General features: G+C 60.3%; 9 protein-coding genes (1 of these 9 running past the window's edge). 2 read left to right on the top strand and 7 right to left on the bottom strand.

Annotated features, from left to right (window positions below; translation table 11 throughout):
• From ACODS3_RS06770 to ACODS3_RS06760, 3 genes are all read right to left on the bottom strand, one after another.
• Positions 1 to 6,875, bottom strand: the start of a protein-coding gene (locus ACODS3_RS06770) for a non-ribosomal peptide synthase/polyketide synthase (RefSeq protein WP_489033842.1). The gene continues 23,998 nt to the left of window position 1, outside the view; only the first 6,875 of its 30,873 coding nucleotides appear in the window; its start codon is at positions 6,873 to 6,875; its stop codon lies beyond the left edge, outside the window.
• Between the two features lie 224 nt (positions 6,876 to 7,099).
• A complete protein-coding gene (locus ACODS3_RS06765) occupies positions 7,100 to 20,194 on the bottom strand; it encodes an amino acid adenylation domain-containing protein (protein WP_489033841.1) in 13,095 nt (4,364 codons plus the stop codon).
• On the bottom strand, positions 20,191 to 49,119 hold the full coding sequence (locus tag ACODS3_RS06760) for a non-ribosomal peptide synthase/polyketide synthase (protein WP_489033840.1): 28,929 nt from the start codon (positions 49,117 to 49,119) through the stop codon (positions 20,191 to 20,193). The genes ACODS3_RS06765 and ACODS3_RS06760 overlap by 4 nt, the downstream gene beginning before the upstream one ends.
• 313 nt (positions 49,120 to 49,432) lie before the next feature.
• On the opposite strand from ACODS3_RS06760, the gene ACODS3_RS06755 reads away from it, so the two are divergent.
• A complete protein-coding gene (locus ACODS3_RS06755; protein WP_489033839.1) occupies positions 49,433 to 49,642 on the top strand; it encodes a hypothetical protein in 210 nt (69 codons plus the stop codon).
• A 193-nt stretch (positions 49,643 to 49,835) separates the two neighbouring features.
• Here the strand turns inward: ACODS3_RS06755 and ACODS3_RS06750 are convergent, their stop codons facing one another.
• The 4 genes from ACODS3_RS06750 to ACODS3_RS06735 are packed head-to-tail and all read right to left on the bottom strand — an operon-like array spanning position 49,836 to position 56,084.
• Positions 49,836 to 50,441, bottom strand: a complete 606-nt coding sequence (locus ACODS3_RS06750; protein WP_201000662.1) for a LysE family translocator — start codon at positions 50,439 to 50,441, stop codon at positions 49,836 to 49,838.
• 53 nt (positions 50,442 to 50,494) lie between these two features.
• Entirely contained in the window at positions 50,495 to 53,545 is a 3,051-nt protein-coding gene (locus tag ACODS3_RS06745) for an efflux RND transporter permease subunit (protein ID WP_489033838.1), read from the bottom strand.
• On the bottom strand, positions 53,542 to 54,654 hold the full coding sequence (locus tag ACODS3_RS06740) for an efflux RND transporter periplasmic adaptor subunit (protein ID WP_489033837.1): 1,113 nt from the start codon (positions 54,652 to 54,654) through the stop codon (positions 53,542 to 53,544). The genes ACODS3_RS06745 and ACODS3_RS06740 overlap by 4 nt, the downstream gene beginning before the upstream one ends.
• Positions 54,651 to 56,084 carry an efflux transporter outer membrane subunit gene (locus ACODS3_RS06735; RefSeq protein ID WP_489033836.1) on the bottom strand — a complete coding sequence of 478 codons (1,434 nt, stop codon included), beginning with the start codon at positions 56,082 to 56,084 and terminating at the stop codon, positions 54,651 to 54,653. Before ACODS3_RS06735 ends, ACODS3_RS06740 begins: the two co-directional genes overlap by 4 nt.
• Positions 56,085 to 56,304: 220 nt before the next feature.
• Here ACODS3_RS06735 and ACODS3_RS06730 point away from each other — a divergent pair, with 220 nt between their 5' ends.
• Positions 56,305 to 57,621, top strand: coding sequence for a diaminobutyrate--2-oxoglutarate transaminase family protein (locus ACODS3_RS06730; RefSeq protein ID WP_489033835.1), 1,317 nt, complete (start codon positions 56,305 to 56,307; stop codon positions 57,619 to 57,621).
• Positions 57,622 to 57,671 lie beyond the last annotated feature (50 nt).

Here is a 57,671-nt window from a genome sequence, read left to right as displayed (position 1 = left end):
ACCTTCTGCAAAGCCGTGGCAAAGGATTCGATACGTGCCTGATCCCTGACCGTAAAGGTCGCCTGAAGAACGTAAGGATCGCCCTGAGCGGCGGATACATGGTGATAAAGAATGCCCGCCTGCAACGGCGCCAGCGGATAGATATCCTGCACATTGGCTGCACCGCCCGGCACGCTGGCCACGATACGGTCCAGGGCCGGCTGGTCGAGGTTCACCAGCGGCAGAAGTTCAGGCGTAATGCGGGTGCAGCCCGGCCCGATCAGATTGGCCGGAACCACGACTTCGCGGTTATGGCCAACGGCAGCAGCCAGCGCGGCAACGGTTGGCTGACTGAACAGGATTCGCACATCGGCCGACAATCCCTTGCGACGCATGCGCTCGATCAGGGTGACAGCCAGCAACGAGTGACCGCCCAGCTCGAAGAAGTGGTCATGACGCCCTACACGCTCGACCTTGAGCACATCGGCCCAGATCTGCGCCAGGATGATTTCGGTTTCGCCTTGCGGAGCTTCATAGCCTCGGCTGATCAGGGCTTGCTGGTCTGGGGCAGGCAATGCCTTGCGATCCAGTTTGCCGTTTGGCGTCAGTGGCAGTTTCTCAAGATGAACGTAGGCTGCCGGGACCATGTATTCCGGTAACTGGCTTTGCAGATGAGTGCGCAAGGTTTCCAGATCGACTTCGGCAATGGTCGAGGTGAAATACGCCACCAGACGCTTGTCCCCCGGCACGTCTTCACGGGCCATGACCACCGCTTCTTTCACACTCTCATGGCGAGCCAGCCTGGCTTCGATCTCGCCCAGCTCAATCCGGAAACCACGAATCTTGACCTGATCGTCGTTACGGCCCAGATACTCGATATTGCCCTCCGCCAACCAGCGACCCAGGTCGCCAGTGCGATACATCCGCGCTCCGGCGTTGAATGGATCGTCAAGGAAGCGTTCGGCGGTCAGGTCATCGCGATTCAGATAACCGCGAGCCACGCCCGCACCGCCGATATAGATCTCGCCCGGAACACCCAGCGGTACCGGCTGGCGATGCTCATCCAGCAGATAGAACTGGGTGTTGACGACCGGCTTGCCGATATGGGCGGCAAAACCGTCTTCACGATCCATGGCCACCCAGCTTGAATAGGTGGTGGTTTCCGACGGGCCATAGAGGTTGCACAGGCGCTTGACGCCGGTTTCAGCGAATAACCTTTCAACCAGAGCCCCCTTGAGCGCTTCACCCGCTACGTTAACGGTATGCACGCCCTGCCCCAAGCCACCCGATTCCAGCAGCGCTTTCAGCGCCGAAGGCACAGTGTTGATCAACGTGATGTCATGTTCGCCTTCCTGCAGAGCCAGCACGTTCTTGACCACTTCAATGCTGCCGCCCGAAATCAGCGGTGCAAAGCACTCGTAAACCGCAAGGTCGAAGTTCAGCGAGGTCGAGAACAGGGTCCTGGCCAGGACTTCAGGCTCAAACGCCTGCTGTGCCCAGGTCAGGAAGTTGACCGTATTGCGATGCTCAATCATCACACCTTTGGGCAGACCGGTTGAGCCCGAGGTGTAGATCACATAAGCCAGATGAGCCGGCGTCAGGCCCTCGATAACCGGATTGGAAGCCGACTGGTTCTGCCAGGTGATCTCATCCAGATTGACCACAGCCACATCAGCAGCCGACAGCAACTCCAGAGTCGCAGTCTGTGCCAGTACCGCAGCAGGCGCGCTGTCCTGCAGCATGTAGGCGATACGTTCCAGCGGATAAGCCGGATCCAGCGGCACATAACCACCACCGGCTTTCATGATAGCCAGCAGCCCGACCACCATATCGATACCGCGTTCGACGCAGATCGCCACCCGCGAATCGGGCACAACGCCCTGGCTGCGCAAGTGATGGGCCAGTCGGTTGGCGCGCTGGTTCAGTTCGGCATAGATCAGATGTTCATGGCCATAAACCACGGCAACCGCATCCGGCGTACGTTCAACCTGAGCCTCGAACAGGCCATGCACGGTCTGATCAAGCGGGTACTCGGCGCTCGTATCGTTGAAACCCTGCAATAACTGTTCGCGTTCGGTTTCCGGCAAGACCGACAGGCTGCGCAGTGGTGCCTGTGGTGTCAGTTCCAGTGCTTCGACCAGTTGCAGCAAGGCCGCCTGCATATAGCCGCAGACACGCCGGGCATCCACACCTTCCTGAGCCAGCGCAGTCAGCAGCAGGTTATCGCCCAGATCGTCGACGTTCAGGGTCAGCGGATAGTTGGTTCGCTCTTCGCCGGACAGGCCTTCGATACCTTTCCAGGCCTGCAAGGCTTCCGGCGTGATGGTGCCCGCAGCGCTGTGGCGATAGTTGAGCAGTGCGCTGAATAACGGCATGGATGCTGGCACGCCGCTGCAACGCTGGGCCAGAGCCAGGGAGGCATGTTCGTGGCCGAGCAAGTCGGTCAGCCGTTCGTGGGCCGCCCTGACACCGGCGCGTACGCCCTGCTCACCTACTGCCAGGCGCAACGGCAGGGTGTTGATGAAAAGGCCGATGGCGCGATCCGTGCCTTCGCCGCCTTGCATGCGGCCCATCAGCACAGTGCCGAACACCACATCCTGCTTGCCGGCGATTGCTCCCAGCACCACGCCCCACGCCAGATGCACCAGGCTGGCCAGGCTCACGCCCAGATGACGAGCCTGGGCCCGCAGGCGTTGATCCAGACCTTCGGCCAGTGCCTGTTTTGCTTCTTCGACACCACCGCCGTCGCCCTGCACATTCTGCAAGCCGAAAGGCAGCGTCGGTTCATCGACCTCACCCAGCATGCCGCGAAAGAATGACTCGTGAGCTTCACGACTGACGCCCAGACGGGCCTGAGCTACATAGTTGCGATAGGCGATGGCTTCGCCCAGTTCCTGCTGACGCCCCAGCAGCCAGGCCTGCATCTCATGCTGGACCACTTCCAGCGCGGTATGGTCCAGCGCCAGGTGATGGAACAGCAGCAAGGCGACGCACCGCTGATTGGCCGTATCTTCGGCAAACAGGATGCGCAACAGTGGCGGCTGAGCCAGATCGAGACGGAAATGCCGTGGATCGAAGCGCGCCTGCAATTGCTCGGCGATATCGCCTTGCGTCGGGTCGAGGCTGACCTCCTCGACACTCAACTGTGCCTGACGGCAGACCACTTGCACCGGGCTGTCGAGGCCTTCCCAGAACACAGCAGTGCGCAGAATGTCATGACGATCGACAACGGCTTGCAGCGCCTGAACGAAATCACTCAGGCGACCGCGATCCGCCATGCCAAACAGCGTCTGCAACACATAGGGATCACCCTGTTCGGCCGCCAGATGGTGATAAAGAATGCCTTCCTGCAACGGAGCAAGAGCGTAGATGTCCTGAATATTGGCAAGACCACCCGGCACGCTGGCCACGATACGGTCGATGGACGTCTGATCCAGATCCGCCAGCGGCAGCATGGCGGGAGTGATGCGTTGGCTATCGATGCCAATGACGTTGGCCGGAACACTGATTTCATGACTCTCGCCGACCGCAGCAGCCAGTGCCGCCAGGGTCGGCTGACTGAACAGCACCCGCACATCGGCGCGCAGGCCCACCTGACGCATGCGCTCGATCAGGCTGACGGCAAGCAACGAGTGCCCGCCCAGTTCGAAGAAATGATCGAAGCGCCCCACTCGCTCTACCTTCAGTAACTGCGCCCAGAGCGTGGCAAGGGTTTCCTCGACCGGCCCCTGAGGCGCCTCATACTCGCGGCTGGCGAAGGCTTCAGCACCCGGTTCAGGCAAGGCGCGACGATCCAGTTTGCCGTTGGCCGTCAGCGGGAAGGCGTCAAGCATCACGAATGCAGCAGGCACCATGTACTCGGCCAGCGAGCCAAGCAATTCATCACGCAAGGCCTGGGCACTGAGTTCAACGCCCGCTTGCGCAATGACATAGGCCACCAGACGTTTCTGACCGGGTGTGTCCTGTTCGGCGCGGACCAGCACTGTGGCGTCGGCAACACCGGCACAGGTGCTCAGACGCGCTGATATTTCACCCAACTCGATCCGGAAACCACGAATCTTCACTTGATCGTCGTTACGCCCGCGGTACTCGATGCTGCCGTCAGGCCGCCAGCAACCCAGGTCGCCAGTACGGTAAAGCCTGGCGTCGGTGTCTGTGCCAAACGGATCGGGAATGAATTTTTCAAGGGTCAGGTCGGGACGGTTCAGATACCCCCTGGCAACTCCATCACCGCCGATGTACAGCTCTCCCGTCACACCCAGCGGCGCGGGCCGCAGATAAGCATCCAGTACATAAACCCGGCTATTGCCGATAGGTCGACCAATAGGAATGCTCGGCCCGTCGACCCGCTCGATCTCCCAGGTGGTGGAAAAGGTGGTCGCTTCGGTGGGTCCATAGCCATTGAGCAGGTGACGGGGCGCGCCATTTGCCAGGACCCGGGCAATCACCACGGGGTCGAGCACATCGCCGCCGACGATCAGATAACGCAACCGGGCAAATGCATCGCTCAGGCCCGATGCATATTGGTGAAACAGGCCAGCCGTCATCCACAGCACACTCACCGACTGCTCCAGCAGCAACCCGGCGAAATGCGCCCTCGACAACAGAACGTCCTGATCCACCAGGACCACGCAACCGCCATTGAGCAGCGCGGCCCAGACTTCCAGCGTACTGGCGTCGAACGCCGGGTTGGAGGCAAACGCTACGCGGTCTGCGGCATTGAAGTCGGCGTAACCGTTATCGATGACCAGGCGACTGATTGCCCGGTGTGTCACCAGCACACCCTTTGGCGTTCCGGTGGAGCCAGAGGTGTACATGACGTAAGCCGGCGCACCACCGACCAGCGCCTGTTGCGGTACGGGTTCAGCCTCAGCGTCCAGATTCAGGGTATCGAGATCCAGACGCGGAATACCGGCCAGTGGCGCACGACTGCTCACACTCAGCAATACACGGGCCTGGCTGTCCTCAAGGATGAATTGCAGACGTTCGGCAGGTGCATTGACGTCCAGAGGCACATAGACAGCGCCGCACTTGAGAATCGCCAGTTGGCTGATCAGCAGCTCGAATGAGCGCTCCAGTTCTATGGCGACCCGATCACCCGGCTGTATGCCCGCTGTGCGCAAACATTCCGCCAGCACGTTGGCACGCTCATTCAACTGGCCATAACCGAGCTGTTGCTCGCCATGCACCGCCGCCGGTGCCTCGGGATGAAGGCTGGCATGGGCCTCGAACAGCGCCGTGATGCTGCTGTCGCGAGGGTAAGCGCGCGTTGTGTCGTTGAATGCGGTGAGCAACTGATTGCGCTCGGCAGCCGGCAGCAGGTCCAGCGTGCTCAAGGCACGCCGAGGGTCCTGCTCCAGCGCCTGAGCCAGTTGCTCGAATGTGCTCGACAGATAGTCGCCGATCCGCTGTGCGCCGATTTGTGCCAGGGCCAGAACGCTGATGACGAAACGGTCGCCCAGATCGTCCACCGAAACGGTGATCGGGTAGTTGCTTCGCTCTTCGCCACCCAGTATCTGCAAACCATGCCAGGCTTCACGGGCCTGGGTCGTCACAGCCTGTGCCGCGCTGCCATGGCGATAGTTGAGCAGCGAACCGAACAGCGGTGTCGGTGCCGCCACGCCACTGCAACGCTGGGCCAGGGCCAGCGATGCATGTTCATGCCCCAGCAGACCGGTCAGGCGCTGGTGAGTGGCCTTGATACTGGCATCCACACTCTGGGTACCCAGTTCGACCCGCAACGGCAAGGTATTGATAAACAGGCCCAGGGCGCGGTCGGCACCCTCGCCGCCTTGCATGCGACCCATCAGTACGGTGCCGAACACCACGTCTTCACGGCCGGATATACGGCCCAGCACTTGCGCCCAGGCCAGATGCACCAGGCTCGCAGCACTTACGCCCAGGCGCCGGGCATGACCTCGCAGAGTAGCGCCCAGTGCTTCATCCACCGGCAGCCGGGCTTCTTCGATCACCACATCGGGGTTCAGGGCATCGGTGAAACCGAATGGCAGGGTCGGCTCTTCAACATCCGCGAGCATGTCGCGAAAGAACGCTTCGTGGGCCTCGCGCCCTGCACCCTGACGTGCCTGAGCCACATAGTTTCGATAGGAAACCGCTTCGGGCAACGAGTCCTCGACGCCCAGCAGGAATGCCTGGGTTTCATGCTGCACCAGCTCCAGCGCAGCATGGTCGAGGGCCATATGGTGAAACAGCAGCATCGCCACCCAGCGCGAGTTGAGTGGGTCGGCCGCCCAGACAAGACGCATCAGCGGAGCCTGTCGAACATCCATCCGGTAATGGCGGGTGTCGAAGCGCTCTTGCAGTTGCCGGGCGATATCGCCATCGGCAGGGTCCAGGACGACTTCATCAAAGCCTAACCGGGCTTCTTGCCAGACCACCTGCATGGGCTCGTCGAGACCTTCCCAGACAATGGCAGTGCGCAGGATATCGTGCCGGTCCATGACGCCTTGCAGGGCCTGGGCAAAGTGCTCAAGCCGCTGAAGACTTTCTGCACCGAACAACGTGTGCAAGACATAGGGGTCGCCCTGAGTGGCCGAGATATGGTGGTAAAGAATGCCCTCCTGCAACGGCGCCAGCGGATAGATATCCTGTACGTTTGCCGCACCGCCCGGCACGGTTTCAACGATCCGGTCAATCGCTTCCTGGCTCAGTCCGGCCAGGGGCAGCATGTCCGGGGTAATGCGAAAGGCCGGGCTCAGCCAGTCGCCACCGTTTCTCTTCACCAGATCGATCAGCGCATGCTTGTGCAGACGCATGCTGTCCATCAGCGCGTCATCGAAACCCTCGTCATCCCCCAGAATGACAAGGTCACCTTCCTCGTGCTGGAGGCGGATCGGGTGACCGGAAATGATAGCCATCAATTCGTTGAAGAGCATCGAATAACCTGCGCTGTATGAGTTCTGGAAAAGTCGGCGGCAAACACAAGGCGACTTCACGAAAGAGGCGAAAGACCGCCTTTCTAGGATGGGAAAAAACTAGAGCATCGGTTCTGGACTGTCTGTCACGGTATGTAGGGACAGGCGGGATGCAGGACGTCAGGGGCTTTGGGAAAGCGGCGTCCCCTTGAACGGGGACACCGAAAGGTCAACAAAGAGACAGATCAGATGCGGCGTTTGCGCTGCTGGGTCGGTACCCGGGATGCCGAAACTTCAAGGGTGCGCAGGGGCACCACCGAAGCCGCCACCGCAGCCAGCGTCGACTGCCCGAACAGCACACGAACGTCGGCTTCCAGCCCTTCATGACGCATGCGTTCGATGAGGCTGACCGCCAACAGCGAATGCCCGCCCAGCTCGAAGAAATGGTCATGACGCCCCACTCGCTCCACCTTCAGCAACTCGGCCCAGAGCATGGCCAGCCAGGTTTCGGTTTCACCCTGGGGCGCTTCGTAACGATGAGTCACGTAAGCGTTGCTGTCAGGCAACGGCAACAGCTTGCGATCCAGCTTGCCGTTGGGTGTCAGCGGCATGGCATCCAGGCGTACGTAAGCTGCGGGGACCATGTACTCAGGCAATTGCGCCTGCAAATGGGCTCGCAACAAGCCACTGTCGACCAGAACCTTCGCGCTCTGCGGCATGTAATACGCTACCAGCCGCACATCCCCCGGCTCGTCTTCACGGGCCACGACCACCACGTCCCGCACAGCTTCGTGTCGGGCCAGGCGCGCTTCGATTTCCCCAAGCTCGATACGGAAACCGCGAATCTTCACCTGATCGTCGTTACGGCCCAGGTACTCGATATTGCCGTCCGCCAGCCAGCGCCCCAGATCCCCGGTGCGATACATGCGAGCGCCAGGGACACTGCTGAACGGATCATCGAGGAAACGCTGGGCGGTCAGGTCGTCACGATTGAGATAACCCCGCGCCACGCCAGCCCCGCCAATGAAGAGTTCGCCCGCAACACCCAGCGGCACCGGGTTCAGGTACTCGTCCAGCACATGGAATTGAGTATTGGCGATGGGTTTGCCGATGTGCGCGCTGAAACCGTCTTCGCGATCCATCGCGACCCAGCTTGAGTAAGTAGTGGTTTCCGAAGGGCCATAGAGGTTGCACAGACGCTTGACCTGAGTCTGCTCGAACAGCTTTTCCACCAGGCTGCGCTTGAGCGCTTCGCCCGCCACATTGACCGTATGCACGCCCTGCCCCAGCCCGCTGGATTCCAATAGCGCCTTTAGCGCCGAAGGCACTGTATTGATCAGCGTGACATCGTGCTCATTTCGCTGCAATTCAAGCGCATTTTGCACAAGATCGATGCAACCACCGGTTGTCAGCGGAGCAAAGCACTCGTAGACCGCCAGGTCGAAGTTCAACGAAGTGGAGAACAGCGTCCTGGCAAGTACTGCCGGCTCGAAAGCGCGCTTGGCCCAGCTCAGGAAGTTGACCGTGTTGCGGTGTTCGATCATCACGCCTTTGGGCATGCCGGTGGAACCGGAGGTGTAAATCACATAGGCCAGATGGGCAGCGCTCAGCCCGGGAACATCCGGGTTTTCCAGCGGTTGTCCGAGCCAGGTTCTGCTGTCCAGATCGATCACCGGTGCAGGCGTGGCAGACAGCAGGCCAAGGGTCGACCCATGAGCCAGCACCACTGTCGGTGCGCTGTCCTCCAGCATGTAGGCGATACGCTCGACGGGATACGCCGGGTCCAGCGGCACATAACCGCCACCCGCCTTGAGGATAGCCAGCAGGCCGACCACCATTTCCGTGCCGCGCTCCATGCAGATCGCCACCCTGGCATCTGGCTCGACGCCATGTGCGCGCAAATGCCAGGCCAGACGATTGGCTTGTTCGTTCAACTGCCGATAGTTCAGTTGCTCATGGCCATGGATCAGCGCAGGAGCATCAGGTGTACGCAGTACCTGCGCCTCGAAAAGGCCGTGAATGGTTTGTGCCGGTGGATAGTAATGGTGTGTGTCGTTGAAACGCGCCAGATGCAGACGCTCTGCCTCCCCTGGCAACGCAACACCGTGCACGGCCTGTTCGGCATCGGCCACCATGGCTCGCAGCAGGCTTTCCAGATAGCCGCGATAGCGCTCGACGGTTTCCGGGTAGAACAAGGCCGTGGCGAACTCCAGACTGCCCTGCAACTGGCCATTGATCTCTCCAAGATCCAGGGACAGGTCAAACTTGGCGCTGTTTCTCGGCGCACCAATGCCCTCCAGTGTCAGGTCGCCCAGCATCAGATCGACATTCTCGTTGTTCTGCCACGACAACATGGCCTGGAACAATGGACTGTGTGACAGGCTACGCACCGGTTTGACCACCTCGACCACATGCTCGAATGGCAATGCCTGACGAGCCTGAGCTTCCAGGGACAACTGCCTGACCCGGCGCAGCAGTTCGGTAAAGTCGGGTTTTCCGGACAAATCGATCGGCAATGCAAGGGTGTTGACGAACAGGCCGATAAGCCCTTCGATCTCTGCGTTCATGCGGTTGGCAACCGGCGAGCCGATGACCACGTGCTCCTGGCCTGACAAACGCCCGAGCGTGGCCGCCCAGGCGGCCAGCACGGTCATGTACAACGTGGTGCCGTGGCGCTTGCTCAAGTCCTGAAGCTGCGCGGTCAACTGCGTGTCGAAGCAGACTGGTATCGCAGCACCCGAATAGTCCTGCAACGCCGGGCGTGGTTGATCGGTCGGCAGCGTCAGCACCGCCGGAGCCTGTGCCAGTGCCTTGCGCCACCAGTCGGTCTGGGCCTGCAAGGCTTCGCTGTCCAGCAGGCGACGCTGCCAGACGGCATAGTCGGCGTATTGCACGGCCAGTTGCGGCAGAGGGTCCGGCTCGCCTTGCACAAAGGCCGCGTAGAGAGCGCCCAGCTCGGCCGTCAGCACGCCCATGGACCAGCCATCGGAAACGATATGGTGCATGGTTACCAGCAGCACATGCTCTTCGGTCGCCAGTCGAATCAACTGGCCACGAATCAGCGGCCCCTGTTGCAGATCGAAGGCCTGCTGCGCCTCTTGAGCGGTCAACTCGTCCAGTGCCACGGACGGCTCGTCGTGCCCCGAAAGGTCCACATGAGTCAGCGTAAAACCGCTGTGTGCTGGCAAGATTCGTTGCAACGCCGCACTGCCAGCAGGCTGTACGAAACACGTCCGCAAGGCCTCATGACGCGCCACGATCCGGTCCAGAGCACGCTGCAGGGCCGACACGTCGAGTACGCCTTTCAAGCGCAGACCGGCCGGCAAATGGTAGGCCGCGCTGGCACCCTCCATCTTTGCCAGGAACAACAAGCGCTGCTGAGCGAACGAGAGCGGCAATTCTTCATCACGGGAAACCGGTGTGATATCCGGCCAGGTGCTGCGTGTCGCGAGGGTAATCTGCCCGGCCACTGCATGTAATTGCGGATGGGCAAACAGCTCGGCCAGTTGCAGCTCCACGCCCCACTGCTGGCGGACCTGCGAAACCAGACGCATGGCCAGCAACGAATGACCACCCAGCTCGAAGAAGTGGTCTTCACGCCCCACTTGAGGGACTTTCAGCAGGTTTTGCCACAGTTCTGCCAGAGTGATTTCCACTTCGCCCCGAGGTGCCTCGAAACTACGGCTGATCACGTCGTTCGCCTCGGGCGCAGGCAAGCGGCCGCGATCCAGCTTGCCATTGGCCGTAAGTGGCAAGGCATCCAGCCCGATAAAGGAAGTGGGCACCATGTAATCGGGAAGGTGAATCTGCAAATGGCTGCGCAGCTCATGGATTTCCAGAGTCGAGCCGGTGCGCAAGGTGAAGTAAGCCACCAGAATCTTGTCGCCAGTGGCGCCATCGCGAGCCAGCACCACAGCTTCCTTGATGGCCTCGTGCAAGGCCAGCCTGGCTTCGATCTCGCCCAGCTCGATGCGCTGGCCACGGATCTTGACCTGGAAGTCGTTACGGCCGATGTACTCGACCGCGCCATTGTCCAGCCAGCGGCCCAGATCGCCGGTCTTGTACAGGCGAGCCTGCGGGTCACTGGAGAACGGATCACGCACAAAGCGTTCGGCGCTCAGTTCAGGCAGGTTCAGGTAGCCACGGGCAACGCCCACGCCACCAATGTTGATTTCACCCGCCACACCCACAGGTGTTGGCTGGCCATGGGGATCGAGGATATAGATCTGGATATTGGCGATAGGCCGGCCAATCGGCACGCTGTCGCCTTCGTCGCTCGGGCGACACTGCCAGGATGTGACGTCAATGGCGGCTTCGGTCGGGCCATAGAGGTTATGCAACTCAACCGGTGCCAGTTGCTCCTCGAAACGTTTCTGCAGACTGCGAGGCAAGGCTTCACCACTGCACAGCACGCGGCTCAGGGCGGAAAAACCCTGATTGTCGCCATGCTCCAGAAACACTTCCAGCATCGAAGGAACGAAGTGCAACAGGGTGATGTTTTGCTCGCGCATGACCTGTGCCAGATAGCCAGGGTCCTGATGGCCGCCAGGGCGTGCCATGTACAGATGAGCGCCGGTCAGCAGCGGCAGGAAGAATTCCCAGACCGAAACGTCAAAGCCGAAAGGTGTCTTTTGCAGCACCCGGTCGGTTTCATTGACCCGATATTCGTCCCGTGCCCATAGCAGGCGGTTGACCACGCCCCGGTGTTCGTTCATCACACCTTTGGGTTTGCCGGTGGAGCCTGAGGTGTACAGCACATAAGCCAGGTGCGTGGCTTCAAGGCCCAGCAATGCCGGGGCTGGATTGGTGTGCGGAAACGCGGAGCGGTCCACATCTTCGTCAACCAGCAGCACGGGAATGTCTGCCCGTGCGACGTTATCCAGCAATGCCTCTGAGGTCAGCATCGCCACCGGTGCGCTGTCGTCGAGCATATAGTCCCGGCGATTGTCCGGCAGGTCCGGGTCTATCGGCACGTACGCGCCACCGGCCTTGATAATCGCCAGAAGCGCGACTACCAGCTCGTTGCTACGGCGCAGGGCCACGGCGACCCGGGCATCCGGTGTTACACCTTGCTTGATCAGTTGATGGGCCAACTGGTTGGCACGCTGATTAAGCGCGCTGTAGCTCAATGACTGGCCGTTATGGTCGCTGACCGCAGCCGCATCAGGCGTACGTTCGACTTGCTGCTCGAACAGCCCGTGGATCAGTTCATCGTGAGGGTAGTCATGCTGTGTGGCGTTGAAGGTGTGCAGCACACGATCCCGTTCGGTTTGCGGCAATATCGAAAGACTATTCAGGGCTGTCAGTGGTGCCTGTTCGAGCGTTTCCACCAGCTTCTGCAACGCAGACTGCATGTAATCGCACAGGTTTTCGGCATTGATTCCCGAGGTAGCCTGCACGGTCAGAACAACAGCTTCTCCCGTATCGTCCACAGCCAGCGTCAACGGGTAAGCGGTGTGCTCATGGGCTTCAAGGCCCTGAATCCCCTGCCAGGCAGTCTGAGCCTGAACCGAGTCATCTGCCGGGCTATGGCGGAAGTTGAGCAATGCACTGAACAACGGCGTTGGCGCAGCGACGCCACTGCAACGCTGGGCCAGTGCCAGAGATGCGTGCTCATGTTCCAGCAGACCGGTCAGGCGCGCATGCACCTGCCTGACCGCCTGAGTCACGGCCTCCTGCCCCAGCTCCACACGGATCGGCAAGGTGTTGATGAACATGCCCAGCGCCCGGTCGGCACCTTCACCGCCACGCATCCGGCCCACCAGCACCGTGCCGAACACCACATCGTCACTCGCTGAAACCCGGCCCACTACCAGGCCCCACGCCAGGTGATAGAGGCTGGCCGCACTGACACCCAGATTACGGGCAAGGCTGCGGGCGCGCCGGCTGACATCGCTGTTCACACTCTGCCGGACTTCATCCACGGCACCTTCCGATACCTGCTTGCCAAACGGCAAGGTGGGCTCTTCCACTGCTTGCAGCATGTCGCGGAAGAAGCGCTCATGAGCAGCCTCATCAGCCCCCAGGCGTACCTGGGCGATGTAGTTGCGGTACGGAACCGGTACTGGCAACGGTGCGGTTTCATCCAGCAACAGGCTCTGAATTTCGGAGACCACCACCTCGAAAGCCACGTGGTCCATGATCAGGTGATGAAGCACCAGCGCCACCACGTAGCGCTGATTCAGCGGATCCCAGGCGTAAGGCATGCAGACCAGCGGAGCCTTGCTGATGTCCATGCGCACGTTGCGAGCGGCGAACCGCTCACGCATCTGCTCGACGATATCGCCTGCGGACGGGTCCAGTTCAACGCGCTCGCTGGTCAGGGTTGCCGTGCGAAGCACCACTTGAACCGGAGCTTCCAGGCCTTTCCAGAACACCGCCGTGCGCAGGATGTCATGGCGATCGATAACCTTCTGGAAGGCGCGGGTAAGCGCTTGCAGACGCTCTTCATTGTCCAGCGCCAGCAAGGACTGCAGGATGAACGGGTCGCCCTGGCGGGCGGCGACATGGTGATACAGGATGCCTTCCTGCAACGGCGCAAGCGCATAGATGTCCTGCACATTGGCCACGCCGCCCGGCACGGCAGCGACGATATCGTCGATGGCCGTCTGGTCGAGACTGGCCATAGGCAGCATCCAGGGTTCGATACTCTGGCAGTCAGCCGGGATCAGGTTGGCGGGTACCTGAATATCCTGTTCCGTCGTCAGCGAAGCAGCCAGTGCCGCCAGCGTAGGCTGGTTGAACAGAACCTTGATATCGGCGCGCAGACCTTCCTGGCGCATGCGCTCGATCAGCGTCACCGCCAGCAGCGAATGGCCGCCCAAGGTAAAGAAGTTATCGAAGCGCCCTACGCGCTCCACCTTCAGCACCTGTGACCAGATGTGGGCCAGCAGGGTTTCGACCTCACCCTCTGGCGCCTCGTAGACACTGCTGGTCAGTGCCTGCGCGTCAGGGACAGGCAGCGCCTTCTGGTCAAGCTTGCCGTTGTTGTTCAAGGGCCAGTGCTCAAGACATACAAAGGCAGAAGGCACCATGTATTCCGGCAGAGCCTCACGCAACCAGGCCTGGACACTCTGAGCAGTCAGCTGCGAACTGGCTGATTCGGCGGTGTAATACGCCACCAGTTGCTTTTGCCCCGGCACGTCTTCGCGTATCACGACCGATGCCTGATGAACGCCCGGGCAGGCTTTCAGACGCGCATCGATCTCACCCGGCTCGATACGAAAACCGCGCAGTTTCACTTGGCCGTCACCGCGGCCAAGGTGCTCAAGGCTGCCATCCGCACGCCAGCAACCACGGTCGCCGGAGCGATAGAGACGCGCGCCCTCGACGCGGCTGAACGGGTCAGCGATAAACGACTGGGCATTCAGTTCGGGACGATTCAGATAACCCCGTGCAACACCGTCGCCGCCAATGCAGATTTCCCCGGCGACCCCGATCGGAACCGGCTGCTGACGGGCATCCAGCACATACACCTGAGTATTGGCCAGCGGTTTGCCGATGGGCACATTGCTCATTTCCAGCGGCACATCGGTCACGTGCAGGGTTGTCGCGTAAGTAGTGGTTTCCGTCGGGCCATAGCAGTGGATCAAACGCAGGTCCGGAGCAATGGCCAGCAAGTCCCGGAACACTTGCGGGTCGGCACGCTCACCGCCACACATCAGAATACGCAGGCCGGCCAGGGTTTTGCCGATCAGGCTCACGTACTGATTGAACACTGCCGTGGTCACAAACAGCGATGTCACGGCCTTCGCTACCAGCTCTTCGGCCAGACGCGGCGGGTCCAGCAGCAGTTCATGATCGATCACCACCACTTGTCCGCCATTGAGCAACGCAGCCCAGACTTCCAGGGTGCTGGCGTCAAACGCCGGGTTCGACGCAAATGCCAGGCGGTCTTTGTGGTTGAAATCGGCAAAACCGTTATTGCGCACCAGTTTTACAATGCCACGGTGCGCGACGATCACCCCTTTGGGCGTACCGGTAGAGCCCGAGGTGTACATGATGTAAGCCGCTGACTCTGCCGTGCAGCTGTTCTGGGGATCATGATCCGGCTGGTTGCTTACATCGAGTCGATCCAGATCCAGGCGCTCGGCGCCGTCTGGAATCTCACGACCATGATGGGTCAGCAACTGCCGGGCACCGCTGTCCCGGACCATGAAGGCCTGACGGTCCAGCGGTGCATTGACGTCCAGCGGCACGTAGAGGGCGGCACATTTGGTGATTGCCAGTTGCGCAACCAGCAGGTCCAGCGAACGCGGCAGCAAGATCGCCACTGCATCGCCCGCGTTAACCCCGAGCCCTTTCAGGTAATGGGCCAGACGGTTGGCTCGGCGGTTGAGTTCGGCGTAGGTCAGTATCTGTTCGCCGTGTACGGCGGCAACGGCTTCAGGTCGCTCGGCAACCTGCGCTTCAAACAGGGGCTGTAATGTCTGGTGCCTTGGATAATCCGTGGCGGTGGCGTTGAACTCTTCAAGCAGGCGTTGACGCTCCGGTGGTGCAATGACCGGCACGTCATACAGCGCAGTCTGCGGGCGCTCATCAAGGGCCGCGACCAGTTGCTGCAACGTGTAGGCAAAGGTGTCGCAGACACGCCGGGCACCGATTTCCTGCATCGCCAGCACGCTGACGGTAAAGCTTTCGCCCAGGTCATCCACGGAAATGGCCAGTGGATAGTTGGTGCGCTCTTCGTTGCTCAGGCTTTCGATGCCGTCCCAGGCCGACAACGCCTGGCTGGAAGTAACGTCGGCTGCGCTATGGCGATAATTGAGCAATGAGTTGAACAGTGGCGAAGGCGCCGCCACGGCACTGCTGCGTTGCGCGAGCGCCAGCGAAGCATGTTCGTGGCCAAGCAGTGCGCTGAGGCGTGCATGGGTGGATTTCACACCCTCGACCACGCTACGCCCATCGATATCCACCCGCAGCGGCAGCGTGTTGATGAACATGCCCAAGGCACGGTCGGCACCGTCGCCGCCCTGCATGCGGCCCATAAGCACCGTGCCGAACACCGCCTGAGTACGGCCGCTGGCCTTGCCGGCCACCAGTGCCCAGACCAGATGCATCAGGCTGGCGGCACTGACGCCAAGCTGGCGAGCCTGCACACGAATCCGGCGACACAGTTCGATATCCAGTTGCACACGGGCTTCTTCGATATGGCCGCCGTCATCAGGCAACGAGGCCTGGCCGTAAGCCAGCGTAGGCTCATCGACATCGCCCAGCATGTCGCGGAAAAAGGCTTCGTGCTCCTGCTGCCCCATCCCCAGGCGGGCTTGAGCCACATAGTTGCGGTATGGCACGGCAGCGGGCAACGCATCGGCTTCGCCCAGCATGAAGGCCTGCATTTCCTCACGCACCACATCCAGTGCGGTATGGTCCAGCGCCAGGTGATGGAAGATCAGCAGCATGACCCAGCCGTCGCCGTCACGGGCACAGGCCAGACGGATCAAGGGAGCCTCGGCCAGATCGAGACGATAGTGGCTGCTGGCGAAACGTTCGCTCAGTTGCTCGCCAATAGCGCCATTGCGAGGGTCCGGTTTAAGGAACTCCACGACCAGCTCAGCCTCACGCCAGACCACTTGCAGCGGCTCGCTCAGCCCTTGCCAGACCACGGCAGTACGCAGAATGTCGTGGCGCCGGATGACATGACGCAACGCATCGGCAAAGGCATCGAGACGCTCCCGGCTCTTGACCGAGAAGGTTGCCTGCAACACATAGGGGTCGCCCTGTTCGGCGCTGATGTGATGGTAAAGAATGCCTTGCTGAAGCGGTGCCAGCGGATAGATATCCTGCACATTGGCAGCACCGCCGGGCACCGTTGCCACGACAAGATCAAGGGTGTTCTGGTCCAGTTCGACCAGAGGCAGCATATCCGGCGTGATCCGCGTGCAGCCCGGCTCGATCAGGTTGGTCGGCACACGGATTTCCGTACCGCTGCCCACCGCAGCAGCCAGTGCCATCAAGGTTGGCTGGCCAAACAGGACCCGAACATCAGCGCTGAGCCCTTGCTGACGCATTTTTTCGATCAGCTTGACCGCCAGCAGCGAATGACCGCCCAGTTCAAAGAAATGATCGAACCGCCCTACACGCTCGACTTGCAGCACTTCAGCCCAGATCTGCGCCAGGGTGGTTTCGGTTTCGCCTTGAGGGGCTTCGTAGCCACGGCTGATCAGGGCTTGCTGGTCTGGGGCCGGAAGCGCCTTGCGGTCCAGCTTGCCGTTATTGGTCAGCGGCAGGCTATCCAGATGAACATAGGCCGCCGGGACCATATAGTCCGGCAACTGGCTTTGCAGATGGGTGCGCAGTGCCTCCAGATCGACTTCGGCAGCATGTGAAGTGAAATACGCCACCAGACGCTTATCACCCGGCACGTCTTCACGCACCAGAACCACGGCGTCTTTTACGGCCTCATGGCGCGCCAGTCTGGCCTCGATCTCGCCCGGTTCGATCCGGAAACCACGGATCTTGACCTGATTGTCATTACGGCCACGGTATTCCACCGAGCCATCCGCCAGCCAGCAGGCCAGGTCGCCGGTGCGATACAGGCGTGCAGTGGGGTCATTGCTGAAGGGATCGGTAACAAAAAACTGCTCGGTAAGGTCTGCGCGATTCAGGTAACCGAGTGCTACACCATCGCCGCCGATATACAGCTCGCCGGTCACACCTAGCGGAACCGGCTGCTGACGGGCATCCAGTACGTACAAGCGTGTATTGGCCAGCGGCTTGCCGATGGGAATGCTGCCCTCACCCACGGCCTTGATTTCGTGAGTTGCCGAGAAGGTCGTTGCTTCGGTCGGGCCATAGCCATTGAGCAGGTGCTGAGGCGCGCCGTACTTGAGCACCAGGCCGATAACAGCCGGATCCAGCACATCGCCGCCAACGATCAAGTAACGCAACTGGGCAAAGGCATCGTAGAGGCCCGAGGCGTATTGATGAAACAGACCGGCTGTCATCCACAAAACGCTAACCGACTGTTCCAGCAACAGAGCCCGGAACTCAGGCAGCGACAGCAGTACATCCTGATCAACAACCACAACACTGCCGCCATTGAGCAACGGTGCCCAGACATCCAGGGTACTGGCGTCAAACGCCGGGTTCGAGGCAAATGCCACCCGGTCATGCGCGTTGAAATCGGCATAGCCGTTATTGATCACCAACCGGGCAATGGCGCGATTCGGGACCAGTACCCCTTTTGGCGTACCGGTGGAACCCGAGGTGTACATGATGTAGGCCGCACTTTCGCTGGAGCAGACCAGTTCCGGGTTGTTATCGGGCTGCTGAGCCAGATCAAGGCTGTCCAGATCAATGCGAGCAACGCCGTGCGGTATCACCAGATTGCTATGGGTCAGGACATGGCGGGCGCCGCTGTCCTGCACCATAAAGGCCTGACGTTCCTGCGGTGCATTGATATCCAACGGCATATAAATGGCTGCGCACTTGATGATTGCCAGTTGCGCAACCAGCAGATCCAGCGAGCGTGGCAGCAGAATCGCGACCGCATCGCCTGAGATAACGCCCTGGCCAATCAGATGATGAGCCAGACGATTGGCCTGAGCATTGAGTTCGGCATAACTTAGCGCCTGTTTGCCATGCACTGCGGCCAAGGCTTCAGGTTGTTCGGCCACTTGCCTTTCAAACAAGGCCTGGACGGAGCTGTCGCGTGGATAGTCAACGGCACTGTCGTTGAAGCCATGCAGCAGTTGCTCACGCTCGGCTTGCGGCAATACCGAAATATCCGTCAGCTCTGTTTTACCCCCGGCCTCCAGAGCGCTGACCAGATTTGTCAGAGCGGCTGACATATAACCTGCAACACGTTGCGCACCGATCGGCACAGAAGCCTGCACGTTGAGCGCAAAGTGCTCGCCAAAGTCATCCACGGACAGAATCAGCGGGTAGTTGGTCCGCTCTTCCGCACTCAGGGTTTCAATGCCTTGCCAGGCGGCCAGTGTCTGCGCATCCAGCTGTTGCCCGGCGTCGGTGCTGTGCCGGTAGTTCAACAAGGCGCTAAATAGCGGTGTCGGGGCGATAACGCCGCTGCAACGTTGGGCCAGAGCCAGGGACGCATGCTCGTGACCCAGCAGTTGAGTTAGCGTGGCGTGGGTGTTCGAGACCCCGTCACGCGCACTCTGCCCGCCGATACGCACACGCAGCGGCAAGGTGTTGATGAACATGCCCAAGGATTGCCCGGCAGCCTGCGTTGCCTGCATACGGCCCAGCATCACGGTGCCGAACACCACATCGTCGCGCCCCGACACCACACTCAGAACCCGGGCCCAGGCCAGATGGCAGAGGCTGGTCGCGCTGACGCCCAGTTGCCGAGTCTGGGCGCGCAGGCGCTGCCCAAGTTCGGCAGACAGTGTCAAATGCGCCTCTTCGACTCCATTTCCGTCGCCCAGTACATCCTGCTGGCCGAACGGCAAGGTGGGCTCATCCATATCCCCCAGCATCTCGCTGAAAAACGCTTCGTGGCCCTGACGTTTTCCGGGCTGGCGGGTCTGTGCCACATAGTTGCGATAAGGCACAGGGGCTTCGAGGGTTTTAGACTGACCGGTCAAAAATGCCTGCATTTCACGCTGCACGATCTCCAGTGCCGCATGGTCGATGGCCAGATGATGAAACAGCAGCATGCCCAGCCAGCGCTGATTGGCCTTGTCTTCGCTGACCACCAACAGCAATAGCGGCGCCTGCCCGATATCCAGACGATAGTGGCGAGGATCAAAGCGTGCCTTGAGTTGTGGCAGCACTTCACCCTCGCCCAGTTCGTGGGTAATGTCCCTGACACCCAGTTGCGCTTCACGCCAGACCACTTGCACGGGCTCTTCCAGACCTTCCCACGCAAGGGACGTGCGCAAGATGTCATGCCGATCGATCACGCTCTGCAAGGCATCGACGAAATCATTCAGTCGCTCGCGGCTGGCCATGGTGAATTCGGCCTGCAACACGTAAGGGTCGCCGCGTTCGGCAGTCAGGTGATGGTAGAGAACCCCTTCCTGCAACGGCGCCAGCGGGTAGATATCCTGAACATTGGCCGTGCCTCCGGGAATGCCGGACACGATCCTGTCGATGGCCGCCTGCTCCAGGACCAGCAACGGCAGCATATCCGGCGTGATGCGCTCGCAGCCCGGAACAATGCCGTTGGCGGGCACGCTTTGCAGGCTCGCCAGAGTGCTGGCATAAGCGCCGCTCTTGATCGACTCGATCAGCATTGCCTTGTGTTCACGCAGCAATGCCAGGGTGGCGGGCTCAGCAATCGATTGCTTGCGGCCGCGTACCGCCAGTTGATCACCCGTGACGGAAAGCTCGACGCCTTTTTCTTCCAGTGTTGCCAGCAGATCAATCAAATTCACAGGAAAATCTCCGTTTTTTCCGTCGCAGCGGCGTATTTCGCGAGGGTAGGTTGTTCAAACAGGGTTTTGACGTCGGCTTCAATGCCTGCCTGACGTACCCTTTCCATCAGGCTGACCGCCAGCAACGAGTGACCGCCCAGTTCAAAGAAATGGTCATGACGCCCTACACGCTCGACCTTGAGCACATCGGCCCAGATCTGCGCCAGGATGATTTCGGTTTCGCCTTGCGGCGCTTCATAGCCTCGGCTGATCAGGGCTTGCTGGTCTGGCGCAGGCAATGCCTTGCGGTCCAGCTTGCCGTTTGGCGTCAGTGGCAGTTTTTCAAGATGGACATAGGCGGCCGGGACCATGTATTCCGGTAACTGGCTTTGCAGATGGGTGCGCAAGGTTTCCAGATCGACTTCGGCAATGGTCGAGGTGAAATACGCCACCAGACGCTTGTCCCCCGGCACGTCTTCACGGGCCATGACCACCGCTTCTTTCACACTCTCATGGCGAGCCAGCCTGGCTTCGATCTCGCCCAGCTCAATCCGGAAACCACGAATCTTGACCTGATCGTCGTTACGGCCCAGGTATTCGATATTGCCATCTGCCAGCCAACGACCCAGGTCGCCAGTGCGATACATGCGGGCGCCAGCGTTGAATGGATCTTCAAGGAAGCGTTCGGCCGTCAGGTCATCGCGGTTCAGGTAACCGCGCGCCACGCCCGCACCGCCGATATAGATTTCGCCCGGCACACCCAGGGGCACCGGCTGGCGATGCTCATCCAGCAGGTAGAACTGGGTATTGGCGACCGGCTTGCCGATATGGGACGCAAAACCATCTTCGCGATCCATGGCCACCCAGCTTGAATAGGTGGTGGTTTCCGACGGGCCATAGAGGTTGCACAGACGCTTGACGCTGGTTTCAGCGAATAACCTTTCAACCAGAGCCCCCTTGAGCGCTTCACCCGCTACGTTAACGGTATGCACGCCCTTTTGAAGGCCACCCGATTCCAGCAACGCTTTCAGGGCCGAAGGCACGGTATTGATCAAGGTGACGTCATGTTCGCCCTCTTGCAGGGCCAGCACATTCTTGACCACTTCAATGCTGCCGCCCGAAATCAGCGGTGCAAAGCACTCGTAAACGGCCAGGTCGAAGTTCAGCGAAGTGGAGAACAGGGTTTTGGCCAGGACTTCTGGCTCAAACGCCTGCTGCGCCCAGGTCAGGAAGTTGACCGTATTGCGATGCTCGATCATCACACCTTTCGGCAAACCGGTTGAGCCCGAGGTGTAGATCACATACGCCAGATGGGCCGGCGTCAGGCCTTCAATCGCCGGGTTGGAGGCGGATCTATCCTGCCAGGTGATCTCATCCAGATTGACCACAGCCACATCAGCGGCCGACAACAAGCCCAGAGTCGCAGTCTGTGCCAGTACCGCAGCAGGCGCGCTGTCCTGCAACATATAGGCAAGTCGTTCCAGCGGATAAGCCGGGTCCAGCGGCACATAACCGCCGCCCGCCTTGAGAATCGCCAGCAGCCCGACCACCATATCGATACCGCGTTCGACGCAGATCGCCACCCGCGAATCGGGCACAACGCCCTGGCTGCGCAAGTGATGGGCCAGTCGATTGGCACGCTGATTCAGTTCGACATAGCTCAGACGCTGATCGCCAGACACCAGCGCAATCGCCTGCGGCGTACGCTCGACCTGAGCCTCGAACAGGCCATGAATGGTCTGATCAAGCGGATACGCCATCCCGGTTGCGTTAAAGCCCGAGATCACCTTGTCCCGTTCCTGATCAGGCAGGATCGATACATGGCGCATCCGTGTTGCAGGCACCTGCTCCAGCGCATCGGCCAGCCCCAGCAGCGCCTGCTGCACATAACCGCAGACGCGGCTGGCACCGATATTGGCCGGGGTCATGATCGAGAACGCAAAGCCCAGACCTTCGTCGTCCACCGACAGGGTCAATGGATAGTTGGTGCGCTCTTCGCCCTTGAGCAACTGGATGCCATCCCAGGACTCCAGGCCTTCATTGGATCTGGAGGCACCGAGGTGCCGGTAATTGAGCAAGGAGCTGAACAGTGGCAACGGTGCTTTTACAGCACTGCAACGCTGGGCCAGGGTCAGTGACGCATGCTCATGGGCAAGCAGGCCGCTCAAGCGTTTGTGGGTGGCCTTGACCGCTTCGCGGGCATCGACATCGCCGATATTCACCCGCAGCGGCAAGGTATTGATAAACATACCGAGCGCCCGGTCAGCACCCTCACCGCCCTGCATCCGCCCCATCAGTACAGTGCCGAACACCACCTCTTCCTTGCCGGTGATCCGTGCCAGTACCTGCGCCCAGGCCAGGTGGTAAAGGCTGGCCATGCTCACACCCAGGCTCCGGGCCTGATGGCGCAAGCGACGGGTCAGGTCGGCATCCACCTGCTGGCGGAACTCTTCGATACCGCTGCCATCGCCCTGCACATCATGCAGATCGAAAGGCAGCGTCGGCTCATCGATATCGCCCAGCATGTTCGCGAAAAACGCTTCGTGGGCTTCACGACTGACACCCAGACGGGCCTGAGCCACGTAATTGCGATAAGGCACCGAGGCTGCCAGCGTATGTTCACGGCCCTGCATGCAGGCTTCGATCTCACGGGACAGCACGGCCAGCGAAGTTGCATCATCGATCAGGTGATGGAACAACAGAATGGCAACCCAACGCTCGTTAAGCGGGTCCTGGGCGTAGGCAATTCGCATCAGCGGTGCCTGACGAATATCCAGGCGGCAGTGACGCGGGTCGAAACGGGCATGCAACTGGGCCGCGATATCACCCTCTGCCGGATTGAGGCTCACAGCCTCGACACCCAGTTTCGCCTCACGCCAGACCACTTGCAGCGGCTCGTTCAAACCTTCCCAGAGCACGCCGGTACGCAGAATGTCGTGACGGGCGATAACAGCCTGCAAAGCCTGGGCGAAAGCTTCGATGCGAGACAACTGATCGAAACCGAACAGCACATATTGCAGGTACGGATCGCCCTCGGTGGAACTCAGGTGGTGATAGACAATCCCCTCCTGCAACGGCGCCAGTGCGTAGATATCCTGAATATTGGCAACGCCGCCCGGCACACAGGCGACCACCCCATCGATCTGCTCCTGACTCAAGCTCACCAATGGCAGCATCTGTGGCGTAATCCGCTCACAACCTTTGGCAATCCGGTTGGCCGGCACCAGAATTTCCGTCTGCCCGCCGACTGCTGCGGCCAGTGCTGCCAGAGTCGGTTGGCCAAACAGCACGCGAACGTCGGCACTGAGATCCTGCTGGCGCATACGCTCGATCAGCTTCACTGCCAGCAGCGAATGCCCGCCCAACTCGAAGAAGTGGTCCTGACGCCCTACCTGCTCAACATCCAGCAGTTCCTGCCAGAGTTCGGCAATCGCGATTTCGACTTTGCCTTGCGGCGCTTCATAGGCACGGCTGGCCAGTGCCGACTGGTCCGGCGCTGGCAAGGCCTTGCGGTCCAGCTTGCCATTGGTGGTCAGTGGCAGCGACTCAAGCGTCACAAAGGCGCTTGGCAGCATATGCTCGGCCAGGGTTTGCAATAGCTGGTCACGCAACTCGGCGGCAGAAGGCGTCGCGCCCTCTTCAGGAATCACATAAGCGACCAAACGCTTATCACCTGGAATGTCTTCCCGAGCGATAACCACGGCTTCGCGAACACCATTGCAGGCCGCAAGCTGCGCCTCGACTTCACCCAGCTCGATACGGAAACCACGAATCTTCACCTGATCGTCGTTACGGCCCAGATAATCCAGGCTGCCCTCGGCGGTCCAGCGGGCAAGGTCGCCAGTGCGATACAGGCGAGCATTCTTGGTCGAGCTGAAAGGATCGGGGATAAACCGTTCTTCATTCAGTTCAGGGCGGTTCAGGTAACCCCGCGCCACACCGGCGCCGCCGACATACAGCTCACCTACAACACCGACCGGCACTGGCTCGCGATTGGCATCCAGCACATAGGTCTGTAAGTCAGGGATTCGCACACCAATCGGGCTGACACCTGCTTTTAGCGCATCCGCAGCCTGCAAGGCACGATACGTCACATGCACCGTGGTTTCGGTGATGCCATACATATTCACCAGTTGGGTTCCGGCGTTTACCGGCCTTGCGTACCAAGGCTTGAGAATCCCGGTTTCCAGCGCTTCGCCACCAAAGATCACCTGACGCAATGAATGCGCCTGATGGCTTTCACCCTGAGCAGCAATCAACTGACGGAAAGCGCTTGGTGTCTGGTTGAGCACGGTAACGCCAGCCTCACAGATCAAGGCATAACATTCCTGCGGCGAGCGGCTGACCAGTTGCGGCACGATCAGCAACTCACCGCCATGCAGCAGCGCACCCCAGATTTCCCAGACCGAGAAGTCGAAGGCAAAGGAATGGAACAACGCCCAGGTGTCGGTCGGGCCAAAGTCGAACCATGCCTGAGTGGCCGTGAACAGACGGGCCACGTTGCGATGCTCAACCTGCACGCCCTTCGGTAAACCGGTGGAACCCGAGGTGTAGATCACATAGGCCAGGTGCGAAGAGGTTACTTCGGCAACCTGCGGGTTCTTCAGCCCCATGCCTTGCAGGCTGCCGTCATCCAGGCAGATGACCGGGGTGCTGAGCTGCGCCAAGACCTTGGCCGTCGAGCGCTGGACCAGCACTGCCACCGGCGCGCTGTCCTTGAGCAGATACGCCAGACGCTCCGCCGGATAGGCCGGATCCAGCGGCACATAGCCTGCCCCGGCCTTGAGGATACCCAGCAGGCCGACGATCATTTCCGGGCCACGCTCGACACAGATCGCCACCCGGTCATCCGGGCCGATGCCCTGCTCGATCAGGCGATGGGCAACCTGGTTGGCCCGGGCATTGAGTTCGCCATAGGTCAGGCGACGAGCCTCGAAACGAATCGCCGGAGCCGAAGGATTCGCCACTGCCCAGGCCTCAAAGGCCCGATGAATCAGATGGTCGTCGGCAAAGGTCGAGTCGCTGGCGTTCCACTCATGCAGCAATTGCTCACGCTCGCTGCGCGGGAGGATCGACAGATTGTTCAACGGCGTTTGCGGGGCCTGCTCCAGTGCCTCGATCAATTGTTCCAGCGCAACCTGAACATAGTCACAGATGCGCCGGGCACCGATGGAGGCCACTGCCAGAGCGGTCAACTTGAAGCCGTCACCGAAATCATCGACGTTCAGGGTCAACGGGTAGTTGGTGCGCTCGTCGCCGCCCAGGGTCTGCATGCCTTCCCAGGCGTGCAGGTTTTCCCCGTTGTCTACAGGCGTGCTGTGTCGGTAGTTGAGCAAGGCGCTGAACAGCGGCGCCGGTGCAGCAACACCGCTGCAACGCTGGGCGAGTGCCAGGGAAGCGTGCTCGTGAGCCAGCAAGGCGGTCAGCCGCTCGTGGGTTTCGCGTACGCTTTGGCGAACGGCATGTCGGTCGAGTGATACCCGTAGCGGCAAGGTATTGATGAAAATACCCAAGGCCCGGTCGGAGCCCTCGCCGCCCTGCATCCGGCCCATCAGCACCGTGCCGAACACCACGTCGTCGGTAGCCGAGACCTTGCCCAGTACCAGCGCCCAGGCCAGATGCACCAGGCTGGCCGCACTGACACCCAGTTGCCGCGCCTGATGACGCAAGCGAATCGACAGTTGCAGATCGACAGGATGATGGACTTCTTCGATATCTCGCCCGTCGCCCTGCACATCATGTACACCGAATGGCAGGGTCGGCTCGCTGATATCGCCCAGCATCTCATGGAAGAACTGCTCATGGCGGGCAGTGCTCTGGCCCAGGCGCGTCTGCGCTACATAGTTGCGATACGGCATCGCCGCACCCAGTTGATCAGCAGTGCCCAGCAGGAAAGCCTGCATTTCAAACTGCATCACTTCCAGCGCGGTATGGTCCAACGCCAGGTGATGGAACAGCAATGTGGCAACCCAGCGGTTCTGTTCCTTGTCTTCGGCACAGGCCAGGTGCAGCAGCGGCGCACGGGTCAGGTCAAGACGATAGTGACGGGCATCGAAACGCGCTGACAGTTGCGTGGCGACCGGGCCATCCGCCGGGTCAAGCGCGACCCACTGAGGTTGCAACACGACATTGCGGCAGACCACCTGCACTGGCTCATCGAGACCTGTCCAATGAACAGCGGTGCGCAGGATATCGTGGCGATTGATGACCGATTGCAGTGCCTGAATAAAGGCATCCAGCCGTTCACGGCTATCAAAGGCGTACTGCGATTGCAGCACATAGGGGTCGCCAGCTTCGGCGGTCAGGTAGTGATAGAGAATCCCTTCCTGAAGCGGGGCCAGCGGGTAGATATCCAGCACATTGGCTGCGCCACCCGGCACCGCCGCCAGAACCCGCTCAAGCGAAGCTTCGCTGATCTCCAGCAGCGGCAGCATTTCAGGCGTGATCTGCGTGCAGCCTGGTTCGATCAGGTTGGCAGGTACGCGGATTTCAGTGCCACTGCCCACGGCGGCAGCCAGAGCCATCAGGGTTGGCTGGCTAAATAGCACGCGAACGTCTGCACTAAGCCCTTGCTGACGCATCTTCTCGATCAGCTTCACTGCCAGCAGCGAGTGGCCGCCCAGCTCAAAGAAGTGGTCATGACGCCCTACACGCTCGACTTGCAGCACTCCGGCCCAGATCTGCGCCAGAGTGATTTCGGTTTCGCCCAGCGGCGCTTCATAGCCTCGGCTGATCAGGGCTTGCTGGTCTGGCGCGGGGAGCGCCTTACGATCCAGCTTGCCGTTTGGCGTCAGTGGCAGTTTTTCAAGATGGACATAGGCTGCCGGGACCATGTATTCCGGCAGCTGGCTTTGCAGGTGGGTGCGCAAGGTTTCCAGATCGACTGCTTGATCCGTTGAGGTGAAATACGCCACCAGACGCTTGTCGCCTGGTACGTCCTCCCGAGCCATGACCACGGTCTCTTTGACGCTCTCATGACGGGCCAGCTTGGCTTCGATCTCGCCCAGTTCGATACGGAAACCACGGATCTTCACCTGATCGTCGTTACGGCCCAGGTATTCGATATTGCCATCTGCCAGCCAGCGCCCCAGGTCGCCAGTGCGGTACATCCGCGATCCGGCGTTGAACGGGTCTTCAAGGAATCGCTCGGCGGTGAGGTCATCGCGATTCAGGTAGCCGCGAGCCACGCCCACACCGCCGATATAGATCTCACCCGGCACACCAAACGGCACCGGCTGACGATGCTCATCCAACAAGTAGAACTGGGTATTGGCGACCGGCTTGCCGATATGGGACGCAAAACCATCTTCGCGGTCCATGGCCACCCAGCTTGAATAGGTGGTGGTTTCCGATGGGCCATAGAGGTTGCACAGGCGTTTGACGTTTGTTTGCTCAAACAGGCTTTCAACCAGCGCCCCCTTGAGCGCTTCACCCGCCACGTTGACGGTATGCACGCCTTCTTTGAGGCCACCCGACTCCAGCAACGCTTTAAGTGCGGAAGGAACGGTGTTGATCAGGGTGACGTCATGTTCGCCTTCCTGCAGAGCCAGCACGTTCTTGACCACTTCAATGCTGCCGCCCGAAATCAGCGGTGCAAAACACTCATAAACCGCAAGGTCGAAGTTCAGCGAGGTCGAAAACAGGGTCCTGGCCAGCACTTCCGGCTCAAACGCCTGCTGCGCCCAGGTCAGGAAGTTGACCGTATTGCGGTGCTCGATCATTACGCCTTTGGGCAAACCAGTGGAACCCGAGGTGTAGATCACATAAGCCAGGTGAGCCGGCGTCAAACCCTCAATCGCAGGATTGGAGATGGATTCGTCCTGCCAATCGGGCTTATCCAGATTGATAACAGGCACCGACAGCAGATCCAGCGTCGCGGTCTGTGCCAGTACCGCAGCAGGCGCACTGTCCTGCAGCATGTAGGCAAGTCGTTCCACCGGATAAGCCGGATCCAGCGGCACATAACCGCCGCCCGCCTTCAAGATGGCCAGCAGGCCTACCACCATCTCGATACCGCGCTCTACGCAAATCCCGACCCGGGAATCCGGCACCACACCCTGGCTGCGCAGATGATGAGCCAGACGGTTGGCGCGTTGATTCAGCTCGGCATAACTCAAACGCTCGTCGCCAAATACCAGCGCAATCGCATCCGGCGTACGCTCGACCTGAGCCTCGAACAGACCATGAACAGTCTGATCAAGCGGGTAATCAGCCGCCGTATCGTTAAAGCCATGCAGCAATTGCGTCAGCTCTTCGGCAGGCAATACTGCAACCGAATAAAGCGGCGTAGTGGGTGTGTTTTCCAGCGCATCCACCAGTTGGTTCAATGCGGTGCTCATATAAGCCGCTATACGAGCAGCCCCAATGCCGTTCTGCACCAGCACATTCAGCTCAAAGCCTTCACCCTGGTCATCCACGGACAAGGTCAATGGATAGTTGGTGCGTTCCTCGCCCTTCAGCGATTCGATACCGTTCCAGGCGGGCGACAGGCTGTGCTCGCCCGGTGCCGCGCTGTAGCGATAGTTAAGCAATGCACTGAACAATGGCGTCGAAGCCGGCACGCCGCTGCAACGCTGAGCCAAAGCCAACGGCGCATGTTCGTGGGCCAGCAAGGCGCTGAGGCGAGCGTGGGTTTCCCGGACACCGGCTCTTACCTCGCCAGCACCCAGCTGCAGGCGCAACGGCAAGGTATTGATAAACATCCCAAGGGCACGGTCGGCGCCTTCACCACCATTCAGGCGTCCCATGAGTACGGTACCGAATACCACATCGTCACGACCACTGGCTGCACTGAGCACCTGACCCCAGGCCAGGTGATGCAGTGATGCCACGCTGACCCCGAGCTGACGGGCCTGCGCTCGCAGTCGCTTGCTCAACTCCAGATCCAGCGCTGTTCGATGCTCCTCGATACCACGGCCTTCGCCCTGCACTTCATGCAGACCGAACGGCAGCGTCGGCTCATCGATATCGCCCAGCATCTCCCGGAAGAAGGCTTCGTTTGATTCGCGATTGCCTCCCAGGCGTGCCTGAGCCACATAGTTGCGATATGGAACCGGTTCGCCCAGATGCTGTGTTTCGCTCAGCAGATAAGCTTCCATCTCCAGGCTCACCACTTCCAGCGCGGTGTGGTCCATGACCAGGTGATGGAACAGCAGCAAGGCCACCCAGCGTTGCGTTGCCGGATCCTGAGCGTAGGCAATCCGCATCAGCGGTGCCTGGCGAATGTCCATACGGTGCTGGCGAGCATCGAAACGCTCCTGCAACTGAGTCATCACGTCCAGAGATGAACTGTCCGCATCGAACTGTTCCAGCCCCAGTTGCGCCTGACGCCAGACCACCTGAACCGGCTCGTCCAGCCCTTCCCAGTACAGCGAAGTGCGCAGGATATCGTGGCGCTCGATCACCGATTGCAGCGCGCTGGAGAAGGCATCCAGCCGACCTTTGTCAGCAAAACCGAAGACCGCCTGCAACACGTACGGGTCGCCCTGTTCGGCGGTCAGGTGGTGATAGAGAATCCCCTCCTGCAATGGCGCCAGCGGGTAAATGTCCTGAATATTGGCTGCGCCTCCGGGGATGGAAGCGATGACCTGCTCAAGCTGCTCTTCGCTGATGGTCACCAGCGGCAGCATCTGCGGCGTGATCCGCGTGCAGCCCGGCTCGATCAGGTTGGCTGGCACACGGATTTCTGTGCCGCTGCCCACCGCAGCAGCCAGTGCCATCAGCGTCGGCTGGCTGAACAAGACACGTACATCGGCACTCAGGCCTTCTTGACGCATCTTCTCGATCAGCTTGACCGCCAGCAGCGAATGGCCACCCAGCTCAAAGAAATGATCGAACCGCCCTACACGCTCGACTTGCAGCACTTCAGCCCAGATCTGCGCCAGGGTGGTTTCGGTTTCGCCTTGAGGGGCTTCGTAGCCACGGCTGATCAGGGCTTGCTGGTCTGGAACTGGCAATGCCTTACGGTCCAGCTTGCCGTTATTGGTCAGCGGCAGGCTATCCAGATGAACATAGGCTGCCGGGACCATATAGTCCGGCAATTGGCTTTGCAGATGGGTGCGCAGTGCCTCCAGATCGACTTCGGCAACGGTCGAGGTGAAATACGCCACCAGACGCTTGTCACCCGGCATGTCCTCGCGAACCAGAACCACCGCATCTTTTACGGCCTCATGGCGCGCCAGTCTGGCCTCGATCTCGCCCGGTTCGATGCGGAAACCACGGATCTTGACCTGATTGTCATTACGGCCACGGTATTCCACCGAACCATCCGCCAGCCAGCAGGCCAGGTCGCCGGTGCGATACAGGCGTGCAGTGGGGTCATTGCTGAAGGGATCGGTAACAAAAACCTGCTCGGTAAGGTCTGCGCGACTCAGGTAACCGAGTGCTACACCATCGCCGCCGATATACAGCTCGCCGGTCACACCTAGCGGAACCGGCTGCTGACGGGCATCCAGTACGTACAAGCGTGTATTGGCCAGCGGCTTGCCGATGGGAATGCTGCCCTCACCCACGGCCTTGATTTCGTGAGTTGCCGAGAAGGTCGTTGCTTCGGTCGGGCCATAGCCATTGAGCAGGTGCTGAGGCGCGCCGTACTTGAGCACCAGGCCGATAACAGCCGGATCCAGCACATCGCCGCCAACGATCAAGTAACGCAACTGGGCAAAGGCGTCGTAGAGGCCCGAGGCGTATTGATGAAACAGACCGGCCGTCATCCAGAGTACGCTGACCGACTGTTCCAGCAACAGAGCCCGGAACTCAGGCAGCGACAGCAAGATATCCTGATCGACGACCACAACACTGCCGCCATTGAGCAATGGAGCCCAAACGTCCAGGGTACTGGCGTCAAACGCCGGGTTCGAGGCAAATGCCACCCGATCCTGCGCGTTGAAATCGGCATAGCCGTTATTGATCACCAACCGGGCAATGGCGCGATGCGGGACCAGCACACCTTTTGGCGTACCCGTGGAACCCGAGGTGTACATGATGTAGGCCGCACTTTTGCTGGAACATGCCAATTCCGGGTTATTACCGTGCTCATGAGTCAGATCAAGGCTGTCCAGATCAATGCGAGCAACGCCTTGCGGCACTGCCAGCTCTCCATGGGTCAGGACATGGCGGGCGCCGCTGTCCTGCACCATAAAGGCCTGACGTTCCTGGGGCGCATTGATATCCAGCGGCACATAAATGGCTGCGCACTTGATGATTGCCAGTTGCGCTACCAGCAGATCCAGCGAGCGCGGCAGCAGAATCGCCACGGCATCGCCTGCAATCACACCCTGGCCAATCAGATGATGAGCCAGACGATTGGCCTGAGCATTGAGTTCGGCATAACTTAGCGCCTGTTTGCCATGCACTGCGGCCAAGGCTTCAGGTTGTTCGGCCACTTGCCTTTCAAACAAGGCCTGAACGGAGCTGTCGCGTGGATAGTCGCAGGCACTGTCGTTGAAGCCATGCAACAGTTGCTCGCGTTCTACTTCCGGCAATACCGACAGACTGTTCAGCGCAATGTGTGAATCCTGTTCCAGCGACTCGACCAGTCGAACCAGCGCTGTGCTCATATAAGCCGCTACACGCGCAGCACCAATGCCGTCCTGCACCAGAACCGTCAGTTCAAAATCTTCACCCTTGTCATCCACCGAAAGGGTCAATGGATAGTTGGTGCGCTCCTCGCCCTTCAGCGGCTCGATGCCTTGCCAGGCTGGGGACAAGGTATGTTCTGCACTGTAGCGATAGTTCAGCAATGCACTGAACAGTGGCGTCGAAGCCGGCACGCCGCTGCAACGCTGGGCCAGCGCCAGTGGCGCATGTTCGTGGGCCAGCAAGGCACTGAGTCGAACGTGGGTTTCCCGGACACTTGCTTTTACATCGCCCGCATCCAGTTGCAGACGCAGCGGCAAGGTATTGATAAACATGCCCAAGGCACGATCCGCACCTTCACCGCCATTCAAGCGGCCCATGAGTACGGTGCCGAATACCACATCGTCACGACCACTGGCTGCACTGAGCACCTGACCCCAGGCCAGGTGATGCAGTGACGCCACGCTGACCCCGAGCTTACGGGCCTGCGCGCGCAGACGTTTGCTCAGGTTCAGGCCCAGCGCTATGCGATGCTCCTCGATACCGCGACCTTCACCCTGTACTTCATGCAGCCCAAAGGGCAAGGTCGGCTCTTCCACATCACCGAGCATGCCACGCAGGAAGGTTTCGTGATCCTGTTGCGATACCCCCAGACGCGCCTGGGCAACGTAATTGCGATACGGCACCGGCTCGCTCAAGTGCTGCGCCGTATTCAGCAGCCAGGCTTCCATTTCCCGGCTCACCACTTCCAGCGCGGTGTGGTCCAGAACCAGGTGATGGAATGACAGCAAGCCCAGCCAGCGCTGATTGGCCGGGTCATGGGCATAGTGCAGGCGAAGCAGCGGAGCCTGGCCAATATCCATGCGGTACTGGCGGGCATCGAAACGCTCCTTCAACTGGTTATCGATATCGCCTTGCGCCGGGTCCAGCTCAAGGTTCTTGATGCTCAGACTGGCCTCACGCCAGACGACTTGCACAGGCTCGTCCAGCCCTTCCCAGAAGAACGAGGTGCGCAAGATATCGTGGCGCTCGATCACACGTTGCAGCGCGCTGGCGAACGCGCCCAAACGCTCCTCGTTATCGAAACCGAAAACGGTCTGCAATACGTAGGGATCACCGGCTTTGGCAGTCAGGTGGTGATAGAGAATCCCTTCCTGCAATGGCGCCAGGGGGTAAATGTCCTGGATATTGACCGCGCCACCAGGAATGGAAGCGATGACCTGCTCAAGCTGCTCTTCGCTGATGGTCACCAGCGGCAGCATCTCAGGCGTGATTTGCGTGCAGCCCGGTTCGATCAGATTCGCCGGTACGCAGATTTCAGTACCGCTGCCCACGGCGGCGGCCAGTGCCATCAGGGTTGGCTGGCTGAACATGACGCGAACGTCGGCGCTCAGGCCTTGCTGACGCATCTTCTCGATCAGCTTGACGGCCAACAGCGAATGGCCACCCAGTTCAAAGAAGTGGTCATGACGCCCTACCTGCTCGACTTGCAGCACTTCGGCCCAGATCTGCGCCAGAGTGGTTTCGGTTTCGCCCAGCGGCGCTTCATAGCCACGGCTGATCAGGGCTTGCTGGTCTGGAGCCGGAAGTGCCTTGCGGTCCAGCTTGCCGTTTGGTGTCAGTGGCAGTTTTTCAAGATGAACGTAGGCTGCCGGGACCATGTATTCCGGCAACTGGCTTTGCAGATGCGTTCTCAGGATTTCCAGATCGGCTGGCTGGTCCGTTGAAGTGAAATACGCAACCAGACGCTTATCGCCCGGTACGTCTTCACGGGCCATGACCACGGCTTCCTTCACGCTCTCATGGCGGGCAAGTTTCGCTTCGATCTCGCCCAGTTCGATACGGAAACCACGGATCTTCACCTGATCGTCGTTACGGCCCAGGTATTCGATATTGCCATCTGTCAGCCAGCGCCCCAGGTCGCCGGTGCGATACATGCGCGCTCCGACGTTGAATGGATCGTCAAGGAAGCGTTCGGCGGTCAGGTCATCACGATTCAGGTAGCCGCGAGCTACACCGGCACCGCCGATATAGATCTCACCCGGCACGCCCAGCGGCACCGGCTGGCGATGCTCATCCAGCAGGTAGAACTGGGTATTGGCGACCGGCTTGCCGATATGCGCGGCAAAACCCTCTTCGCGGTCCATCGCTACCCAGCTTGAATAGGTCGTGGTTTCCGATGGGCCATAGAGGTTGCACAGACGTTTGACGCCGGTTTCAGCAAATAGCCTTTCAACCAGCGAGCCCTTGAGTGCTTCACCCGCCACGTTGACGGTATGCACGCCTTCTTTGAGGCCACCCGACTCCAGCAGGGCTTTCAACGCCGAAGGCACGGTATTGATCAAGGTGACGTCATGTTCGCCCTCTTGCAGGGCCAGCACATTCTTGACCACTTCAATGCTGCCGCCAGAGATCAGCGGCGCAAAGCACTCGTAAACTGCAAGGTCAAAGTTCAGCGACGTCGAAAACAGGGTCTTGGCCAGCACTTCAGGCTCAAACGCCTGCTGCGCCCAGGTCAGGAAGTTGACCGTATTGCGGTGCTCGATCATCACACCTTTCGGCAAACCAGTGGAACCCGAGGTGTAGATCACATAAGCCAGGTGAGCCGGCGTCAAACCCTCAATCGCAGGATTGGAGATGGATTCGTCCTGCCAATCGGGCTTATCCAGATTGATAACAGGCACCGACAGCAGATCCAGCGTCGCGGTCTGTGCCAGTACCGCAGCAGGCGCACTGTCCTGCAGCATGTAGGCAAGTCGTTCCACCGGATAAGCCGGATCCAGCGGCACATAACCGCCGCCCGCCTTCAAGATGGCCAGCAAGCCCACCACCATCTCGATACCGCGCTCGACACAGATCCCGACCCGGGAATCCGGCACCACGCCCTGACTGCGCAGATGATGGGCCAGTCTATTGGCGCGCTGATTCAGCTCGGTATAGCTCAAACGCTCGTCGCCAAACACCAGCGCAACGGCATCCGGCGTACGCTCGACCTGAGCCTCGAACAGACCATGAACCGTCTGATCAAGTGGGTAATCAGCCGCCGTCTCGTTAAAGCCATACAGCAGTTGCTCGCGCTCGCCTCTCGGCAGTACCGACAGGCTGTTGAGCGCAGCCTGTGGATGCTGCTCCAGCGCATCCACCAGGCCAAGCAGCGCCGTGTTCATATAAGCCGTCATACGAGCGGCACCGATACCGTTCTGCACCAGCACGATCAGCTCGAAACCTTCACCCTGATCATCCACCGACAGGGTCAATGGATAGTTGGTGCGCTCCTCGCCTTTCAGCGGCTCGATACCCTGCCAGGCGGGCGACAGGCTGTGCTCGCCCGGTGCCGCGCTATAGCGATAGTTCAGCAATGCACTGAACAGCGGCGTCGAAGCCGGCACGCCGCTGCAACGCTGGGCCAGCGCCAATGGCGCATGTTCGTGGGCCAGCAAGGCGCTGAGGCGAGCGTGGGTTTCCCGGACACCGGCTCTTACCTCGCCAGCCCCCAGTTGCAGGCGCAGCGGCAAGGTATTGATAAACATGCCCAAGGCACGGTCAGCACCTTCACCGCCATTCAGGCGGCCCATGAGTACGGTGCCGAATACCACATCGTCACGACCGCTGGCAGCACTGAGCACCTGACCCCAGGCCAGGTGATGCAGTGATGCCACGCTGACTCCGAGCTGACGGGCCTGTGTGCGCAGTCGCTTGCTCAGCTCCGGCTCCAGAGGCAGACGATGCTCCTCGATATCACGGCCCTCACCCTGAACTTCATGCAGACCGAACGGCAACGTCGGCTCTTCGATATCCCCCAGCATGTCGCGGAAGAACACTTCCTGAGCGTCCCGATCGGTGCCCAGACGCGCCTGAGCCACGTAATTGCGATATGGCACCGGCTCGCTCAAGCGCTGAGCGTTTTTCAGCAGATAGGCTTCTATCTCCTGGCTCACCACTTCCAGCGCGGTGTGGTCCATGACCAGATGATGGAACAACAGAAAGGCGACCCAGCGCTGATTGGCCGGATCCTGGGCGTAGGCAATCCGTATCAGCGGTGCCTGACGAATATCCATGCGGTGCTGACGGGCATCGAAGCGTTCCTGCAATTGGCTCATCACATCCTGGGATGCATCAGCCACCTCGACTTCTTCCAGACCCAGTTGCGCATGACGCCAGACCACTTGTACCGGTTCGTCGAGCCCTTCCCAGTGCAACGAGGTGCGCAGGATATCGTGGCGCTCGATCACCGATTGCAGTGCGTTGGAGAAGGCGTTCAATCGCTCTTCGCTGGCGAAACCGAATAGCGCCTGCAAGACGTAAGGGTCCCCGGCTTCGGCACTCAGGTGGTGATAGAGAATCCCTTCCTGCAATGGCGCCAGCGGGTAAATATCCTGGATATTGGCTGCACCACCGGGGATGGAAGCAATGACCTGCTCAAGCTGCTCTTCGCTGATGGTCACCAGTGGCAACATCTCAGGCGTGATCTGCGTGCAGCCCGGTTCGATCAGGTTGGCCGGCACACGGATTTCAGTGCCGCTGCCCACGGCGGCAGCCAGAGCCATCAGGGTTGGCTGGCTAAATAGCACGCGAACGTCTGCACTGAGCCCTTGCTGACGCATCTTCTCGATCAGCTTCACTGCCAGCAACGAATGGCCACCCAGTTCAAAGAAGTGGTCATGACGCCCTACCTGCTCGACTTGAAGCACTTCGGCCCAGATCTGCGCCAGAGTGATTTCGGTTTCGCCCAGCGGGGCTTCGTAACCACGGCTGATCAGAGATTGCTGGTCCGGGGCTGGCAATGCCTTGCGATCCAGCTTGCCGTTCGGCGTCAGTGGCAAGGATTCAAGATGAACATAGGCCGCTGGAACCATATAGTCCGGCAACTGGCTTTGCAGATGGGAGCGCAAGGTTTCCAGATCGGCTGGCTGGTCCGTTGAAGTGAAATACGCCACCAGACGCTTATCGCCCGGCACGTCTTCACGGGCCATGACCACAGCCTCTTTGACGGAGGTATGGCGAGCCAGCTTGGCTTCGATCTCGCCCAGTTCAATACGGAAACCACGGATCTTGACCTGATCGTCGTTACGGCCCAGGTATTCGATATTGCCATCTGCCAGCCAGCGACCCAGGTCACCGGTGCGATACATGCGGGCACCAGCGTTGAATGGATCGTCAAGGAAGCGCTCGGCGGTCAGGTCATCTCGATTCAGATAGCCCCGCGCAACGCCCGCACCGCCGATATAGATCTCGCCCGGAACACCCAACGGCACCGGCTGGCGATGCTCATCCAGCAGGTAGAACTGGGTATTGGCGACCGGCTTGCCGATATGAGCGGCAAAACCGTCTTCACGATCCATGGCCACCCAGCTTGAGTAAGTGGTGGTTTCCGACGGGCCATAAAGGTTGCACAGGCGCTTGACGCTGGTTTCAGCAAATAGCCTTTCAACCAGCGAACCTTTGAGGGCCTCACCCGCGACGTTGACGGTATGAACGTCCGGCCCCAGACCGCCCGATTCCAACAACGCTTTCAGGGCCGAAGGCACGGTATTGATCAGGGTGACGTCATGTTCGCCTTCTTGCAGGGCCAATACGTTCTTGACCACTTCAATGCTGCCGCCAGAGATCAGAGGTGCAAAGCACTCGTAAACCGCCAGGTCGAAGTTCAGCGAGGTAGAGAACAGGGTTTTGGCCAGGACTTCCGGTTCAAACGCCTGCTGCGCCCAGGTCAGGAAGTTGACCGTATTGCGGTGCTCGATCATCACGCCTTTCGGCAGACCGGTAGAACCCGAGGTGTAGATCACGTAGGCCAGATGAGCTGGCGTCAGCGAATCGACCTGCGGATTGGAGACGGATTTGTCCTGCCAATCGGGCTTATCCAGATTGATAACGGGCACCGACAGCAGATCCAGCGTCGCGGTCTGTGCCAGTACAGCCGCAGGCGCGCTGTCCTGGAGCATGTAGGCAAGTCGTTCCACCGGATAAGCCGGGTCAAGCGGTACATAACCGCCGCCAGCCTTCAGGATGGCCAGCAAGCCCACCACCATCTCGATACCGCGCTCGACGCAAATTCCGACCCGGGAATCCGGCACTACGCCCTGACTGCGCAGATGATGGGCCAGACGGTTGGCACGCTGGTTCAGTTCGCTATAGCTCAGGCTCTCATCGCCATACACCACAGCAACCGCATCCGGCGTACGCTCGACCTGAGCCTCGAACAGACCATGCACCGTCTGATCAAGCGGATACTCGGCGCTTGTAGCGTTATAGCCATGCAGCAATTGTGCGAGTTCGTCGGCCGGCAATACCGCAACTGAATAGAGTGGCGCAGTCGGCCTGTTTTCCAGTGCATCCGCCAGTTCAGCCAGTGCCGTACTCATATAAGCCGCGACACGTGCAGCACCAATCCCATCCTGTACCAGGACCGTCAGTTCAAAACCTTCACCCTGATCATCCACCGAGAGGGTCAATGGATAGTTGGTGCGCTCTTCGCCTTTCAGCGGTTCGATGCCCTGCCAGGCAGGCGACAGGCTCTGCTCGCCCGGTGCCGCGCTGTAACGATAGTTAAGCAATGCACTGAACAGCGGGGTCGAAGCCGGCACGCCGCTGCAACGCTGGGCCAGCGCCAACGGCGCATGTTCGTGGGCCAGCAAGGCGCTGAGACGAGCGTGGGTTTCCCGGACACCTGCTTTTACCTCACTGGCACCCAGTTGAAGACGCAATGGCAAGGTATTGATAAACATCCCAAGGGCACGATCCGCCCCTTCGCCGCCATTGAGGCGACCCACCAATACCGTGCCGAACACCACATCGTCACGGCCACTGGCCGCGCTCAGCACATGCCCCCAGGCCAGGTGATGCAAGGCCGCCACACTGACTCCGAGCTGACGGGCCTGTATGCGCAATCGCTGGCTCAGTTGCAGATCCAACGCCAGGCGATGCTCTTCGATACCGCGGCCTTCACCCTGCACTTCATGCAGGCCGAACGGCAGCGTCGGCTCTTCGATATCCCCCAGCATCTCGCGGAAGAACGCCTCATGAGCTTCACGATCAGCACCCAGGCGCGCCTGAGCCACATAGTTGCGATACGGGACCGGCTCGCTCAGATGCTGTGTCTCGCCCAACAAATAAGCTCCCATCTCATGACTCACCACCTCCAGTGCGGTGTGGTCCATGACCATGTGATGGAACAGCAGCAAGGCCACCCAGCGCTGGGTCGACGGATCCTGGGCATAGGCAATCCGCATCAGAGGTGCCTGACGAATATCCATGCGGTGCTGGCGGGCATCGAAACGCGCCTGCAACTGGCTGGCGATATCGCCTTGCGCCGTATCCAGCTCAAGGCTCTCCATACCCAGAGTGGCCTGACGCCAGACCACCTGCACCGGTTCGTCCAGTCCTTCCCAGAACAGCGAGGTGCGCAGGATATCGTGACGTTCGATCACTCGTTGCAGCGCGCTGGAAAAGGCATCCAGCCGGTCTTTGTCATCAAAGCCGAAAACCGCCTGCAACACGTAAGGGTCGCCCTTTTCGGCAGCCAGATGGTGATAGAGAATCCCTTCCTGCAATGGCGCCAGCGGGTAAATGTCCTGGATATTGGCCGCGCCGCCAGGGATGGAGGCAATGACCTGCTCAAGCTGATCCTCGCTGATGGTCACCAGCGGCAGCATTTCAGGCGTGATCTGCGTGCAACCCGGTTCGATCAGGTTGGCAGGTACGCGGATTTCAGTGCCGCTGCCTACTGCGGCAGCCAGAGCCATCAGGGTTGGCTGGCTAAATAGCACGCGAACGTCTGCACTGAGCCCTTGCTGACGCATCTTCTCGATCAGCTTCACTGCCAGCAGCGAGTGGCCACCCAGTTCAAAGAAGTGGTCATGACGCCCTACCTGCTCGACTTGCAGCACTTCGGCCCAGATCTGCGCCAGAGTGATTTCCGTTTCGCCCAGCGGCGCTTCATAGCCACGACTGATCAGGGCTTGTTGGTCTGGGGCTGGAAGTGCCTTGCGGTCCAGCTTGCCGTTTGGTGTCAGTGGCAGTTTTTCAAGATGGACATAGGCCGCAGGGACCATGTACTCCGGCAACTGGCTTTGCAGATGCGTTCTCAGGACTTCCAGATCGGCTGTTTGACCTGTCGAGGTAAAGTAGGCAACCAGACGCTTATCGCCTGGTACGTCCTCCCGAGCCATGACCACGGCCTCCTTGACGCTCTCATGGCGAGCCAGTTTTGCTTCGATCTCGCCCAGTTCGATACGGAAACCGCGAATCTTGACCTGATCGTCATTACGGCCCAGGTATTCGATATTGCCATCTGCCAGCCAGCGACCCAGGTCGCCAGTGCGATACATCCGCGCTCCGGCGTTGAACGGGTCATTGAGGAAGCGCTCGGCGGTCAGGTCATCTCGATTCAGATAGCCCCGCGCAACGCCCGCACCGCCGATATAGATCTCGCCCGGAACACCCAACGGCACCGGCTGGCGATGTTCATCCAGCAGGTAGAACTGAGTATTCGCGACGGGTTTGCCGATATGGGCCGCGAAACCATCTTCGCGATCCATGGCCACCCAGCTTGAATAGGTGGTTGTTTCCGATGGGCCATAGAGGTTGCACAGGCGCTTGACGTTTGTTTGCTCAAACAGGCTTTCAACCAGAGAACCTTTGAGCGCTTCACCCGCCACGTTGACGGTATGCACGCCTTCTTTAAGGCCACCCGACTCCAGCAACGCTTTAAGTGCGGAAGGAACGGTGTTGATCAGGGTGACGTCATGTTCGCCTTCTTGCAGGGCCAATACGTTCTTGACCACTTCAATGCTGCCGCCCGAAATCAGCGGTGCAAAACACTCATAAACCGCAAGGTCGAAGTTCAACGAGGTCGAGAACAGGGTTTTGGCCAACACTTGCGGCTCAAACGCCTGCTGCGCCCAGGTCAGGAAGTTGACCGTATTGCGGTGCTCGATCATCACGCCTTTAGGCAAGCCAGTCGAACCCGAGGTATAGATCACATACGCCAGATGAGCCGGAGTCAGGCCCTCGATAACCGGATTGGAAGCCGACTGGTTCTGCCAGGTGATCTCATCCAGATTGACCACAACCGCATCAGCAGCCGACAGCAACTCCAGCGTTGCGGTCTGCGCCAATACAGCCGCAGGCGCACTGTCCTGCAGCATGTAGGCAAGTCGCTCAACCGGATAAGCAGGGTCCAGAGGCACATAACCACCACCGGCTTTCAAAATAGCCAGCAGCCCGACCACCATATCGATGCCACGCTCGACACAGATCGCCACCCGTGAATCAGGCACAACGCCTTGACTGCGCAGGTGGTGAGCCAAACGGTTGGCCCGCTCATTGAGCGCCTTATAGCTCAGGCGCTCATCGCCAGACACCAGTGCAACCGCATCCGGCGTACGTTCGACCTGAGCCTCGAACAGGCCATGAACGGTCTGATCGAGAGGATATGGAACCTGAGTGGCATTGAAGCCGGAAATCACCTCGTCCCGCTCTTGGGCAGGCAGAATTTTCAGTGCATGCAACGGCAGGCCGGGTGCTGACTCCAGAGCATCGGCCAGGCTTTCCAGCGCGGTGTTCATATAACCCGCAACACGCGGCGAAGCGATGGCCGCCACGGTCTGCACCGTAAGCAGGAAACCTTCGCCCAGATCATCCACCGACAGCATGAACGGATAGTTGGTCCGCTCCATCACTTCCAGTACTTCGGCACCGCCCCAGCGCTCGACCTCTTCATCGGTCTGGGTCGGGCTATGGCGATAGTTGAGCAAAGCGCTGAACAACGGCATGGATGCGGGTACGCCGCTGCAACGCTGGGCCAGCGCCAAGGAAGCATGTTCGTGGCCCAGCAGAGCGGTCAGGCGCGCATGGGTCTGGCGAACACCCTGGCTGACGCTGACAGCACCCAGTGCAACCCGCACTGGCAGCGTATTGATAAACATCCCCAAAGCACGCTCGGCACCGCTGCCACTCTGCATACGCCCCAGTAGCACCGTGCCGAACACTACATCGCTGCGCCCTGACAGACTGCCTACCACCTGAGCCCAGGCCAGATGGTGAAGGCTGGCCGGGCTGACGCCCAGTTTGCGGGACAGGCCGCGCAAACGCGCACTCAAGGCAGCATCCAGCTTGAACCTGCACTCCTCGACACCACGGCCGTCACCCTGCACTTCCTGCAGGCCCAGCGGCAATGTCGGCTCCTCCACATCGGCAAGCATCTCGCGGAAGAAGCTTTCATGGGCTGCCTGACTGACGGCCATTCTGGCCTGGGCGACATAGCGACGATATGGCATCGGCGTGTCGAGCCCGGACAGTTCACCGCTCAGAATGAGCTGCATTTCATGCTGCATCACTTCCAGCGCGGTATGGTCGAGGGCGATGTGGTGGAACAGCAGGATCGCGACCCAGCGACCGTTCGGTTCATCATGAGCGCAAGCCATGCGCATCAGCGGAGCCTGTCCCAGGTCGAGACGGCGGTCACGCGGATCGAACAGTGCCTGCAACTGGCTGGCGATATCACCCAGGGACGCATCCAGCTCAAGGGTTTCGACGATCAGGCGGGCCTGGCGCAGCACCACTTGCACAGGCTGCTCCAGGCCATCCCAGATCAACGCAGTACGAAGAATGTCGTGACGATCGATAACGCTTTGCAACGCAGCAATGAAGCTGTCGAGCTGTGCCCGACTGTCCATGGCGAAAGCAGCCTGCAGCAGGTAAGGATCACCCTGCCCGGCAGAAATATGGTGGTAGAGAATCCCTTCCTGTAGCGGTGCAAGCGGGTAGATATCCTGAATATTGGCCGCACCGCCCGGCATGGCGGCAACGATCCGCTCGACAGCACTCTGCTCCAGGTCCAGCAAGGTGAGCATTGATGCGGTGATGTGTTCACAACCTTCAGAAATGCCGTTATCCGGAATCTGCAGGGCTTCTTCGACACCACCGACAGCGGCGGCCAGAGCAGACAGGGTCGGCTGGCTGAACAGCACGCGAACATCGGCATCCAGATCAAGCTGGCGCATACGCTCGATCAGCTTCACCGCCAGCAGCGAATGGCCGCCCAGCTCGAAGAAGTGATCGTGACGACCGACCTGCGCAACACCCAGTATCTGCGACCAAAGGCTGGCCAGAGTCGTTTCGATGTTGCCTCGCGGTGCTTCATAGGCCTGACTGACGAATGCCGTGGCGTCCGGCGCGGGCAAGGAGCGACGGTCCAGCTTGCCGTTGGCCGATACCGGCATTTTTTCCAGTTCGACATAAGCGGCCGGGATCATGTAGTCCGGCAGGCACGCCTGCAAGTGAGCGCGCAGCACATCGGCCGAGGCCGGTTCCTGGCCTGGCTGCTGGGTGAAATAGGCAATCAGGCGCTTGTCGCCGGGGTTGTCTTCGCGAGCCAGTACCGCTGCATCACGCACGGTGATGTGATCGGTCAGGCGGGATTCGATTTCACCCAGCTCGACCCGGAAACCACGGATCTTGATCTGGTCATCATTACGGCCCAGGTACTCGATTACCCCATCAGCGCTTCGGCAGCCCAGGTCGCCGGTCTTGTACAGGCGGCCCTCGACAAAAGGATCACGCAGAAAACGCTCGGCGGTCAGTTCGTCACGGTTCAGGTAACCCCGTGCAACACAAGTCCCGCCAATGTAGATCTCGCCCGCAACGCCAACCGGTACGGGCTGGAACTGCTCATCGAGCAGGTAAATACGGGTGTTGGCCACCGGCACGCCAATGGCCGGCAAGGTTGGCCAATGCGCCACGTTCACCGGCAAGGTAAACGAAGTGGTGACATGGGATTCGGTCGGGCCGTAGTGGTTATGCAGCCGACACTCGGACAAATGCTCGAACAGTGCGCGGATCGGTGCGGTAATGCGCAATTGCTCACCGGCGGTGACGATCTCACGCAAGGAGCAGGTTTGCTGACGCAACGACGGATCATCGATCAACGCCTCGGCCAGTGCCTGCAAGGCAATGCACGGCAGATAGAGGCGCTCGATACGCGCTTCGCACAGATGCAGGTACAGCTTGCGCAGGTCCAGTCGTGTATCGGCATGGATCAACGACAGTGGCGCACCGGCGCACAGCGTACTGAAGATTTCCTGAAAGGCGACGTCAAAGCCAAGCGCCGCAAACTGCACGGTCGCCGGAGCGGTATTGCCACTTTTGATGCCCTCGGCAAGCTGCCAGTGCATCAGGTTGACCAGCGGGCCGTGAGGCATGGCCACGCCCTTGGGCTGACCGGTGGAACCCGAGGTGTAGATGACGTAGGCCAGATGCTCAGGACGAAGCCCTTGGGCGGCCAGCTCCGGGTTGTGCTCCGGCTGACGGCTGAATTCTTCTGCCCCTTCGGCCAGGCCGTCGAGCAGCACACCGGGCACGGTGGATTCACTGAACAACCCGGCGATGCTGGCCTGGCTGAGCACGGCCTTGGGTGCAGCATCGCGAAGCATGTATTCAAGGCGTTCAGCCGGGTAATCCGGGTCGAGCGGCACATACCCTGCCCCAGCCTTGAGAATGCCCAGCAGGCCGGCAATCATTTCCGGACTCCGGCGGCAGCAGATCGCGACGCGGTCGTCGAAGCCAACTCCCAGCTCCAGCAGACGATGAGCAATGCGGTTGGCCTGGCGATTCAGCTCGCCGTAGGTCACACGCTTCGTTTCAAAAGTCACCGCCAGCGCGTCCGGCTGACGCTCGGCCTGGGCCTCGAACAATTGATGCACCAGCAGATGCGATGCAAAGGCCTGATCACAGGCATTGAAGCCATGCAGCAATTGCTGACGTTCGCTATCCGGCATGAATGCCAGGTCTTGCAATGCGACCTCGTCAGTGCGGTCCAGTGCATCGGCCAGTTCGGCCAGCACCGCCTGCATGTAATCGGCAATACGCTGTGCGCCGATGCCTGGCACGACCTGTACGGTCAGGCTGAAGGCATCGCCCAGATCGTCCACCGAAAGCGACAGCGGATAGTTGGTGCGCTCCTCACCGCCTGCCAGCTCGAAGCCCGCCCACTGCAAACCTGCTCCACCGGTAGATGCGCCAACCGCTGCATGGCGATAGTTGAGCAAGGCGCTGAACAACGGCGTCGGTGCCGCAACGCCGCTACAGCGTTGCGCGAGGGCCAGCGGCGCATGCTCATGGCCGAGCAAGGCCGCCAGTCTGTCATGGGTCGCTCGTGCTGCGGCCCTGACACTTGGCCCTTGCGCCGCTACACGCAGCGGCAAGGTATTGATGAACATGCCCAGAGCGCGCTCGGCGTCCTGGCCGCCTTGCAGTCGTCCCATCAGCACCGTGCCGAACACCACATCCTGACGGCCCGACAAGCGCCCCACCACCTGCCCCCAGGCCAGATGATGAAGGCTGGCATTGCTGACACCCAGGCTGCGGGCATGGGCGCGCAGGCGCTGAGCGAGTTGGTCATCCAGCGTCAATACGGCCTGTTCGATTGCACTGCCGTCACCCTGAACATCCTGCAGACCGAATGGCAGCGTTGGCTCATCCACATCCCCCAGCGCCGCGCTGAAAAAGGCTTCATGTTCCTCGCGGCTGATACCAAGACGGGATTGGGCGACATAGTTGCGATACGGCACGGATGCCGGCAACTCGGCGCCTTGCCCTGCAATGTGCGCCTGGATTTCGGCCCCCAGAATGCGCAGCGATGTGGCGTCATCGATCAGGTGATGAAAGAGAATCACCGCGACCCAGCCGCCACGGGCTAAGTCCTGGGCCACATGCAGCTCCATCAGCGGAGCCTGGCGCAGGTCGAAACGCATGTGCCGTGGATCCAGCAAGGCTTGCAACTGACCGGCAATATCGCCGTCAGCCCCTTGCAGCTCATGCTCGCGAACCCGCAACGGCGCCTCGCGCCAGACAACTTGCACAGGCTCGTCAAGGCCTTCCCAGGCAATGGAAGTGCGCAGGATATCGTGGCGTTCGACCACGGCCTGTAGCGCCTGGACAAACGCATCGACCTGGGCGCGACTGTCCATGCGCAGTGTGCCTTGCAGCAGATAGGGGTCGCCCTCAGGTGTCGCAAGGTGGTGATAGAGAATGCCTTCCTGCAAAGGCACCAGCGCATAGATATCCTGGACATTGGCCACGCCCCCAGGAACGCCCGCCACCACGGCATCGATCTGTTCCTGGCTCAGACGGGCCAGCGGCAGCATCTGCGGAGTAATGCGCTGTACGCCCGGCTCGATGAGGTTGACCGGCACCGCGACATCTCGACCGGAACCCGCCGTTTCGGCCAGCCCCGACAAGGTCGGCTGACCGAACAAGACCCGTACATCGACCTTCAGCCCCGTATCGCGCATGCGCTCGATCAGCTTGACTGCCAACAGCGAATCGCCTCCCAGCTCAAAGAACTGGTCATGACGGCTGATGCGTTCGACCCCGAGCAGCTCGCTCCACAGGTCAGCCAGAACCGTTTCCACCGGGCCTTGCGGCGCTTCGTATTCACGTCGTGCGAAAGCTGATGCGTCAGGCGCTGGCAATGCCTTGCGGTCCAGCTTGCCGTTGCCGGTCAGGGGGAAGTCGGCCAATAGCACAAAGGCACTCGGTACCATGTAATCGGCCAGGTTCTGCAACAGCTCAGAACGCAGATCGCTTGCGGTCGGCGTCTGGCCTGGCTGAGGGATCACATAACCCACCAGACGTTTGTCGCCCGGCTCGTCCTGACGCGCAATCACCACTGCTTCGCGGACCCCGGCACAGGCTGCGAGACGGCTTTCGATCTCGCCCAGTTCGATTCGGAAACCACGGACTTTCACCTGATCATCGTTACGCCCCAGATAGTCGAGGTTGCCGTCTGCCGTCCAGCGCGCAAGGTCCCCGGAACGGTACATCCGTGCGCCCGGTGTGGCATCGAAGGAGTCTTTCAGGAAGCGCTCTGCATCCAGCTGCGGACGGTTCAGATAACCTCGCGCCACACCGGCGCCCCCTACATACAGCTCGGCGACCACACCCGGAGGCACCGGCTGGCCATAGTCATCGAGCAGGTACAGGCGCAGATCGGGGATGCGCTTGCCGATGGGGCTGACACCGCCATCGACATCCGCCCGGGACAGCGGATGGCAGGTGACGTGTACGGTGGTTTCAGTAATGCCGTACATGTTGAAGAGTTGAGTGTCGGCATTCGCCTTGCGCGCATACCACGGCTTGAGAATCCCCGTATCCAGTGCTTCGCCACCAAAGATCACTTGGCGCAGTGCATGGGGCCGAGGATTTTCACCCTGGGCAGCGATGATCTGGCGAAACGCGCTGGGCGTCTGGTTGAGCACCGTAACACCGGCCTCGCACAGCAGTTCGTAACAGGCCTCGGGCGAACGGGTGGTCAGTTGCGGTACCAGCAACAAACGGCCGCCATGCAACAGCGCGCCCCAGATTTCCCAGACCGAGAAGTCGAAGGCAAACGAGTGAAACAGTGCCCAGACATCGTCGGCACCGAAGTCGAACCACACCCGTGTTGCCGAGAACAGGCGCGTGACATTGCGATGCTCGACCATCACGCCCTTGGGCTGCCCGGTGGAACCCGAGGTGTAGATCACATAGGCTAGATGCCCCGGCTCAAGCCCCTCAACCTGCGGGTTATCTTCAGACTGCTCGGTAAAACCCGCTGCCTCGGGCTGGTCGAGAAGCAGGACAGGAATGCCCTGAGCCGGCAAGTGCTCAAGGTGTGCAGACTCGGTCAGTAACGCCAGCGGCGTGCTGTCGTCCAGCATGAACGCCAGACGCTCCAGTGGATAAGCGGGATCCAGCGGCACATAACCGGCACCGGCCTTGAGAATACCCAACAAGCCGATGATCATCCTTGGGCCACGCTCGACACAGATGCCTACCCGATCGTCAGGCCCGATCCCCAACAGTCTCAGGCGATGGGCTACCTGATTGGCCTGGGCATTGAGCTGGCCGTAGGTGACGCTCTGCCCTTCATGCAGCAATGCCACGGCATCGGGTCGAGCCTGGGCCTGCGCCTCGAAACGGGCATGAATGGTCCCGGTGTCGTCTTCGGCTGGCTGTCCATGGTTCCAGGCCTCAAGCAGTTGCGCCTCGCCCGGCGTTGGCAGACTGAAGCCGTGTACCGGCAATTGCGGGTTTTTCAGCCCCTGTTCCAGTACATGCATGAAGCGCTCGGCGAGACTTTCGACTTCATCGGCCTGGAAAAACGCTTCGTTGTAGATGTACTCCAGCCAGACCTCATCCGTGTGCGGATTGGCCCGTATGTGCAAGGCAAGAGGTGTCTGTTCATGGCCGTTGGCGCATTTGACCGAGTAGGCAGTCGCTTCGCCGAACGCGAGACGGTGATCGCTCACTTCGTATGAAACCGAAAGGTCAAAAACCTGATCGCGGCCGTCGCGCAGCAGCCCCAGCGAGCGGTTCATGTCACTCAAGGGGAAACGCTGGTTGCGGTAATCCTGCTTGAGGACGCGGGCCACCTCACTGACCAGCTCACCAAAGCCCAGATCGGCGTCGAATTGAAGACGTACTGCACTGACCTGAGTGAACAGGCCAATGGTGTTGCGGAAGTTCGCATTGGAACGGTTGAGTACCGGCAGACCGATGACCAGCTCTTCCCGGCGGGACGTGCGCATGAAATACACATAGAGCGCCGCCATGAGCACATGGAAGCGCGAGCACTGGCGAGGCTCGGCAACCTGAGCGATACGTTCAAGCAGCGTCGCCGGATAACGGCGTGATACATGACCACCGGGAGCTACAGCCCCGGCATGGCGAGCCAGGTGCCGCGGCTCGAACAGCGGCTCGGGAACGTCCTGATATTTGCCCAGCCAGTAATCCTGATCGCGGGCGTAGCGTTTCGAGTTGCGGTAGGCAATGTCGTCCTGAATGTAGTGGACGTAAGACGGAGCCAGGGTGTCAGCAGACGTGCCATGCACAGCGCCATACAGCTCGCCCAGTTCCTTGAGCAGAAGCGAAATGCCCCAGCCATCGATCACGATATGGTGCGCCTGGACTCCCAGATAGCTGAGGTGATCATTGATCCTGAGCAGTTGCAGACGCACCAGCGGCGAGCCATCGAGGTCGAACGGCACACGGTTACGGGCCTGAACGAACTCCAGCGCTGCTGCCTCGGGGTCATCCTGACCGGAAAAATCATGCAGCGACAGTTGCAGCGGCAAGTCGTCGACAAAGGTCTGAACCGGCAAACCGTCGTCGCCCAGCCCGTTTAACAACACCATCCGCAGCGCATCGTGGCGACGGACCATCTGGTCTATGGCACGCTGAAGGCGCTCGGCATCAACACTGCCCTCGATGACGGTGTAGCCGCCAATGTTGTAGAGAGGAACGTCACTGCGCACGGCCTGATCGAGCCAGATATCACGCTGGGCGGCGGTGAGTGGATAAGTGTTGGGCACGGAAAGGGACTGGTTCATGCAGTTACTCCTTGAATCACACAACGACTGGACACCCGATCCGCCATCCACTTGACCGCCTTGTTTCCAGCAAAAATCGTCATATGTTCTGTCTCGAATAGTCAGGGACTTCGGTATATATGAGGGAACTTTAATCAGGCGATCCGGTACATGTATGTCACTTGATACCCGGACAAGAAACAGGACGTGCGGTACAAATACCGAATAGGGCGGGCTTGTCCCTGTTTTTCACCACAGACAACCCGGCCTCGCAGTGATCGAATACAAATGTGCAAGTAACGTTTGAGCAGTTTCACGTGCAAAGGACGATGACATGAGCAGCTTCGAACCCGGTGAATACGTACGCCTGCGCTCGGGAGGCAGGAAGATGCAGGTGATCAATGCCGGGGCGACCGAGTCCCTGCCCGACTCGTCGCTGGTGGCTTGCGAGTACCGTGCTAAAAGTCGAAGAGTGTTGGGTTTCTATGCGGCCAACTCACTGATTCGTGCACCGCATTCTTCGAGTGATGCAATGCAACAATAAAAAAACAAGAATAAACACTGGAAGTTGAATAGTTGTTAACTTCCAGTTTGCCTGGCCACTCCCCCTTCGATCCTCTTTTGCAGGATCGTTTTTATTTGCCTCAATAAATACACATCCCGACAGGAGTTCATTCATTCGCGAAGTTACCCTTCGCGAATGAATGAACTCCTGCGCAGTCTGAAACTTCCGAACATCAAGCGGTAAACGAATGCGAAGCCAGGTTGTAAAGCAGGCCGGTTGCGAACAGGCCGATGACCATGGAAACGCCCTTGTTCAGCAGACGCGACGAACGCGGTGAATTCAACCGGCTGCCAAAGCAGGCACCGAAGATGACCCAGGCCGAACCAACCGGCAGGACCACAGCAGTAAAGGTGCTCATGAATGCCAGGTAATCCGCACTGTTGAGGAATGTACCGACAGGTGCCACGAACGAAGCGAAGAACAGCCCCTTGGGATTGGTCAGCGTGGCGACGAACAGACCTGCTGGCGAAAGACCCGGCTCATCATCGGCGTGCTGGCCGGCACGGGCCATAGACCAGAGCTTCATTGCGATATAGAACAGGAAGCACACCGCGAAGGCCTTGCTGAGGGTTGCCACCCAGGGATAGTCACGGGCGATCCGGTCCAGGGTCAGCCCCCAGGCCGTGATCTGAATCATATAGGCCAGCCACTCTGCCCCCACCCACAGCAATGACTTCGTATTGAAACCCCGGTTCATGCCAGTCTGGAACAATAGCGAGTTGGTCGGGCCGGGAACCGCGAGCACAGCCAGCAGCGCCAGAAAGATTGAACCACTCATGTTGATGCCCTCATTCGGTTGTAGTGTTGATTGGAACAGCGAATCTGGATAGGTCAGTGGCCATGGCCCAAACGCCCCGTAGCGCGCTTGAAGAGCTGCAACAGGTCATCCACATAGGTAAAAATCACCGGAATCACCAACAGACTGAGCACGGTCGAGGTCAGGAGCCCGCCGATCACAACCACCGCCATGGGCTGCCTGAATCCCGGATCGGCCCCCACGCCGATAGCTGTCGGCAGCATCCCGGCGCCCATTGCAATGGTGGTCATCAGGATCGGGCGCGCACGCTTGTGGCAGGCATCGAGCAGCGCCTGATAACGGCTCATGCCGAAATCCCGACGAGCGAGAATCGCGTAGTCCACCAGCAGGATCGAATTCTTGGTGACGATGCCCATCAGCATCAGCAAGCCGATGACCGAAGACAGGGAAAAGCTCAGATCACAAGCCAGCAGCCCCAGCAATGCGCCGCCCAACGAGAGAGGCAGTGCGGAAAGAATGGTGGCCGGTTGCAGAAAGTCGTGAAACAGCAGCACCAGTACCGCATAGATGCAGAACACACCAATGGCCATGGTCAGGCCGAAGCTGCCAAACAGCTCGCTCATCAACTGCACTTCGCCCTGCTCCACCAGCCGGACTCCGGCAGGCAGATGCGCAAGCCCCGGCAACTGACGGGCCTGATTCATCACTTCGCCCAGGCTGCGGCCATTGAGTTCGACAGACAACGTGACATAGCGCTGTCGATCCAGACGATCGATCTGTGCCGGCCCGCTGCCGGTACTCAGTTCCCCCAGGGAAGCCAGCGTGACCTGACCATCCCGGCCATTGACGCGCAACTGGCCAATACGTTCGAGGTCGCCCCGCAGACCCGGCTCCATGCGCACCCGCAGGTTCACCTGGCGTTGGGAAAGATTGATCTTGCCCAAGGCCGAGGAGTAATCGCCATAAGTGGCCAGACGCAAGGTATCGGCGATCTGCTGACTGGTGACACCCAGTTGCGCGGCCCTTGTGTAATCCGGGCGGAACTGGACCTCCGGTGCCTGCAATGCGGCGCTGGAAGCAATGTTGCCCACCCCGTTCAGTTGGCGCAGCAGGGGTTCGAGAGCCAGTGCGGTACGCTCCAGCAAATCACCGTCTTCACTGGCAAGGACGATATCTAGCTTTTCACCGTTGCCATCGCCGCCCACGCTGACACGAGCCCCCGGCAGTGAGCGCAAGGCATCGCGCATGCTGGCTTCCAGCTCGGTCTGGCTGAACTCACGATCCTGACGCCGGGCCAGCTCCACGGTCAGGGTTGCCTGATTGACCGCTGCGCCATCGCCCGCCTCGCTACCTGCCGTTCCCGCCATGGCGAAGATATGCCGGATCCCCGGCAATGGCTTCAGTCGGGCACTGGCGTCGCGGGCCAGACTGGCGGTCTGCTCCAGAGTCGCGCCCGGCGGCAGTTCCAGGGTAATGGTGGACCGGGCAATGTCCTGAGCCGGCAAAAAACTGGTGGGCAAGAAGCCGATCAACGCCAGTGAGCCGGCAAAGAACAGCCCGGCCAGTGCCATGCTGGTCTTGCGCCATTCGAGACTGCGATGAATCCACACCAGATAGCGGCGCATCAGCCAGCCATCCTGCTCGACGTGATCCACCGGTTTGAGAAAGGCCGCAGCCATCATCGGGGTCAGCAGGCGCGCAACCATCAGCGAGAAAAGCAGCGCCGCCGAAGCCGTGACGCCGAACTGCACGAACAGCTTGCCTGCAACACCGCCCATGAATGCCGTGGGCAGGAACACCGCGACCAGCGTCACGGTGGTGGCGATCACCGCCAGCCCGATTTCATCCGCTGCCTCCATGGCGGCCTCGCGTGGGCTTTTGCCCATGCGCAGATGCCGGGCGATGTTTTCCACCTCGACAATCGCATCGTCGACCAGAATGCCGATGATCAATGCCAGGGCCAGCAAGGAGACGGTATTGAGAGTAAAACCGGCGAAGTACATCAAGCCAAAAGTGGGGATGATCGACAGCGGCAATGCCGTTGCGACGATCAGCATCGCCCGTGGATCGCGCAGGAACCACCACACCACCAGAACCGCCAGCAGAATCCCCTCGTACAGCAGGTTCATCGAGTCGTGATAATTCTCCAGCACCGAGGCCGAGCTGTCGCTGATCTCGATCAGGCTGACACCGGGCTGCCGGGCCATGAAATCTGCCACCGCCGCACGGATGCCACTGGCCATGCTGACGTCGGAAAACCCCAGAGAGCGGATCACCTGCACACCAATCACTGGCTTGCCGTTGAAAAATGCCAGGGAATGGCGCTCGGCATGGTGGTCGCGGATCGTCGCCAACTGGCGTAATGCAAAGGAACGACCATCGCCAGTCGGCACATCAACGGCGCCCAGTGTCTGCGGGTCTTCGATACCGCCCAGAGTACGCACCGCCATGCGCGCGCCACCCAGCTCCGCCATACCGCCGGAGTTATCGATTTCCATGGCCTTGAGCTGCGTCTCTACATCGGCAACACCCAGCCCCAGCCCGGCCATCATGGTCGGATCGAGATCCACCTGAATCTCACGCTCGACACCACCAACCCGCAACACCTGAGCAACGCCCCTGACCTCTTGCAGATGCTTGCTCAGTTCATTGTCGACAAACCATGACAGCGCCTCTTCGTCCATGCCCGGCGCGTCGATCACATAAGTCAGCACCGGTGTGTCATGGATCGTCAGCCGCGAGACGCTGGGGGTTTCCAGGCTGGCGGGCAGTTCCGCCATGGCACTGTCCACCACATTACGGACTTCGTTGAGGGCTTCGTTGCCATCCTTCTCGATAGCGAAGCTGACATTGATCTGTACATTGCCGGAGGTGATGGTCGTGGTGACATGCTTGAGCAGCCGCAGCGATGACAGCCGGTCCTCCAGCTTGCGGGCCACCTCGGTTTCCAGTTGCTCGGGTGCAGCGCCTTCAAGGGATGCACTGATGGTGACGGTGGGCAGATCGAGGTCGGGGAAATCCTGGATACCCAGCCTTTGCAGACCGATAAAGCCCAGCACGCCCAGCAGGATAAACAGCATGATTGCAGGAACGGGAAAGCGTATCGACAAGGACGACAACGTCATGGCTGAACAGCCCCCGCCGTCACCGGCGTCACATGGGCACCGTCACTCAGGAAAGCACCGCCGGAACGCACGATGGTCTGCCGTTCGTCCAGCCCGGAAACGATTTCCACGGCATTATCCCTGCGGCGCCCCAACTGCACCTGACGCAGCGCAACGCGCTCATCGGTGCCGACAATGAATACCCAGGAACGGCCATCACGCAGGAACACCGCTGTATCCGGCACCGTCAGTGCAGGTTTCGCAGCCAGCTCGATGCGGCCACTGGCATACATGCCAGAACGTGCCGGGCTGTCTGGTGCAAGTGCCACATACACCAGCGCCCGGCCGGTATTGTTATCGAGGATTGGCGATACCAGACGAACCTGGCCATCCACCGACTGGCCGTCGGGCAGCGTCAACTGTGCGTGCTGCCCTGGCTTGACCCTAAGCAATTGCCGGGCGTCCAGCTCGGCCTGCCACTCGATACGCCCCTCGCGCACCAGTCGAAACAGCTCGGTACCGGCATCCACCACACTGCCCAACAGCGCTGTGCGCGATGAGACGATTCCATCATCGACTGCCACAATCCGGGTCTGGCCAAGGCGGATACGAATACTCTGCATATCGGCAGTCGCAACGCCCAGTTCGGCCTTGGCGGTGTCCAGGGCAATCCGGTACTGCTCGCTCTGCTGAGCAGACAAAACACCGGTCACGCCCACCACATCGGCACGGCGCACATCGGATTGCGCCTTGCGCAGGTTGGCCCGGGCCTGCTCGACGGTTGCCTGCTGCCTGCTCTGCTCGGCCAGCAGGCTGTCCTGGGCCAGGGTTGCCAGTACCTGCCCCTTGCGCACCCGGTCGCCGATATCCGCATGAATACTGGCAATCCTCAGACTGCCGGTTTCTGCGCTGATCAACGCTTCCTGCCACGGCAATAACCGACCGCTCGCCGTCAGTTCATGGGGCCATGGGCGCCACTGTGCCTGGGTGACCTCGACGCTGAGGCTGCTCAAATTGCTGGCAGGTGCGGCGTCTGGAGCTTGCGGGCGACTGCGAATCACGAAAACCAGCACCAGAGCAATGCCCAGCACCAGCACGATCCAGACGAACTTGCGACGTACGGAACTCAAGATCGTTCTCCCGCCGAGGCCTGCGCGACCGACGTGCTATCAGCGCTGTCCTGCCATCCTCCCCCCAATGCCTTGTAGAGGGCGATCCAGTAACGTACCTGTTCCTGTTGCAAGGTAATCAGTTCAATCCGGGCATCGAGCGCGGAACGCCGGGCCACTTCCCGATCCAGAATACTCACGCCACCGGCCTGCCAGGATTTGTCCACGGCCTGAAAATATTCGCTATAGCCTTGAGTCGCCCGTTCGACATCGGCTTCACGGCGTCGAGCCGCGTCGAGCCGGACCAGCGCCTGTTCCACCTCGCCTACGCTCGTGCGCAGCGTCTGTCGATAAGCGGCCAGTGCAGCGTCGTAAGCAGCCTCGGCACTCTTGACCGTGGCGCGACCGAGGCCGCCATCCAGCAGCGGTAAAGACAACAATGGCCCTACAGTCCAGTTGCGCACCAACTGACCATCCGTAGTCCCGACGGCAAACGAGCCGGTCAGGCTCAGGCTTGGCCAGCGCTGGGCTTCGGCCACACCGATATCCGCGCTGGCTGCGGCCAGTTCGCGCTCTCGCGAGGCCAGGTCAGGCCGCTGGCGAACCAGATCGGCAGGAATGGAACGGACTTCCAGTTGTGCTGGCGACGGCAGGATGGCCGGTGCCTGGCCCAGCAATTCCCGCACCCGCTTTTCATCGCTGCCGGTCAACAGGGTCAGTTGCTTGAGCAGTACTTCGCACTCGCTGCGCTGATTGATCAGGGTCGACTGGCTGCTGGCCGCCGATGCCTGGGTCAAGACCAGATCGGCCGGTGCAGTGAAACCGGCCTTGAGGGACAGCCCGGTCAGTTCGGCGGTCTGGCGCTGCGAATCGAGCTGTTCCTGGTAGGCCAGAACCAGGCGCTGACAACCTCGATATTGAACGTAGTCATCGGCCACTTCGGCCGCCAGCGACACCCTGGCGTCATGCCAGTCATCGACACGGGCCTGAATACGATTGGCCGAGGCTTCACGATTACGTCGAAACTTGCCGAACAGATCGAGTTCCCAGGCGGCATCGAGCCCCGCCGAGGAACTGGAGTACGACTGGCGCGTGCTCTCTTCACGCTCTCCCGTACGGTTGCGTGACAGACTGCCTCGCAAGCTGGGTGCCGCATCGGCATCGCTTGCTGCCAGGGTCGCCCTGGCCTGCTGAATGTTCGCCCAGGCCTGATCCAGCGTAGGGCTGTCGGCCTCGGCCCATTGCAGCAGGCGTTCCAGTTGCGGATCGTTGAATTGTTGCCACCAGCCGGACAGCGCCTTGACGCTGGCGCCGTGGGGCAAAGGTGCATGCCATTGCGCGGGCAAGGTGATCGGCGGAGGCTGATAGTCGGGCCCCATCACACAACCACTGGTGATCAGGGCAATGAGTATCGGCAGTGAACGTTGCGCTGCCGCTTTGAAGATATCCATGACGTCCTCTTGATGCCCGGACGTTGGGTCAGGCGCTCGGCTGCATTGACGGCGCTATTGAAACGTCTGCCGTCATGACTGTCTGGCGCGGAAAGCGGGGACATTGCCCCGTGGGAAATTGTCGGTCCATGACCTGTGCAGCAGAATCGCAATCACATCACGCGGGCGTGTGAACACCTCGCAGGCGATGCCATTTCTCAAGGCAAACGAGTGACCGACTATGCAAGAGTTGAGCTATCTGAAAAAAGTCGAATCCAACGCAAGGACTTACGCGGCCACATTCCAGCGCCTGTTCGTCAGCGGTAACGGTTCACACCTCAAGGATGACCAGGGACGCGAGTACCTTGACTGTCTGGCCAATGCCGGCACCCTTGCCCTGGGTCATAATCCTGCGGTGGTCCGCGAGGCCGTGCTGCAGTTTCTGGATACCGATCAGCTACAACAAGGCCTCGATCTGGCAACGCCGGCCAAGCATGAGTTCGTGCAGGCGCTCTTCGCGACATTGCCCGCGCCGATGCGCAACAACAGCAAGATCCTGTTCTGCGGCCCCAGTGGTTCGGACGCTGTGGAAGCGGCCATCAAGCTGGCACGTCATTACACCCAGCGCACCCCGCTGATGGCATTTCATGGCGGCTATCACGGCATGACCGCAGGCGCCCTGTCGGCCATGGGCAACCTCAAGCCCAAGATCAACACAGGCGCGGTCAACCCCGGCACACACTTCCTGCCCTTCCCTTATGCGTTGCGCTGCCCCTTTGGCACCGATGGCTCGCAGACCGATAAGCTTTCCATCGAATACATCCGCACGGTACTCAGCGACCCCGAAGGCGGCGTGCAGAAACCCGCCGCGGTGATCGTCGAAGTGATTCAGGGCGAAGGTGGCTGTATTCCCGCGTCGGCAAACTGGCTGCGCGAGTTGCGTGAGATCACCCGTGAGCAGGAAATCCTGCTGATCATCGATGAAGTACAGACAGGCCTGGGGCGTACCGGCAGCACCTTTGCCATCGATCATTCGGGGATCACTCCAGACATTCTGGTGCTATCCAAGGCGATTGGTGGTGGTTATCCGATGTCTGTAATCGTCTTTGCCGAACACCTGGATACCTGGGGCCCCGGCATGCATGCGGGTACATTTCGTGGCAACCAGATTGCAATGGTCGCGGGTGCAGCGACGATCCGGCATATACAGTCACAGAACCTGGCGGCGCAGGCTGCTGCACGGGGCGAGACGCTGGCCAGCGGTCTCAAGGACATTGCCCGGCGCTACCCGGCACTGGCCGAAGTCCGTGGTCGCGGCCTGATGCTGGGCGTCGAGGTGACCCACCCTCGCGAGCAAGGCCGCACCGGCACGGGCCATTCACAACTGGCCCGCGCCATCAAGCTCAACTGTTTCGAGAATGGCCTGATCATCGAAACCGGAGGTCGTCATAGCTCCGTACTGCGCTTCCTGCCGGCGCTGACCATCAGCGAACAGGAAGTGGCCATGGTTCTTGAGCGTTTTGAAGATTCGGTTGCAGCAGCCTGCAAGGGACATTGATCAACCGCCCCCCTGGCAGGAGCGAATTCATTCGCGAATGAATTCGCTCC

It is taken from the genome of Pseudomonas sp. FG43, from assembly GCF_057809175.1.
This window is presented reverse-complemented; position numbering and strand designations above follow the sequence as displayed.

Excerpts from the sequence above, each read along its gene's own strand:
- ACODS3_RS06760 (WP_489033840.1), bottom strand. The coding sequence starts at position 49,119 with ATGAACCAGTCCCTTTCCGTGCCCAACACTTATCCACTCACCGCCGCC.
- ACODS3_RS06755 (WP_489033839.1), top strand. The coding sequence starts at position 49,433 with ATGAGCAGCTTCGAACCCGGTGAATACGTACGCCTGCGCTCGGGAGGC.
- ACODS3_RS06750 (WP_201000662.1), bottom strand. The coding sequence starts at position 50,441 with ATGAGTGGTTCAATCTTTCTGGCGCTGCTGGCTGTGCTCGCGGTTCCC.
- ACODS3_RS06745 (WP_489033838.1), bottom strand. The coding sequence starts at position 53,545 with ATGACGTTGTCGTCCTTGTCGATACGCTTTCCCGTTCCTGCAATCATG.
- ACODS3_RS06735 (WP_489033836.1), bottom strand. The coding sequence starts at position 56,084 with ATGGATATCTTCAAAGCGGCAGCGCAACGTTCACTGCCGATACTCATT.
- ACODS3_RS06730 (WP_489033835.1), top strand. The coding sequence starts at position 56,305 with ATGCAAGAGTTGAGCTATCTGAAAAAAGTCGAATCCAACGCAAGGACT.